Genomic DNA, 57671 nt, shown 5'->3' on the forward strand with positions numbered 1-57671 from the left:
CGCGTTCCGCGTTCAGGGCAGATCCCCGGGCCGATGGTTGCTTCGATGCTTTCTTCTGCCATCATCACTTCATGCGCATCAACATGAACACCATCCTCGATTCCAACTAACCGGGCAAAGTGTTTCCTATGTCTCCGAACACCTGTTTCCCATGTCTCCTGTCCATACACTTCGCCAAAGAAACCTAAGGAAAAGAAAGGCGACCCGCAGTCTGGGTCCCTGCGCTTCGCTACGGGCAACCTGCGCTGCTCGACTCCGGCGGGGGTCCGCAGAACTCGCCTTCGGCTCAAACAACTGCGGCCCTGATCCCGCCTCCATCTGCGCTGCTCGGCCCAGCCACACGGGTGGGGAGCAGACAGCAATACCGAATACACAAAGAAAATACCAAGACCAACAAGGACACGCCATGGCGTGTCCTTGTGGCGTTCGGATTCCAGTATTTGGTATTGGGCTGTTTGCCATAAATCCCTTCTGTCTGCGCCGAGGAGCGCAGGGCCAGGCGGATCAGGGATCGCGATTGTCTGAGCGCAGCGAGTTGAGCGAGACCCCGCCTGGACCGAGCACCGCAGGTTGCCCCGTAGCGCAGCGCAGGGGACGCAGACAGCAGGGTCGCCTTTTCTTTGCTTACGTTCTTTTGGCGAAGCAAAAGAAAGTGAGTAGCCGCCGGGCTACCCCCGGCCAGCAACCCTCAGCAGAGAACCCAAAAACCCAGCGGCAAAGACCATACCTGATCAGCGGCTCGGGCAGCCAGCAGGAGCAGCAATGCTGACCCGCCTCAACACCCTCCCCCGCGAAGCCCGCGACACACTGTTCCTGCTGCTCGTCATCGCCTGGGTGCTGCTGCCGCAAGTGGGCAAGCTGCCACTGTGGTGCAGCGCGCTGACGGGCGCCGTGCTGCTCTGGCGCGGCTGGCTGGCGCTGCAGTCTAGGCCGCTGCCGGGTAAATGGTGGCTGATCAGCCTGCTGGCCCTGACCATTACCGCCACACTGATGACGCACCGTACCCTGCTGGGACGGGACGCAGGCGTCACCATGCTGGTCGTGTTGCTGACGCTAAAAACCCTGGAACTGCGGGCGCGGCGCGATGCGTTTGTGGTGTTCTTCCTCGGCTTTTTCTGCATGCTGAGCAACTTCTTTTACTCGCAATCGCTGCTCACCGCATCCAGCATGTTGCTGGGGCTGCTGGGCCTGCTGACGGTGCTCGTCAACGCCCATTTGCCGGTCGGCAAACCGCCGCTGCTGCTGGCCGCGCGGACCGCCGGTGGGATGGCACTGCTCGGCGCTCCCATCATGGTGGTGCTGTTTCTGCTGTTTCCGCGGCTGGCCCCCCTGTGGGGCGTGCCCAGCGATGCCATGGCTGGCCGCAGCGGCCTGAGCGCGAGCATGGAGGTGGGCAACATCGCCACCCTGGCGCTTGACGACAGCGTGGCCATGCGCATCCGGTTTGAAGGCCGCCCGCCGCCCCAGCAGGATTTGTATTTTCGCGGCCCCGTGATGTCCAGCTTTGATGGCCGCGAGTGGCGGCCGCCGCTGTTCAGCTTCTCCCCGCGCAACAGCCAGGGCAGGGCCGGCGCGAATCTGGCCGTGGCAGGTGCGCCTGTCAGCTACGAAGTCACGCTGGAGCCCACCAGCCGTCCATGGCTTTTTGTGATGGAAGCCGCAACGCAAAGCCCGGTGCTGCCGGGCTACCAAAGCGTGATGCAGGCCGACCTGCAATGGACAGTGAATCGCCCGATCACCGATCTTGTGCGCTACAAGGCGCAGAGCTACCCCACCTTCAGGCATGGGCCCACGCGGCCGGTCTTCGGGTTGCGGGAATTTGTGGCGTTGCCCCCCGGCTTCAATCCGCGCACCCTGGCGCTGGCCAGGGAGATACGCGGCGACCCGCGCAACCGGAACGCCAGCAATGCCCAACTGGTTCAGCGCGCGCTGGACCGTCTGCGCACCGGCTACACCTATACGCTGGAGCCCGGCGTGTATGGCCAGCACACGGCAGATGAATTCTGGTTTGACCGCAAGGAAGGTTTTTGTGAACACATCGCGTCGGCCTTTGTGATCCTGATGCGGGCGATGGACGTTCCCGCGCGCATCGTCACCGGCTACCAGGGCGGCGAGCTGAACGGGGTGGACGGCTTCTGGGTAGTGCGGCAAAGCGATGCGCATGCCTGGGCAGAAGTCTGGCAAGCGGACCGGGGCTGGGTGCGGGTCGACCCGACCTCGGCAGTCGCGCCGGGGCGCACCGGCGCTTTCCAGCGGCTCGCTGCGCCCCAGGGCGTGATGGCGCAGACATTGGGAAACATCAGCCCCACCCTGGCGGCGCAGCTGCGCGCCACCTGGGAAGCGGTGAACAACGGCTGGAACCAGTGGGTACTCAACTACACCCAGGGCAAGCAGCTCAACCTGCTCAGGGACATCGGCTTTGAATCCCCGAGCTGGGAGGACCTGAGCTACGTATTGCTGGGCATCATCGTGCTGGCGGCACTGCTGGGCGCCGCCTGGGCACTGTGGGAGCGAACCCAGCACGACCCGTGGCTTCGCCTGCTGGCCCGCGCACGCAGGCAGCTCGCCAAAGCCGGCATCGAGAGCACGCCGGCCACCTCGCCGCGCCAGTTGGCGCTGCAGGTGCTGGCACGGTACGGCGGTGGCAGCGGCAGCCGCGGGCAGGCGCTGCATGACTGGCTAATGCAGCTGGAGTTGCAACGCTATGCGGCGACCTCTTCCGGCCAGCACAGCCAGCTCCGGGACATCAGGCGGCTGCGGCAGCAATGGCGCGCGCTCGCATGGTCTGCTTAGAATTGAAGCTTCGCCCCTTCTTCTCCTCATGACACTTCCGATGCCTCTTTACAAGTTCAGTTTTGCGCTGGTTTTGATAGCTATCCTCGCCGGCACGGCAGGGCTTGCCGGCGCAAAACCTCTGAAGAAAACGGTGACCAGCAAAGCGGAGCCGGCGCAGGGCCCGCTCTATGCCACGCGCCCCGATGCCATGCAGTTTGCCGACGACCTGGCCAGCCGGCGCGACCTGGACGCGAACTGGGTGCGCGATGCCATCGGGAATTCGCGTTATATCCCCACCGTCTCGCGGTTGATGCAGCCGTCAGAGAAGCCATTCATCAAGAACTGGCGGGTCTACCGCAGTCGTTTCATCGATCCCATTCGCATTGAGGCCGGCGCGCGCTTCTGGCTGGCCAACCAGGCTGCACTCGAGCGCGCCGAAAAAGAGTACGGCGTGCCGGCCGACATCATCGTCGGCATCATTGGCGTAGAAACCATTTACGGCCGCAACACCGGCAGCTTCCGCGTGATGGACGCCCTGACCACACTGGCCTTCGACTTTCCGGCGAGCCACCCACGAGCCGCGGAGCGCAGCGCGTTTTTCAAGGACGAGATTGAGCAGTTTCTGACCCTGCAAAGCCGCCGCGGCGTCGATCCTTTCGAGGCAAAAGGCAGCTACGCCGGCGCCATGGGCATGCCGCAGTTCATGCCCTCCAGCTGGATCAAGTACGCGGTGGACTTCGACGGCGACGGCACCGTTGACCTGTGGAACAGCCCGGCCGACGTGATCGGCTCAGTCGCGAACTACTTCAAGGCCTTCAGCTGGCAGCCGGGCATGCCCACCCACTACCCGGTGAGCTTTGACACGAGCCGCCTGGACATGGACGCCCTGATGGCGCCCGACATCCTGCCAACCTTTAGCGTGGCCAGCTTTACCGCCAAGGGCGCGGTACTGGAAGGCGCTGCGCTGCAACACGCCGGCCCGCTGGCGCTGATCGAACTGCTCAACGGGCCGGACGCACCGAGCTACGTGGCGGGCACCGAGAATTTCTACGCCATCACGCGCTACAACTGGAGCAGCTACTACGCCATGGCGGTGATTGAGCTGGGGCGCGAAGTGGCAGCGCGGGTCAAGTCAGTCACGCCGTAACGGACTGCCGTTGGCCCTTGCAAGAAGGGCATCAAGAGCTAGCAAAAGTGGAGCGATGCGGCGAAGCGCGGTCCGTGCTTCACTAATCCTGGGGCGTTCCCGGTCTGCCCGCGGTGTCGCTCAGAAAACGGCTCATATCGCGCGACAGGCTCATGAAAAAAATGGCGAATTGCTGCGGGTCCCATACGTAAAGGTCGGCAAACACCTGACTCGAGACTTTCACCACGATGCAGTCACCGGCGGCATAGCCGCTGAAGCGGCGCGGGCGCAGCGCGATCATTGCCGGAAAGCCAACACTTTCTCCCGCATTCATGGTTCGGATGATGTCCTTGCCGGCATCGGTATCCTCATAAACGGTGATTTGACCTTTTAGCAACACGAAGAAGCTATCGGCGGTATCGCCCTTGCGGTAGAGGATCTCGTTGGCTGTCAACTTCAGCACTTCACCGTCGGCCAGCAGCTTCGCGACAAAACTCTGCGACAGCGCGCCGAATGCCGACATTTCCTCGAAGGCGTCGGCGGCCAGGTGCTCATGAAGCGTTGTGGGGTCGAGAATTTCCATGTTCGGTGTCCGGTTGGGGCGGTTCACATCATGGCGGCAAGCCTTGAGGAAAAGGTCTTTATCTTTATATTGCGACTATGAAGTCGAAGGTCAAGTCTCCCATTTTGCAAATCTACGCGCAAGTACAAGTCGGATTTGGCCCTGATATCTCTCGCACCCGTGCCGCGATTACCCGGGGTCAGGCATCGGCAGGCATCGGGATCACACATCCACATGGGCGAGGCCAGCTTCATCGACCTGCTGGCCGAGCGCATAGCGCGCAGGCAGCGCTATTCGGGTTTGATGTTCGCGCTCTTGACCAGCTTGCCCCAGCGATCGGCCTCCGACTTGATCAGGGTGGCGAACTGCTCGGGCGTGCCGCCACCGAGTTCATTGCCCTGACCCAGCATCTGTTCCTTGATGGTCGGGTCGGCCAGCGCCTTGTTGACGGTTTCATTGAGCAGCTTGATGAGGGCCGCGGGCGTGCCGGCCGGCGCCACCAGCCCCTGCCAGTTCTGCACCTCAAAGCCCGGCACACCGGACTCGGCCATGGTGGGCAGTTCAGAAAACAGCGGCGAACGCGTCTTGCTGGTGATGGCCAGCGCACGCAGCTTGCCGGCGCGGATCGAGGGCGCGGCCGAATACATCTGCTCGAACATCATGTCCACCTGGCCGCCCATCAGGTCGGTCGTGGCGGGCGCTCCGCCCTTGTAGGGAATGTGCGTGATGGACAGGCCGGCCAGCGACTTGAACATCTCGCCCGACAGGTGGTGCGACCCGCCCAGCCCGCCCGAGGCAAACGACAGCTTGCCGGGACTGGCCTTGGCGGCGGCGATGATGTCCTTGACGCTCTTGAACGGCGAGTTCGCGGGAACCATCAGCACCAGCGGGCCCTTTTCGATCAGGCAGACTGGCACCAGGTCCTTGGCCGGGTCGAAATTCATTTTCTTGAACATGGTCGGATTGACCGCCAGCGGCGCGAAATTGCCCATGCCGATGGTGTAGCCGTCCGGCTTGGCCCGGGCGATGGCTTCCGTGCCGATGTTGCCGCCCGCACCGGGCTTGTTGTCCACGATCACCGGCTGGCCCAGCGCGGTGGAGATGAACCTGCCGATCTGGCGCGAGCGCTGGTCGGCATTGCCGCCGGCAGCGTAGGGGCAGATCAGGGTGATGGGTTTGCCGGGGTATTTGTCCTGGGCCCAGGCCAGCGAGGGCAAAGCGATGGCTAGCGAAGTGGCTTGCAGGAGGTGGCGGCGGTTCATGTCGAGTCCTTGTGATCAGTGGTGCGCCCAACGATAAGGGGCGCAGCTGTCAATCAGCTGGCAAGGCATTGGTGGTTTCCCGGATACGGGTCGCTATTTGAGCCGTTGGTCCTGCACACGCCGGGCCTTGCCCAAGCTGCGTGCGCTCCACGAAAGCCACGCGGGCCAGGCGGAACCTGGCGGCGCCAATAGAGCGACCAGCGACCAGCGACCAGCGACCAGCGACCAGCGGGCGGCGGCGCGCTTGCGCTGGCTACGGCGATGGCATCACAATGACTGTGAAACACCTGCCACCGGAGAGCCGTTTGCAGCCCGCCTCCTACACCCGCACCGCAGTCGCCCTGCACGCAGCCATGGCCCTGCTCATGGTGGCGAGCTTTTCCGTCGGGCTGTACATGGTCGGCCTGCCGCTCAGTCCGCTCAAGCTGCAGCTCTATTCGTATCACAAGTGGATCGGCGTCACGGTGGCAGCGCTGCTGTTGCCCCGCATCGTCTGGCGCATCCGGCACGCGCCGCCGCCGCTGCCCGCTGCGATGCCGGCATGGGAGCTGAGCGCGGCGCATGCAAACCATCTGCTGCTGTATCTGCTGATGGCCTGCGTGCCGCTGTCGGGCTGGCTGATGAGTTCGGCCAAAGGCGTGACGACGGTCTACCTGGGCCTGTGGCCGCTGCCGGATATGGTGGCCCGCAACGAGGCGCTGGGGCTGTTTCTGCAAGCGCTGCACCGCATCCTCAATTACGCGCTGCTGGGTCTGGTAAGCCTGCATGTCGCAGCGGCGCTCAAGCACCATTTCATCGACCGGGACGGCTTGCTGGGCCGGATGTTCCGGTTCAAGGGGGCTCGTGAATGAAAATCTCCGCTGTGGCTGCGGCCCTGCTCCTGTCATGCGCCTGTGTCCAGGCCGCAGAATACCGGCGGCTGGACCTGGCGAGCAGCCATATCCGCTTTACCTCGCGGCAAATGGGCGTGCCGGTGGATGGGGCCTTTCGCAAATTCGACGCCAGCCTGGCCTTCGACCCCGAGGCGCCCGCCGCGGCCCGCGGACAGCTGCGCATCGACCTGTCCAGCGTCGACACCGGCCTGCGGGAGGTCAATGAAGAGGTGGTGAGCGCGCAGTGGTTCGATGCCAGCCGCCATCCCGAGGCGCGCTTCGAGATGCGCCAGATCCAGTCGCAGGGCGCCGGCCGGTTCCAGGTCAGCGGGGTCCTGAGCATCAAGGGCGTCAGCCAGCCCGTGGTGGTCAACGCGGTGCTCAAGGCCAGTGGCAAGCAGGCCGTCATGGAAGGCTCTTTTGTGATGAAACGCCTGGATTTCGGCATCGGCGGAGGCCCCTGGAGCGATGTTCGCGTGGTGGCCAACGAAGTGACCGTGCAGTTTCACCTGGTCCTTGAACCGTAGCGGCCACCCTCAGGACTCAGGAGTTACTCATGAAAAAAATGAAAAAACTTGCTGTAGCGCTGCTGGGCAGTCTGTTCCTGGCTTCGGCATTCGCCGTCGTCGATGTGTATGAGCGCGACCCGGATCACACCTTCGCCTGGTTCGAGTTCAACCACCTGGGCTACAGCACGCAGCGCGACCGTTTCGACAAAGTCGATGCGACCATCACCCTGGACCTTGACAACCAGGTGGGCAGCGTGGTGGTGAGCATCGACGTCCAGTCGATCAGCACCGGCTCGCTGCTGTTCGATCAGGTCCTGCGCAGCGACATGTTCTTTGATGCCGAGCGGTTTCCCGTCATCACCTTCAAGTCGAGCCGTCTGAGTTTCGGCAAGTTCGATGACGTCACCGCCGTCGAGGGCGATCTGACGGTCAAGGGCATCACCCGGCCTGTGACCCTGACGGTCACGCACTTCAAATGCATGATGCACCCGATGCTGCGCAAACCGGCCTGCGGGCTCAACGCCACCGGCAAGGTCAAGCGCAGTGAGTTCAATCTGGGCCGATTCGTGCCGCTGATCAGGGACGAAATCACGCTCCATGTGTCGCTGGAGGCGCTCAAGCGTTGACGGCCCCTTGTCTGCGATGTTCTGCGCCCTGATGGCGACGGCCAGCGCAGCGCCGTTCAAACGGGTTGGATCGTGATGTCCACCGTCATGGTTTCCTTGCCACCACCCTGCCGCACACCCTTGGCCGGCGGGCAGGCGTTGTAGTCGGTTCCCATGGCCAGCCGAACATGGCGCTCGTCAATCAGGCAGCTGTGGGTTACATCGATGCTGACCCAGCGCCGGCTGGCAACGTCCAGGCACACATCCACCCAGGCATGGCTGGCCAGGTCAGGCTCGTTGGCGGCGTAGAAATAACCGCTCACATAGCGCGCAGGAATGCCCAGGCTGCGGCAGATCGCCACCATCACGTGCGCCTGGTCCTGGCACACGCCCGCACCGGCCCTGAATGCTTCCAGCGCCGTGGTGGTCACGCTGGTGCTATTTTTTTGATAACTTACCGCCTCAGCAACACCCTGGCTCAAGGCCAACAGCATGCCCAACTCGGCCTTGCCGCGGGTGGCAGACGGCGTGATAAAACGGCGACCGAACTCAGCCAGCACCGGATCCGGCTGGGCCAGATGCGTGGCCCGCAAAAAGAAGTCCGGATGCGGCAGGCTCGCGGCATCGGTGAACTCGGCCACCCCCAGGGTTTCAACGTCACCGGCCGCATTGACCAGGCTCCAGCGCACGTTGTCAGACTCTTTGCCGACGAAGGTGTAGGAATGGATGGGGTTGCCGAAGGCGTCGAGCTGGGAAAAAAGCTTTTCAGGCGCGCCCAGACTCCAGAAATACACCGTTTGCGCCGGGCCGGACTGCGGCGTGAGCCAGAGCGTCTGCAACGCATAACGCAGGGGCTCGGTGTAGCGGTAGTCGGTCGTATGCCTCACGTGCAGCTTCATGGAATAAGAGCCCCCACGTTCGTTCGCTTCGCGTAACTCTCTGCCCCCCGAGGGGGCTGGCCTTGCTTGGGGCGGCCCGGCGCTGCGGCCATCGCCCCCACGTTCGCTCGCTTCGCGTAACTCTCGAGGCCTTGCAGGCCGCGGCTTGCGAGACGCTGCGCCTCTGTCGCCTGTCCAAACCGGCTCAAGCAGGTTTGGAGCCGCAGGCTCCAGCCCCTCGGGGGCTGGCCTTGCTTGGGGCGGCCCGGCGCTGCGGCCGCCGTAATCTCATGCTGTTTCAATTAGTCGCCGGAACGAGGAATTCGCGGCTGATGTGCGCGCCGATTTCGTTGACCCGGTCCAGGAACTGGGTCAGGAAAGCATGCAAGCCGGTCGCGAGGATTTCGTCAATGCGGGCGTACTGCAAATCGGCCCGCAGTTTGCCAGCGCGGCGCTGCGTTTCGCTGGACGTGTCGCTGGTCACCATGGCGAGATTGCTCATGAGCTCATTCAGGCAGGCCAGCAGGGAGCGCGGCATGTCGGCCCGCAAAATCAGCAGCTCGGCCACGCGCTCGGGCTTGATGACGTCGCGGTACACCTTGCGGTACACCTCAAAGCCGGACACACTGCGCAAAATCGCGCTCCAGTGGTAAAAATCGTACTCTTGGTCTTTCTCGCCGGTTGCGCCGAGAAAATCATTTTCCACGGCATGGAACTTCACATCCACCAGCCGGGCCGTGTTGTCGGCACGCTCCAGAAACGTCCCCAGACGCAGAAAATGAAACGCCTCGTCCTGGAGCATGGTGCCCGCGGTCACACCGCGCGAGAGGTGCGAACGGAACTTGACCCATTCAAAAAACTGGCCGGGGTCACGCTCAAAATCGCTGTTGCGCAGCATGCGGATGACTTCCAGGTAAGTCTGGTTTTGCGTCTCCCACACCTCGGTGGTCAGCGTGCCCCGCACGGCGCGGGCGTTTTCGCGGGCATTCTTCAGGCACGAGATGATGCTTGACGAGTTTTTTTCATCACGCACCATGAAGTCCATCACTTCGCGCGGATTGATGCCGTCGCCGTACCTGGCGGCATAGGCCGGCTTGAGTTCGCTGATGCTCAGCAGGCTCTGCCAGCCGCCTTGCGCCACAGCCGCGGACTGGGGCAACAGCGAGGTCTGGTAGTTCACGTCAAGCATGCGCGCGGTGTTTTCGGCGCGCTCTGTGTAGCGCGACATCCAGAAAAGGTGATCAGCAGTGCGAGATAACATTTTTTCTCCTCCCTAAACCTCAAACACCGAAAGCGCTGGCGCGCTTGGCGTGTTTTGGGGATGCCGTCACAAGCGCTTCGCGCAATTGATGAGTCATCCCCGCGAATGCCTGCGGCATGTCGCCGGCGCGCTCGGTGTAGCGCGACATCCAGAAAAGGTGATCTGCAGTTCTCGATAGCATGATCAGGTCCCTCCAATCTGTGACTGTGACTGTGATTGCGTCTGCATGGGCATGCCATGGCCTTCCTGCAATATCCAGGTGTCCTTCGTGCCGCCTCCCTGCGAGGAGTTCACCACCAGCGAGCCGTCTTTCAGCGCCACACGGGTGAGGCCGCCTGGCACCATCTGCACCTCCTTGCCGCTCAGCACAAAGGGCCGCAGGTCAATGTGTCGCGGCGCCACGCCGCTTTCCACATAAGTGGGACAGGTCGACAGGCTCAGCGTCGGCTGGGCAATATAGCCCGAGGGATTGGCCAGCAGCGCCTGGCGGAAGTCCTCGATTTCGGCCTGGGTGGCGGCCGGCCCCACCAGCATGCCGTAGCCTCCCGCGCCATGAACTTCCTTGACGACCAGGTCCTTGAGGTTGGCCAGGGTGTACTGCAGGTCTTCGGCATTGCGGCACATATAGGTCGGCACGTTCTTGAGGATGGGCTTTTCGCCCAGGTAGAACTCGATCATTTTCGGCACATACGGATAGATCGACTTGTCGTCTGCCACGCCGGTGCCGATGGCGTTGCACAGCGACACATTGCCGCTGCGGTAGACATTGAGCAGCCCCGCGCAGCCCAGCGTGGAGTTGGGGCGAAAAGCCAGCGGGTCCAGGAAATCGTCATCGACGCGGCGGTAGATCACGTCCACCCGCCGGGGTCCGCGCGTGGTGCGCATGTAGACAAAGTTGTCCCTGACAAACAGGTCCTGGCCTTCGACCAGTTCCACGCCCATTTGCTGCGCCAGAAAGGCGTGTTCAAAATAGGCCGAGTTGTACATGCCGGGCGTGAGCACCACGACCGTCGGCTCGGCCGTGGCGGGCGGAGCCATCGCCCGGAGCGTCTCCAGCAAGAGATCGGGGTAGTGGGCCACCGGCGCCACGCGGTTCTCGCTGAAGAGTTCGGGGAAAAGCCGCATCATCATCTTGCGGTCTTCCAGCATGTAGCTCACACCGCTGGGAACCCGCAGGTTGTCCTCGAGCACGTAGTACTCGCCTTCGCCTTGCGCATTGGGTGCGCGCACGATGTCGATGCCGCTGATGTGGGAGTAAATGTTGCCGGGCACATCGACACCCATCATCTCGGGGCGAAACTGGGCATTCTGGAAAATCTGCTCGGACGGAATCACGCCGGCCTTGATGATTTCCTGGCCGTGATAGACGTCGTGGATGAAGCGGTTCAGCGCCGTGACGCGCTGCACCAGCCCCTTTTCCATGCTGGCCCATTCGTGGGCCGGAATGATCCGGGGAATCAGGTCAAACGGAATCAACCGCTCGGTACCCGCGCCGTCCTCGTCCTTGGCGCCATACACGGCAAAGGTGATGCCGACGCGGCGAAAAATCATCTCGGCTTCGGCGCGGCGCGCCTCCATCACTTCGGGGGGCTGTTTGGCCAGCCAACGCTGGTAGCCCTGGTAATGATCACGGACGCTGGACTCCGTTGTGTTCATCTCGTCAAACATGGGTCGGCTCATTGGCTTGGTCTCCAGCAAGGTTTACGCATGGCGTAGTGATGACTAGCTTAGCAAGTTATGCGCCAGATTGGTGAATCAGGTGCCACATCGCACTTTTCTTTTTTCTCTTCTTTCCACTTCTTTCCTCTCCTTTTCTCCTCCTTTTTTCCTTCCTCTTTTTCTTTATGGCTCAGGCACATGATGCCAGTAGTGCCGGCCTTCTTGCCGCTGGCACGCGATGTCCGCCGGTTTCAGGCTCTGCCAGGTGGCGGCGCCGCACTGCGGCGACCTGAGCAACCTGATGCCGCGCTCGCTGTAGCGCGCCACCACCGACTCCACCGGATGGCCAAAGCGGTTGCGGTAACCCGCCTGCGCCACCGCAAGCCGGGGCTGGACAGCGTCGAGGAAGGGGGCGCTCGACGATGTCTTGCTGCCATGATGCGGTACCAGCAAAAAGTCGGCCTTCAGGCTGGCGGGGTTGAGCGGGCTGGCGCTGCCGGCCAGCCTGAACTCCTGGGCGGACTCGATATCGCCCGCCAGCAAGGCGGTCTGCGCGCCATTGGACACGCGCAACACGCAGCTCATGGCATTGGATTTGTTTGCCGCCTCGTAGTCGGCGGCCACCGGGTGCAGCACCTCGAAAGTCACCGCGTCCCAGACCCAGCGCTGGCCCGCCGTACAGCGGGCCGATTTGCGCAGCGCCTGCAACTCATGGCTGTCTTCAATGGAGCTGAGCAGGTTCGCCTGCGGCTGCATGGCCAGCACGGCCGGTGCACCGCCAATGTGGTCGATGTCGCGGTGGCTGAGCATCAGCATGTCCAGCCGCTCGCCGAGGGCCCGCAGCAGCGGAACCAGCACGCGGTGCCCGGCATCGCTCTCACGCGAAAAACGCGGGCCGGTGTCATACAGCAGGGAATGGGTGGCCGTGCGCACCAGCACCGCATTGCCCTGTCCGATGTCCGCCGCCAGCAATTCAAACTGTCCCGGTGCAACCCGCGCCGGTTGCCATAACAGGACTGGCAGCATCAGGGGAATGCCCAGCACGCGCCAGTGCCACGGCAGACGCAGTGCCAGCAAAATGCCCCCTAGTACGCCGAAGGCGGCGCACCATAGCGGCGCGGCAGCCACGCTGACGGATGCCAGCGACCAGCCGGCCAGCCATTGCAAAAACACCGTCAGCAGGCCCACCGCCCACGCCGCCGCATCCCACAGGGGTGCCCACAGCACGCCCAGCATGGCCAGCGGCGTCACGACCAGCGTCACCCAGGGAATAGCCACCGCGTTGGCCAGCAGGCCCACCAGTGACACCTGGTTGAACAGCAGCAGCGACAAGGGCGTGAGCGCCAGCGTGACCACCCATTGCTCCCGGGCGGCACGCAGCAGCCCGGCCGCCGGTTTTGCCAGCAGCCGCGGCACCCGCCCGCCCTGCGCCACCTTTCCGGAAAGAAACTGGCTGTCGCCCGTTGGATCACGGCTACCAGATGTGCCTGGGGTTGTAGCAAACAGCACGCCCACCGCCACAAACGACAGCCAGAAACCGGCCTGCATCAGCGCCCAGGGGTCCAGCGCCACCACTACGGCCATGGCCAGCAGCCAGGTTTGCAGCCAGGGCCACTGCCTGCCGCTTTGCCGCAGCAACACCACCGTCGCCAGCATCCAAATGGTTCGTTGTGCCGGCACGCCCCAGCCTGAAAACAGTGCGTACAGGGCCGCCAGAAAAAGGCCGCCCCAGGCCCCGGCGCTGATGGCCGGCAACGCCAGGCAGAGCCGGGGCGTCAGCCCGACGGAGCGCCGCCAGAGGCCGCTCAGGAGCAGGGAGGCAAGCCAGGCGAACATGGTGATATGCAGGCCCGAAATGCTCATCAAATGGGCAACACCCGTGGCGCGAAAGACATCCCAGTCAGCGCGCTCGATGGCATTTTGGTCACCCACCACCAGGGCGGCCACGACACCGGCCAGCTGCCGGTTGTCGATGCGCTGGAAAATCGCTTCACGCGCCGCCTGTCGGGCGCGCTCCACCGGATGCTCCCAACTACCGGAAAGCCGCAGAGGCGGCGCATCGTGCGGCCCGGCCCGCACATAGCCGGTGGCCTGAATGCCCTGCTCCCAGAGCCAGAGCTCGTAGTCGAACCCGTGCGGGTTGCTGTTGCCGTGCGGCGCCTTGAGCCGCACCGTCATTTGCCAGCGCTCGCCGGCGCGCAGGCCATGCAAGCCGGTGGGCGGCTGGCGCTGCAACTCCAGCGCAATTTCAGACGGATCAGCACTTTCGGCCGGGAGTGCCCTGGCCTCCCGTATCCCGAAGCCGGTATACCAGCCGAGCAAAATTTGCGGCGGGAGGGTGACGGTTTGCCCGTTCAGGCGGGCCGATTCAATACCCAGACGAAAGCGCAAGCCGTCTTCGGCGGGTTGCGGCATGGCCAGGACCACGCCTGTCACGGCAATATCACGTCCCTCCAGCGCGGGGTCGAGTGCCGTTGACTGAAACACGGTGGCCCGCCATCCCGTCAGGGTAAAGCCCAGCAAGGCAGCGAGCACCAGCGCAGCCAGGCCGGCGCCGCGCCAACCCCTCCTGTTCAGAGTCGAGGCGCGACCGGCCCTGCGCCACAAGCCGCCCATCACCAGCCCAGCGAACGCCGCCAGCGCCGCCGACGCGGCATACACGCCACCCGTCCACAAACCGGGCTGCTGCAATTGCAGGGCAACCCCGATGATGAACCCGCCAAAAACAAGGCCAGGCCCCATGGAAGCTGCCCATGGCCCGGCCAAAATGCGGTCGCCCACAGCCGCCCTCCCCACTTGTTACTTGTTATTGCTCGATTTATTCGATGCAATGGCTGCGTGCTCAACGGCCGGGCGAGGCAAAAAGCCGACAAAGCCTGTTTGGCGCAGCTCTTGCTTGCAGAAATGTAGCCGAAGCGGAGTAAGCTGTCCCGAGGGGTCGCCCGATGTGGCGACCCGCTCATTTTGTGTTTTGATTGGCGCTGTTGCGCACCGATGCCCTAATTTAAAAAAGCGAGGCTGCCTTGTCGATCCACGTTGCACTGAGCCACATCACCCATTACAAATACGACCGCCCGGTGAAACTGGGCCCCCAGGTCGTGCGCCTGCGGCCTGCGCCGCACAGCCGGCCCCGCGTACTGTCCTACTCCCTCAACATCGAGCCGGCCAAACATTTCATCAACTGGCAACAGGACCCGTTTGCCAATTACCAGGCCCGGCTGGTGTTTCCGGATCCCACCCGTGAATTCAAGGTCACGGTGGACCTGGTCGTCGAGATGGCGGTGTTCAACCCCTTTGATTTCTTTCTGGAGCCCAGCGCCGAGGAATTTCCTTTTAACTACAGCGCCAGCCAGAAGCAGGAACTGGCGCCCTACCTGGCGACCCAGACCGCCACGCCGCTGTTCAAGCGCTATCTTGAGCAGACCGACCTGAGTCCCAAGCGGACCATCGACTTCCTGGTCGGCCTCAACCAGCGCCTGCAGTCCGACATCCAGTACTCCATCCGCATGGAGCCCGGCGTGCAAACGCCTGAAGAAACCCTGCAGCTGGCCTGCGGCTCCTGCCGCGACACCGGCTGGTTGCTGGTGCAGCTGCTGCGGCACATGGGTCTGGCCGCGCGCTTTGTGTCGGGCTACCTGATCCAGCTCAAGGCCGACGTCAAGGCGATTGACGGTCCCAGCGGCGCGGAGACCGACTTCACCGATCTGCACGCCTGGTGCGAAGTATTCCTGCCCGGTGCCGGCTGGGTGGGGCTGGACCCAACGTCGGGCCTGATGGCGGGCGAAGGCCACATCCCGCTGGCCTGCACGCCAGAACCGTCCAGTGCCGCCCCCGTGGAAGGCGGCGTGGACAAATGCGAGGTGGAGTTTGAGCATCACATGGCGGTGCAGCGGATTTACGAATCACCGCGCGTCACCCAGCCCTACACCGAAGCGCAATGGGCCGACGTGCTGGCGCTGGGCGAGGCGGTGGACAAAGACCTGGTGGCCGGCGACGTGCGGCTCACGATGGGCGGCGAGCCCACCTTTGTGGCCACCACGGACCGCGATGCTGCGGAATGGAACATCGACGCCCTGGGCCCCACCAAGCGCGGCTATGCCACCGAGCTGGTGCAAAAGCTGCGTGCCGAATATGGCGAGGGCGGTTTTCTGCATTTCGGGCAGGGCAAGTGGTATCCCGGCGAGCAATTGCCACGCTGGGCGCTGAGTATTTTCTGGCGCAGGGACGGTCAGCCGATCTGGCAAAACCCGGCCCTGTTTGCCGATGAACGCAAACCCTGCCAATACACGAGCGCAGATGCGCAGCGTTTCATCAAGACCCTGGCGGGCAAGCTGGGCCTGGCCACGAACTACATCACGCCGGGCTATGAAGACACCTGGTACTACCTGTGGCGCGAGCGGCGCCTGCCGGTCAACGTCGACCCCTTTGACTCCCGCCTGGATGACGCCATGGAACGGGAGCGTTTGCGTCGCGTCTTCATGCAGGGGCTGGACTCCGTGGTGGGTTATGTGCTGCCGCTGAAGGCGAAGGAGGCTGCCTCGCCAGCCCTGGCCGGGCCCAAATGGTCCACCGGTCCATGGTTCTTCCGCGATGAGCGCATGTACCTGATGCCGGGCGACTCACCCATGGGTTACCGCCTGCCGCTTGATTCGGTGCCCTGGGTTTCCAAAACCGACTACCCCTACATGATCGAGGCCGACCCGTTTGCGCCGCGCCAGGACTTACCATCGACATCGGTGCTGGCCGCACGCTACAACGCAGCGGCAGCGGTGGCGCGGGGCGCTCCGCAGCCGGCGCCTGCGGCTGTCTCGCAGGCCTCGCCCCCTCCTGCTGGCAGCAGTGCAAGCGCACTGGCGCAGTACATGGCGCGCTACATGACGGGCAATGCGGCACTGACGCAGGCCAGTCGCATCCTGCAGTTTCGCCCCACCGGCGACAGCAGCATGGGTGGTGGCACCGGCGGCACCAGCACGGCCGCTCCGTCAAGCCACGTGCCACCTCCTGCCAACGAGCAGCGTGCGCCCAAAGCCTTCGAGTCTGCCGGCTGGCTGACGCGCACCGCGCTGTGCGTCGAGGTCCGCGACCCCGCTCGGGCCAATGGCCCGAAGGACCCGAAAGATCCGGATAAGGCAAAAGACAAACCCAGGGCCGACCCTGACAGCAAGGCCAACAAAAGCAAGAGCGGCGAAACCGGTGCCCTCTACGTGTTCATGCCCCCCATGGAGCGGCTGGAGGACTACCTGGACCTGCTCGCAGCCGTGGAAGCGACCGCGCAAACGCTGGGCGTCAGCATCGTGCTGGAGGGCTACCCGCCGCCGCGCGACCCACGCCTGAAAATGCTGCAGGTCACACCCGACCCGGGCGTGATCGAAGTCAACATCCACCCCGCCTACCACTGGGGCGAGCTGGTGGAGCACACCGAATTCCTCTACAAGATTGCCCATGAAACCCGGCTGTCGGCCGAAAAATTCATGACCGATGGCCGGCACACCGGCACCGGCGGCGGCAACCACTTTGTGCTGGGTGGCGCCACCCCCGCTGACAGCCCCTTCCTGCGCAAACCGGAAGTGCTGGGCAGCCTGATCGCCTACTGGCACAACCACCCCTCGTTGAGCTACCTGTTTTCGGGCATGTTCATCGGCCCCACCAGCCAGGCACCGCGCGTGGATGAGGCACGCAACGACCAGTTGTACGAGCTTGAAATCGCCCTGCGTGAAATCCGCAACAACCGACAGAAATACGGCGCCAACATGCCGCCCTGGCTGGTCGACCGGACGCTGCGCAATATCCTGGTGGATGTGACGGGCAACACGCACCGCAGCGAGTTCTGTATCGACAAGATGTACTCGCCGGATTCCTCGACCGGACGGCTGGGCCTGCTGGAACTGCGCGCCTTTGAAATGCCGCCCCATGCCCGCATGAGCATCGCCCAGCAGTTGCTGCTGCGCGCCCTCGTGGCACGCTTCTGGAAAACCCCCTACCACGGCCGCGTCACGCGCTGGGGCACCGAACTGCACGACCGCTTCCTGCTGCCCAGTTTTATCCGCATGGATTTTGCCGACGTGCTGACCGAGCTGGTGGAGGCCGGCTACCCCTTTGACATGGCCTGGTTCGAACCACATTTCGAATTCCGCTTCCCGCTGATTGGCCAGGTGGCGGCAAACAGCATCGAGCTGACGCTGCGCAGTGCGCTGGAGCCCTGGCATGTGATGGGCGAGGAAGGTTCGGCGGGCGGCACCGTGCGCTATGTCGACTCCTCGCTCGAACGCGTGGAAGTCCATGTGACGGGCCTGAACGATAACCGCCACGTCATCACCGTCAACGGCCGTGCCCTGCCGCTCCAGAGCACCGGGCGGGTCGGCGAATACGTGGCCGGTGTGCGCTACAAGGCCTGGAATCCACCGTCGGCCCTGCACCCGTCGATCGGCGTGCATGCGCCGCTGACTTTCGACATCGTCGACACCTGGATGGAGCGCTCGCTGGGGGGTTGCCAGTACCATGTCGCCCATCCCGGCGGGCTCAGCTACGACACGCTGCCAGTCAACTCCTATGAGGCCGAAAGCCGCCGCCTGACCCGGTTTTTCCGCATGGGCCATACCCCTGGCAAGATGCAGGTCAGGCCAGTTCAGCCGAGCCGGGAATTTCCCTTCACGATGGATCTGCGTTAGGCAATTTTCCGGGGTTGAGCGCCGGGAGATCGCTGTCTTATGAGTGCAACAATTGCACGATTCGGCTCAAAAATCAGCGGTTTAACGGCGGCTTGCTGCCGCTTTGAGCCCTTGGGGGGATGGGCCGAAGGCATACTTGGGGAACGTGGAAAATAACACTCCGTCACTTTTTGCCGCCCAGGCGCTCGAAGAGCCCCGTACGCTGGCTGCTGCGCTGGCGCCCGCGGCTGCGCCCGGCCACTTTGACGAGTTGCGCGGGAGCGTCTCGCGCGGCCCGGCGGCTGCGGAGCCGCCTTTGGCGAGCGTCCCGCCTTTGCAGCTTGCTGCCGGCTCCCGGGGCGGCCGAGACACTGCGCCAGAGACCCACGCGACCAACGAGACCAGCCCGGCAGCGGCCCGCCCGGGTTCGAGTTCGAGTGAGGGGCCCTTGTCAGCCGAATGGGCAAACTTCTTCGACTTCCTGGGCACTGACGGTTTCTACGACCTGAACCACCGCACCGCCAATCTGCGGCGCCAGATCCGCGACAACGGCGTGACCTACAACGTTTACGCCGATGCCAACGGGCCGCAGCGGCCCTGGTCGCTGGACCTTTTTCCGATGATGGTGTCGGCTGCGGACTGGGCCGTGATTGAAGCTGGCATCCAGCAACGCGCCCGATTGCTGGACCGCGTGATGGCCGACATCTACGGCCCGCAGGAACTGCTTTCAAAGGGCTTGCTGCCCAGCGCGCTGGTGCACGGCAACCCCGGCTACCTGCGCGGCATGCAGGGCGTCAAGCCCGCTGGTGGTACCCACCTGCACATCGCGGCCTTCGACATCGGCCACGGCCCGGATGGGCGTTGGTCGGTAGTGTCCCAACGCACGCAGGCGCCCTCGGGCCTGGGCTACCTGCTGGAAAACCGGCTGACCATCTCCCTGCTGTTTCCGGAAGCCTTTCGGGAGATGAAGGTGCAGCGGCTGGCCGCCTCGTACAAGGCACTGGTGGACGGGCTCAAGGCGATGAGCCCCGCCAATGAGGGCAACGAGGAAAGCCGGGTGGTTCTGCTGACGCCGGGCCCCTACAACGAAACCTATTTTGAGCACGCCTACCTGGCCCGCTTTCTGGGGCTGACGCTGGTGGAGGGCAACGACCTGCTGGTACGCGATGACAAGCTGTACCTCAAAACCCTGCGCGGCCTGGAGCCTGTGCATGGCCTGCTCAAGCGGCTCGATGACGAATTCCTGGATCCGCTGGAGCTGCGTTCCGACTCCACCCTGGGCGTGCCCGGCTTGCTGCAGGTCATTCGTGCAGGCAACGTGCTGGTGGTCAACACCCCGGGCTCGGCCTTTCTGGAGTCCAGCGCCCTGCTCGGTTTCCTGCCCGCACTCTCGCAGCACCTGCTCGGTGAAACACTGGCCCTGCCTTCGCTGGCCACCTGGTGGTGTGGCGAGCAGGCCGTCATGCGGGACGTGCTGAGCCAGCTCAAGGATTGCGTGATCAAGCCCACCCATGCCGGCTCTGGCATGGCATCCGTCATCGGGCACACCCTGTCTCGCCGCGAACTCGACGAATGGGCCGGCCGCATTGTCCGGCGCGGCGAGGATTACACCGTGCAGGCCTACCTGCCGCTGTCGCAAACACCCACCTGGCAGGGTGAACGCGTGGCGCCACGTTCGGCGATGCTGCGCGTGTTTGCGGTCGCCGACGGCGCGGGCTCCTGGCAGGTACTGCCCGGTGGACTGGCGCGGCTCGCCGGCAAAAACGAAAACATGGCTTCGATGCAGCACGGTGGCAGCAGCGCCGATGTGTGGGTGCTGGGCGAGCCCTCCGGCGCAGCCACCACCACCACCTCCCCCCCCCCTGCCGACAGCACGGCGGGGCAGCGCGCAGAGCACCCCGCACCCGCCTGGGCCACAGCCCCGCTGCGCCACCGCCCGCCCGTGACCAGCCGGGCGGCCGAGAACCTGTTCTGGCTGGGCCGTTATACCGAGCGCGCCGAGAACTCCACGCGGCTGGCCCAGCTAACCCTGCAGTGCCTGGGCGGCGAAGACCAGACCTCGCAGCCACTGCTGGACTGGCTGACCCGCATGGCGGTGACCAATGCCCTGGTGCTCGATACCGTGCCGCCCGCGACGCAGGCGCGGCGCGTCTTTGAACGCGCCCTGATTGCCGGCCTGGCCGACACCGGGCAAGTCGCCAGCGTGGGCTACAACCTGCGAGCCCTCAAGAGTGCAGCATCGGCCGTGCGCGAGCGCCTGTCGCAGGAACAGTGGCACGTCATCGTGCGCACAGAAGCGGACTTCTTCCATCACTGCAAGGCATTCAGCGGCGCCAGTTCGCAGAGCCAGCAGCAAGGCCATGGGCATGCGGGCCACCACGCGCTGGAGTATTCATCGGTCGAAGCGCTCAGGGCCCTTGAATCCCTCAGCGGTTTCCTGGCGGCCATGACGGGCGCGCAGACCGACCGCATGACACGCGACGACGGTTGGCGGCTGCTCAGCATAGGCCGGATGCTGGAGCGGCTCTACACGCTGGCCGCTGCGCTGGTGCACGGCTTTGAAACCCGGGCCGTTTTCGAGGAAGGCGGCTTTGGCGCCATCGTCTCCCTGTTTGACAGCACCATCAGCTTTCATGCGCAATACCAGCAGCGACGCGACATTCCCGCCCTGCTCGACCTGCTGGTGCTGGACCGCGACAATCCGCGCTCGCTGGGCTGGGTAGTGCAAGCCCTGTGCGGGCGCCTGGACAAATTGGCCAGCAGCACACCGGTTGAGTTGCCCGATCTGGCGGTGGACTTGCCCGACCCGGGCAGCTGGGTGCTGGCCGAGCTGTGTGGCAGCGTCAGCGCTGACGGTGCAAATGGTGCGCCCCTTCAAACCGGCGGTGAAGTCCCGGGTTGCGAGCCACTGATCGGCTTGCTGGAACAGTGCTGCACACAAGCGCTCGAACTCTCGGACACCATCAGCCGGCGCTACTTCAGCCATGCGGCATCGGGCAGCCAGAGTCTGGGCGCGTAGGCCCATCCCTACCCAGAACAAGCCCTGACCCCGTGCTGCTCCACGTCATCCATGAAACCAGCTACCGCTATACGCCGGCGGTTGAAAACGCACACCACGTCGTGCACCTCAAGCCGGCCAGCCGCGGCGGGCAGACGCTGCTGCACTATGCATTGCGCATCGATCCGGCCCCCGCGCAACTGCGCGAGACAGTCGATGTCTATGGCAATACCCGCAGTTATTTTTCGTTGCAGGCTGCACACGACCGGCTGACGGTCGTCGCCGACAGCGTCGTCTCCACCTCCTCCGCCAATCCGCTGCAGGCTGACCTGCCCTCGGCGCCCGGTGCGCGGGCGGCTATGCCCTGGGAGCAGGTTCGCGACCAGTTCCGCTACCGGGCCGGCGCCGCCTACGACAGCGCCTCGGAATTCCTGTTTGCCTCGCCTTATGTCCCGCTGGACGAGGCGTTTGCCGAATTTGCCCGGCCGAGTTTCATACCGGGCAGGCCCCTGCCGGAGGCCACGCACGACCTCATGACACGCATTCACACCACCATGACCTATGAGAGCGAAAGCACCGAGGTCAACACACCCGCTCTGGACGCACTCGAGCAGCGCAAAGGGGTTTGCCAGGATTTTGCACACATCATGGTGGCCTGCTGCCGCGCCATTGGTTTGCCGGCGCGTTATGTCAGCGGCTACCTGCTCACCACCCCGCCCCCCGGCCAGCCGCGCCTGATCGGCAGTGACGCCTCGCATGCCTGGGCCTCGGTCTACTGCCCCGGCGTGGGCCAGTGGCTGGACTTTGATCCCACCAACAACCGGGCGCCGGGTGAGGACTACGTGACGCTGGCCACGGGCCGCGATTTTCTGGACGTATCGCCCATGCGCGGCGTGATCCGCGGTGGCGAGCAGCACATCCTGGATGTTGCGGTGACGGTGAAACCCCTTGAGCCCGCTGAATTGACCGCTTTTGGCGGCGCCCTCCATCAGGCGGATTGACAGTGGATTAGCCGGCTTCATCGGCATCCTGCGCTAAGATAAAAAATCAGCGACAGACTGTATTGCTATCTTATTAGTAGCTGTAGTAGCCGGGAACGCCCGCCCTTTTGGTACCCCCGGCACATTTCATCCCCGACAGACTTCACCCTCCAGGAGAACACCATGAGTACCAGCCCGCAAAACGTCTACGACAAGCTCAAAGCCCTGAACATCACGCTGCCCGCCGTGGCAGCCCCGGTGGCCGCCTACCTGCCTTTCGTGCAGACCGGCAACCTGGTGTTCCTGAGCGGCCACATCGCCAAGAAAGACGGCAAGGTCCTCGCCGGCCAGTTGGGCAAGAACATGACGACCGAAGAAGGCAAGGCCGCGGCGCGTTCAGTCGCCATCGACCTGATGGGCACGCTCGAAGCCGCCGTCGGCCTGGGCAAGGTCAAACGCATCGTCAAGCTCATGAGCCTGGTCAACTCAACCGGCGACTTCACCGAGCAGCATCTGGTAACCAACGGCGCCAGCGAACTCTTCGGTGAAATCTTCGGCGAAGCCGGCAAGCACGCGCGCAGCGCGTTTGGCGTGGCGCAGAACCCCATGGGTGCTTGTGTCGAGATCGACCTGATTGCCGAGGTGGGCTGACAGCACCGCCGCTACGACAAACCGCCGGCAGCCAGCATGACATCGTTTCAGGGCAAGCTGAAAATCCGGCATCTGGAAGTTGTGCTTGCCGTCGCGGATTGCGGCAACCTCTCGCGTGCCGCCACGCAGCTGGGCCTGACGCAGTCAGGTCTTTCGCGGGCGAGCACGGACGCCTTCCCGGCATGGCTGCCCGCTAGCTTTTTTTTAGCGACCAGGTTTACCGCGGACATTTGCCCCTGACGCTGACGGGGAGGCAATCGCGCGACACCGCCCCTTACTTCACTAGATTTAGAATCACACTCGCCCCGGCATCCTCCGGGGCAGCGTTCTCAGGGCGGGGTGAAAGTCCCCACCGGCGGTGATTGCAGCGATGCATCAACCCGCGAGCGCCCGGCCTGCACCTGTGCAGGTTCGGGGTCAGCAGATCCGGTGCGATTCCGGGGTCGACGGTCATAGTCCGGATAAAAAGAGAGCGCGATGCCATGCATGCCTGCAGCCTTGTGCGCGGGCGTATGCAGGCTCGTGCGCCCTGGCTGTTTTGGATTGTCAGAGGCCTTCATGAGTCAAAAAAATCTTCCCCCGCCGGAGACGGCACGTTTTGCGTTTATCCAGTCGTCCTGGCACGAGGACATCGTGGACCAGGGCCGCCTCGGTTTCACGGCAGAGATGGCGAGGCACGGCATAGGCGCGGACGACATCGACTTCTTCGCGGTGCCGGGCGCATTCGAGATTCCGCTGCACGCCAAAAAGCTGGCGAAATCGGGACGCTATGCCGCCATCATCACCTGTGGGCTGGTGGTGGACGGCGGCATCTACCGCCATGAGTTCGTCGCCGACGCGGTGATCAACGCGCTAATGGGCATCCAGCTGGAAACCGGCGTGCCGGTGTTTTCGGCGGTGCTGACGCCGCAGAATTTTCATGAGCATGAAGAACACCGCAAGTTCTTCACCGCGCATTTTCTGACCAAAGGCAAGGAAGTGGCGCAGGCCTGCCTGGAGACAGTGGCAGGGCTGAAAAGGCTTGAGTCACTGCTCGCGGCCTGACACCGGCCCCCCGGATCCGCCGCCCGAGTTGCTATTAAATAGATAGCAACTTGCGCCCATCGCGTATTACTTACGCCCATCGATTATTGGCAATGGGCGTATGTTCTATTCAAGGCGAGCGATTCCGGTGGGTTTGAAGCCCAGGTCGGCGGCCTTGCCTTTGCGGGCACGTGCCGCACGGGCATTGTTCAGGCTGCGGATTTCGAGCGTTTCTTCACGCACTTTGCCGCCGCGCCCAATGCCTTCAATCTGCACGCTGCGGGTGTAAGCCGCGGCGCCGGCCAGCGTGTCCTTGGCGTCCAGGTCCAGCAGCATCAGCCCACGTCCACCGGCTGCCTGGAGTTTAAGGTCGGTGATTTCGAATGTGAGGATGCGGCCACCGGTGGAGGCGCAGGCGACATGCGTGGCCGGACTCAGCGGCACGGCGCCGGTGCTGCCCGATACATGCGAAGGCCTGCATACCGATTCGCCCTCGCCGCAGCTGATGAACGTCTTGCCGGCTTTGAGACGCGAACTCATGTTTTCCACAGTCGCGAGGAAACCATAACCACCGCTGCCGCTGAGCAGCAAAGTGGCACTGGCCGGACCCGCAAAGTAATGCACCAATTGCGTTCCCGACTCGAGGTCGATCAGGGTCGTCAGCGGCTGCCCGTCACCGCGTGCGCCCGGCAGGGACGCCACCGGGACAGAGTAAATACGGCCGCGTGAGCCAAAGGCCAGCAGGGTATCGACGGTACGGCATTCAAACGTCGCGTACAGGCCGTCGCCCGCCTTGAAGGCAAAGCTTGCCGCATCGTGGCCGTGGCCCGAGCGGGCGCGCACCCAGCCCTTGGCGCTCACCACCACCGTGACCGGCTCGTCCAGCACCTTGACTTCGAGTACGGCTTTTTTCTCGGCCTGGATCAGCGTGCGGCGCTGGTCGGCAAACTGTTTGGCGTCCGCTTCAATTTCCTTGACCAGCAGGCGGCGAAGCGCCGCCGGGCTGCCCAGGATTTCCTCGAGCTTGCCCTGCTCTTCCCGCAGGGTTTTGAGCTCCTGCTCGATCTTGATGGCTTCCAGCCGCGCCAGCTGGCGCAGGCGAATCTCGAGGATGTCTTCGGCCTGCCGGTCGCTCAGCTTGAAGCGCTCTATCAGCGCGGCCTTGGGCTCGTCCGACTGGCGGATGATGGCAATCACCTCATCGATGTTGAGCAGCACCAGCTGCCGCCCCTCGAGGATGTGGATGCGGTCGAGGACCTTATCGAGCCGGTGCTGCGAACGTCGTTGTACCGTGGCCTGGCGGAACTCGATCCACTCGCTCAGCATTTGCCGCAACGTTTTTTGCGTCGGCTTGCCATCGAGCCCCACCATGGTCAGGTTGATCGAGGCAGAACTCTCCAGGCTGGTGTGCGCCAGCAGCGTGTTGATGAGTTCGGACTGCTCGATCCTGCTGGTCTTGGGCTCGAACACCAGGCGCACCGCGGCGTCCTTGCTGGACTCGTCGCGCACCACGTCGAGCACCGACAGCACGGTCTGCTTGAGCTGCACCTGCTCCTGGCTCAGCGCTTTCTTGCCGGCCTTGATCTTGGGGTTAGTGAGCTCTTCGATCTCTTCGAGCACGCGCTGCGTGCTGACGCCAGGCGGCAACTCCTGCACCACGAGCTGCCACTGGCCGCGGGCCAGGTCCTCAATCTTCCAGCGGGCGCGCACCTTGAGCGAACCACGTCCGGTGCTGTAGGCCGCCGCAATTTCCGCGCCGCTCGAGATGATCTGCCCGCCGCCAGGGTAATCGGGACCGGCGATCAGCGTGTACAACTCGTCGTCGCTGAGCTTGGGTGTCTTGATCAGGGCCACGCAAGCGTCAGCCACCTCGCGCAGGTTGTGGCTGGGAATTTCGGTAGCCAGCCCCACGGCAATGCCGCTGGCGCCGTTAAGCAGCGTGAACGGCAAGCGCGCCGGCAACTGGCGTGGCTCTTCGAACGAGCCATCGTAATTCGGCACGAAATCGACCGTGCCTTCATCGAGTTCGTCAAGCAACAGCGTCGTGATGCGTGCCAACCGGGCCTCGGTATAGCGCATGGCCGCCGCGCCATCGCCGTCGCGCGAGCCGAAATTGCCCTGACCGTCGACCAGCGGGTAACGCTGGCTGAAGTCCTGGGCCATGCGCACCATCGCGTCGTAAGCCGCCTGGTCGCCGTGCGGGTGGTATTTGCCCAGCACGTCACCGACCACACGGGCGCTTTTGACCGGCTTGGCGCCGCTTGCACCATTGGCGCCGCCAAAGCCCAGGCCCATGCGCGCCATGCTGTACAAAATGCGGCGCTGAACCGGCTTCTGGCCATCGCACACGTCGGGCAGCGCCCTGCCCTTGACGACGCTCAGCGCGTATTCGAGGTAGGCGCGCTGCGCATAGGCGGCGAGCGAGTCCTGGTCAGCAGGTTCGGGGATCGGGGCTACTGCGTCCGGTGTAAAGAGATCCATCTTGAATTTGACTTGGCTGGTAAGGTGGAGTTACGCATGCCGGTACACACTGGTGCGACCGACACAGGGCTACAAAGAAATGCAGGGGGAGCCGGTTTTCAGGCCGCCGGGCTGGTGGTTGGCACATCCCGCGCAAACATTCCCGGGCTGAACACAAGGCGCATTGTGAGGTCAGTTCTGCTCGAGTTGAACCTCTGGCGTGGCAGTGGACACCACTGTGGGCGGCACCATGTTGCTGCGGCCGGTTGCGCCGCCCATCATTTCCATGCGAACCCGGCCGGGCGACGCCATCATGCTGGGCGGCTTAAGGTGGTTATAGAGCTGCATCACGGTCTTGACGTAGTTTTTGGTTTCAGGGTAATTGGGAATCTTGTTACCGGCTCGCTGCACCGCACCCTCGCCGGCGTTATAGGCGGCAACTGCCAGCTCCAGTTGGCCGGGGAACATGGCAATCAGGTCGCTCAGGTAGCTGGAACCCGCTCGAATGTTCGTCTTGGGGTCAGTCAGCTTTTTCTGGATCGGGGAATTTTTGTCAGCCCTGACGCCATAGCGTTCCGCCGTCGGCGGGATCAGCTGCATCAGCCCCACCGCGCCTTTGGGCGAGACAGCCTGGGTGTCAAAGCCAGATTCGGTGGCGATCAGGGCCTGCAGCAGTTCGTAGTCAATGCCATGCTTGACGGAAGCTTCGCGCAGCAGGTGCTTGACGGCCTTGTAGTTGGGAGACACATCAAAGTAGGCAAGCAGCTTGGGCGGCGCAGCGGCCACGCCGGTGGCCCGGTTGGCATCGTTGCCGACTGCCTTGCCGCTTTTGGCAACATTGTTGCCTGCGCTGAAGCTTTCAGCCCCGCGAAAGAAAAGCTCATAGCGCTCATCCAGCCGTATCGCCGAAAAGTGGGCAACGCCCCCGGCATCTACATAGCCCCAGATATCGGCACGGGCCGGAGTGACGTGCAAACCCGCAAGCAGCATGACCAGCATGGGCAACAGCAGCGCGCGCCAGCGGACAGGGCTACGCGGCGCCGGCGTCCCCGCCAACACGCGGGATGCCGATGCCAGGTGCAAAAGCGAAAACAACTTCAGGGGGAAATTCATCAAATATCGATCTCCACGGCATCGCCGTGCAACTCCATCAGTTCGCGTCGCGCCGCAGCCTCGCCTTTACCCATCAGCTTGGTGATCAGATTTTCAGTTTGCAGAAAATCAAAATTGCCCAACTGCACGGGTAGCAGGCGCCGGGTGTCCGGGTTGAGCGTGGTTTCCCACAACTGTTCCGCACTCATTTCGCCCAGCCCCTTGAAGCGGCTGATGCTCCAGGCGTTCTCACGCACGCCGTCCTTGCGCAACTTGTCCAATATGGCGGTCAATTCGCCTTCGTCCAGGGCATACACCTTGGACGCCGGCTTTTTACCTCGCGCAGGAGCATCCACCCGAAACAGCGGCGGACGCGCCACATACACATTACCAGCTTCAATCAGTTTGGGGAAGTGCCGGAAAAAGAGGGTCAGCAACAGCACCTGGATGTGCGAGCCGTCTACGTCGGCGTCGCTGAGGATGCAGACCTTGCCGTAGCGCAGGCCGCTCAGGTCCGGCGTGTCATGGGGGCCATGCGGATCGACGCCGATGGCCACGGCAATATCGTGGATTTCCGTATTGGCGAACAGCCTGTCACGCTCGACCTCCCAGGTATTGAGCACCTTGCCGCGCAGCGGCAAGATGGCCTGACTTTCCTTGTCGCGCCCCATCTTGGCACTACCGCCCGCCGAGTCGCCCTCGACCAGGAAGACCTCGTTGTGTGCCAGGTCCTTGCTTTCACAATCGGTCAGCTTGCCCGGCAGCACGGCCACGCCGGAGCCCTTGCGTTTTTCAACCTTCTGGCCGGCCTTCTGGCGGGTTTGCGCGGCCTTGATGGCGAGTTCGGCCAGTTTTCTCCCGTAGTCGACATGCTGGTTCAGCCACAGCTCCAGCGTGGGGCGCACAAAGCTCGACACCAGCCGCACCGCATCGCGCGAGTTCAGGCGTTCCTTGATCTGACCCTGAAACTGCGGGTCCAGCACCTTGGCGGAAAGCACATAACTGGCCCGGGCAAACACATCCTCAGGCAGCAACTTGACGCCCTTGGGCAGCAGCGAATGCAAATCGATAAAGCTCTTGACGGCAGTGAACAAGCCATCGCGCAGTCCGCTTTCGTGCGTACCGCCGGCACTGGTCGGGATCAGGTTGACGTAGCTTTCGCGCATGGGCTGACCGTCTTCGGTAAAGGCCACACACCACTGGGCGCCCTCACCCTCGGCAAAACTGTCGTGCGAGGCATCGGCAAAGCCCTCGCCCTCAAACATCGGAATCACCGGATCGGCAGTGAGGGTCTGCATCAGGTAGTCGCGCAGGCCGCCCTTGTAGGCCCAGGTCTGCGTTTCTTTGGTCTTCTCGTTGGTCAGCGTGACGGTCACACCAGGCATCAGCACGGCCTTGCTGCGCAGCAAATGCGTCAACTCGGTCATGGGCAGCGCGGCAGACTCGAAGTATTTGGCGTCCGGCCAGGCGCGCACGGAGGTACCGCATTTTCGGTCGCCTTCAACAGCCTTGCGCAACTGCAGTTTTTCAATGACATCGCCACCTGAAAACACCAGCCGGGCGACCATGCCTTCGCGGTAAGACATCACTTCAAGCCGTTTTGACAAGGCGTTGGTGACGCTCACCCCCACGCCGTGCAGGCCACCCGAGAAGCTGTAGGCGCCGCCCTTGCCCTTGTCGAACTTGCCACCGGCATGCAGGCGGGTGAACACCAGCTCGACCACCGGTGCTTTTTCTTCCGGGTGCAGGCCAAACGGGATGCCGCGCCCGTCGTCCTCCACGCTCACCGAGCCGTCGGTGTGCAGCGTGACCTTGATCTTTTTGCCATACCCGGCCAGCGCCTCGTCGGCCGAGTTGTCCAGAACCTCCTGAATGATGTGCAGCGGGTTGTCGGTGCGCGTATACATGCCCGGCCGCTGCTTGACGGGCTCCAGACCCTTGAGCACGCGGATCGAGCCTTCGGAATATTCGTTGCTTGCGGTAGATAGTTTGTCGGCCATGGCTGATGAGGAAATTGCGGCAATTGTAGACCGGGCCGCAAAAGTAACTGTACAAATATACAGCCATGCTAACCGAACCCGCCGGGCCGGACGGTTCCGCCACGCGGCGCACCGCCCGGCCGCCAGCACCTTGTGGACATTTTCGTTACAGTCTGCCCATGGCTTCCAACACCGCCCCTACTCCCGACGCGTCATCCTCTTCCTCTTCTTCCCAAACCCTGTCGATGCTTCAGGTGCTGGCCTGCGGCGCGGCGATTGTCACGCTGTCCATGGGTATACGCCATGGCTTCGGCCTCTGGCTTCAACCCATCACCCAGGCGCAGGGCTGGACGCGCGAGACCTTTGCTTTTGCCATTGCCGTGCAGAACCTGGCCTGGGGTGTTTTTGGCATCTTTGCCGGCATGGCGGCTGACCGCTTTGGCGCCTTCCGGGTGATTGTGGGTGGTGCGTTGCTGTACGCCCTGGGCCTCGTTGGCATGGCGCTGTCGCCCACGGGCCTGCTGTTCACGCTGACCGCCGGGGTGCTGATTGGCGCGGCGCAGGCAGGCACCACCTACGCGGTGATTTACGGCGTCATCGGGCGCAATATTTCCTCGGACAAGCGCTCCTGGGCCATGGGTGTGGCAGCGGCCGCAGGCTCGTTTGGCCAGTTTTTGATGGTGCCCGTCGAGGGTTTCCTGATCAGCAGCCTGGGCTGGAAAGAAGCCCTGCTGGCCCTGAGCATTGCAGTTTTGATGATCGTGCCCCTGGCGCTGGGGCTGCATGAGAGCGGGTTTGCGAGCGGCAAGCCGGCCAAACGCGAGCAAACCATCGGGCAGGCACTGCGGGAAGCCTTCAAGTACCCGAGCTTTCAATTGCTGATGGCCGGCTACTTCGTCTGCGGCTTCCAGGTGGTATTCATTGGCGTGCACATGCCCAGCTATCTGAAAGACAAGGGCCTGTCGCCCCAGGTGGCCAGTTATGCGCTGGCCCTGATCGGCCTCTTCAATGTGTTCGGCACCTACGTTGCCGGTTCGCTGGGCCAGAGAATTGCCAAACGAAAAATCCTGGCGACGATTTACCTGTCGCGAGCCATCGTCATCGCCGTGTTCCTGGCCGCCCCGTTGAGCCCCATGAGCGTTTATATCTTTGCCAGCGTGATGGGCTTGCTGTGGCTGTCGACCATTCCACCGACCAACGCCGTGGTGGCGCAAATTTTCGGCATCCAGCATATGTCCATGCTGGGCGGCTTTATTTTCTTCAGCCACCAGATCGGTTCCTTCCTGGGGGTCTGGCTGGGCGGCTACCTGTATGACCGCACCGGCAGCTACAACATTGTCTGGTACATCGCCATTGCGCTGGGTGTGTTTGCAGCACTGGTAAACCTGCCGGTGCGCGAAACCCCGATTTCGCGTGCCGGCCTGCCGCAGGGAGCGTAAGGTGGCCAAAAAGATCAGCTGGTGGGCGCTCGCGATCCTCGCATCGCTGGGCGTGTTTTCCCTTTACACGCGGCCTGATTTCCTCTTCACGCTGGCCAATCAGGTCTGGGCCTGTTTCTAGGATTGCCTCAGGCCGACTTCAGGCTTGCCCGCAGTTTTGTACAGGCCATTGAGACCTGAAGCCCAATCACGACGGGGACAAGCAGCCATGAAAACTATCGTAATTACCGGGGCGTCCGATGGCATAGGCGCGGAGATGGCGCGGCAACTCGCGCAAACGCACCGCACCGGCGTGGCATTGGTGCTGGCTGCGCGCAACGAAGCCTTGCTCGCGGAAGTCGCCGCGCAATGTGCGGCGCACGGCGCCCAAACGCTGGTGGTGAAAACCGATGTCTCGATCGAGGCCCAATGCCGGCAGCTGATCGCCGCCGCCGTCAGCCGCTTTGGCCGCATCGACGCGTTGATCAATAACGCTGGCCGGTCGGCGCAGGCGCTCTTTGAAGACGTCAAAGCCGAAGACCTGGCCTGGTACGAGCAACTGATGCGCATCAACTTCTGGGGCAGCGTCTGGTGCACCCATGCGGCCCTGCCTCATTTAAAGCAAAGCCACGGCGCCATCGTGGCCGTCTCCAGCCTCGCGGGGCTGATTGGCGTGCCGGGCCGGACCGCCTACAGCGCCACCAAATTTGCCATGACGGGTTTCTTCGAGGCCCTGCGCGCGGAATTGAAGGGTGCCGGCGTCAGCGTGACGACCGTCTATCCCGGCGTGGTCGCTACGCAGACCCGGTATCGCGGTTTCAATGCCGCGGGGGCCCCTGCCGGCTCCAGTGGCCTGAAGGAAGATCAGGCCATGAGCGTTGAAGAATGCGCAGGACTGATTCTGCAGGGCATGGCGCGACGGGACCGCGAGGTGGTGATGACAGCCAAAGGCAGGCTGGGCCGCTGGCTCAAACTGGTGGCGCCAGCCCGGGTCGAGTCGATGGCGCTGGCCGCCCTCAAGGATGAGGTCAAGCCTCATTAACTTTATTAACACCTCCGTTAATCCTATTAACCGCATTAACCCAATTAACCCAATAACCCCATGACCTCATTGCAAAAGCAAAGCACCCTGCACGGCACAGAGCCGGCTTCGGCCTGGGTACAGCGCTGGTCGCACCTGGTGGCAGACGGCGGTGTGGTGCTGGATGTGGCTTGCGGCCGCGGTCGCCACGCCTGCTGGTTTTATCAACAAAATCACCCCGTCGTCCTTGTAGACAGGTCACAGGAGGCTATTGAATCCATCGCAATTCCGGCGCAGGCCCGCGAAGCGGTGGTGGCAGATATTGAAAATGGCCCCTGGCCCTTTGCTGGCCGGCAATTTGACGCGGTGGTGGTCACCAACTACCTCTGGCGCCCGCTGATGCCCACCTTGCTTGGCGGCTTGGCGCCGGGCGGTGTCCTGATTTACGAAACTTTTACGCAAGGCAATGAAACGGTGGGAAAACCCTCCCGTCCCGATTTTCTGTTGCGTCCCGGTGAATTGCTGGAGATCTGCCGCGGCTTGCGGGTAGTGGCTTTCGAGGACGGCTTTGAGGAAGGCCCACAGGGACTGCAGCCACGCTTCGTCCAGCGCATTGCCGCGATCCGCGAACCCGAAAGCCATCCGGGTTTGCCCGGGGGCCTGCAACCCCAATCCCCAGTCCCCCCACGCTATAGACTGGTCTAGCCTCTGGGTAGAATGCGGGATTGGCTCTTCGGGTCGGCAATCTCCTTTTTATGATTGTTTCCAGACCACCCCCAGGGCCGCGAACCTACAGACCAAGACATGAAACCCATTACTGGCAGCATCGTTGCACTGGCAACGCCCTTGCATGATGACGGCAGCGTAGATTACCCCACCCTGCGCAAACTGGTGGACTGGCACATCGCCGAAGGGACCGACTGCATAGGCGTGGTCGGCACCACCGGCGAATCCCCGACCGTCAACGTCGAAGAGCACTGCGAAATCATCCGCGTCTCGGTGGAGCAGGCGAAAAAACGCGTGCCCATCATGGCCGGCTGCGGCGCCAATTCCACGGCCGAGGCGATCGAGCTCGCCAGGTTCGCCAAGCAGGTGGGCGCCGACTGCCAGCTGCAAGTCGTCCCCTATTACAACAAGCCCACCCAGGAAGGCCAGTACCGGCATTTCAAGGCGATCGCCGAGGCTGTCGGCGACCTGCCCACCGTGCTGTACAACGTGCCCGGCCGCACCGTAGCCGATATGGCGCATGCCACCGTGCTGCGCCTGGCCCAAGTGCCCGGCATTGTCGGCATCAAGGAGGCCACCGGCAACATCGAGCGCGCACAGTGGCTGATCAAGGAAGTCCCCCAAGGGTTTGCCGTGTACTCCGGTGATGATCCGACCGCCGTGGCGCTGATGCTTTGCGGCGGACAGGGCAACGTCAGCGTGACAGCCAACATCGCGCCACGCCTGATGCACGAGCTGTGCGTGGCTGCCGTGGCGGGAGACGCCAGACGGGCCATGGAGTTGCAGTTCAAACTGCTGCCCCTGCACAGAAACCTTTTTGTCGAAGCCAACCCGATTCCTGTCAAATGGGCCATGGCCCGGATGGGACTGTGCGGTGGAGCGCTACGACTACCCATGACGCCGCTTGACCCATCCAACGAAGCTGCCGTGGAAGGCGCCCTGCGCGCCAGCGGCCTGATCTGATTTTTAAGGGAACCCCAGTGAAGAACTTGCCAAAACGCCCTGCCTTTGCAACCACCCAAAATGCGCTAACCGTGTCCGCACTGGTTGCCGTGAGCCTGCTTGCGGGCTGCTCCACCATCAGGGATGTCATGGAAGGCGAACGCATCGATTACAAATCGAGCGCTACCAAAGCGCCCTCGCTGGATATTCCTCCCGACCTGACCCAGCTCAACCGTGAAAGCCGTTATGTGGTGCCCGGCACAGCCGTGACCGCCAGCAGCTACCAGGTAGGCCAGGCCGCGCCCCAGACCGCGCCGACGGCAGCTGTTGCGGTAGGTGACGTCCGGGTAGAGCGAGCGGGCACCCAGCGCTGGCTGGTCATCAACCGGCCTGCCGACAAGCTCTGGGGACCCGTGCGTGACTTCTGGCTGGAAAGCGGCTTTTTGCTGGCTCAAGACCAGGAAAATCTGGGCATCATGGAAACGGACTTTGCCGAAAATCGCGCGAAGCTGCCTCAGGACTTCATTCGCAGCGCACTGGGCAAAATTCTCGATGGCGCCTATTCCACCGGCGAACGCGACAAGTTCCGCACCCGGCTGGAACGCCGGCCAGACGGCGGCACCGAGATTTTCATCAGCCATCGCGGCATGGTGGAGGTGATCACCGGCGCCAAGAGCGGCAATGCCGTGACAGGCGACAGCACGGTCTGGCAACCGCGCCCTGCCGATCCCGAACTCGAAGCCGAGTTTCTGCGCCGCCTGATGGTGAAGCTGGGCGTGGCGCAGGAACAGTCCAGGGCCCTCGTTGCAGCAGGCGCCACGAAACAGACATCCCGCTCCACCGTCGTGAACAATCTTCCAGTCGTGCAGATCGACGAAGGTTTCGAGCGCGCCTGGCGTCGCGTGGGCCTGGCACTGGACCGCACCGGCTTCACCGTGGAAGACCGCGACCGCAGCCAGGGCGTCTATTTTGTACGCTATATCGAACCCGTCGCCAACAAGAGCGAACCCGGCTTCTTCAGCAAGCTGTTCAGTGGCTCTCCGGCTGCGCCAGCGCCACTGAAGTACCGCATTGCGGTCAAGAGCCAGGGCGAAAGCACCACGGTATCGGTACTCAATGCCCAGGGCGCGCCTGAATCGTCAGCCAATGCGCAACGCATTGTTCAGGTGATTGCCGACGACCTGAAATAAGGCCGCGGTTTGCAGCCCCATCACTGCCCGCTGCACCGGTGCTGAGATTCAAAAGCCTGGGCAGCGGCAGTTCGGGCAACGCCACACTGGTTGAAGCCCTGGGCCTGCTGCCGTTTCGGGTGCTCATTGATTGCGGGCTGGGGCTCAAGCACCTCGTGTACCGGCTTGGCCAGGCCGGGCTTCGACCGGAAGACATCAACGCGGTCTTCATTACCCATGAACATGGCGACCACATTGGTTGCGCGCGCTCACTGTCCCTGCGCTACCGCATCCCGGTCTGGATGAGCCATGGCACCCATGCCGCTACCGGCTCGCCGGATTTTGATGGCCTGCTCCGCACGGCACGAGATGGTGAAGCCATTGACCTCGGGGGACTGCAGCTCACGCCTTTTACCGTGCCGCACGACGCCAGGGAGCCCCTGCAGCTCACCTGCACGGATGGCTCGGCGAAGCTGGGGATTTTGACGGACCTGGGCCATGCGACGGCACACGTCTTGGGGCACCTGAAGGCCTGCGATGCGCTGCTGCTGGAGTGCAACCACGACACCGAGATGCTGGCTCAATCAGCCTATCCCGCATTTCTGAAGCGGCGGGTCGGCGGCCAGTACGGCCACCTGGCCAACACCGCAGCGGCAGATATCGCCCGCGCGGTGCGCCACCAGGGCCTCAAGCATCTGGTGGCAGCCCATCTGAGCGCGCAAAACAACCGGCCCGCCCTGGTTCAAGACGTCATGGCGCAGGCTTTGTCCTGCGCGCCAGACGACATCATCGTTGCGAAACCCGATGACGGGAGCTGCTGGCTGCAGATCTGACAACGCAACATGACGAAGCAATCATTCCCGGGGTCTGGGCAAGCTGCCGGGAAATCATGAACTGTATGAACCATAAAAAAAGCCGCCTTGCGGCGGCTTTTTTCGACTCGCTGAAGAGAATTACTTCTTCGCTGCGTCTGCGGCGCCAGCGGCAGCCGAAGCGGCACCAGCAGCAGCCGTAGCGGCGCCAGCGGCAGCCGAAGCGGCACCAGCAGCGGCATCAGCAGCGGGAGCAGCAGCAGGTGCAGGCGCAGGTGCGGCAACTGGTGCAGGCGCAGGTGCTGCAGCTTCTTCTTTTTTGCCGCAAGCAGCCAGAGCAACAGCGGCAACAATAGCTGCCAAAACGAGTGACTTGTTCATTTTTACGATCCTTGATGAATTTAGAAAACAATTTCCGGAAACTGTCAAAGGCAACCTGAATCAAAAATTCAGGTCATGTTTGACTGGGGAAAGGACTCGAGCTCTTTCTACCCAGCTATAAATTATATGCCGGTTATTGCAAGCCTGAAAACCCTTAGGCGGCAAAACGCCCTACGGAATCAAGCCGAAAACCGTAAAAACCACACACACCCGCACACACCTACAGTCCCAGCGTGGTCGCCGGAAAGGCTGGCGAACTTTTTAGCAACCGCTCATTCAGGCGTTCCCTCAGCGCAACCCGTCTGACCACTTCAGAGCCTGCTGTCCCTGTGCAGCGCGCCAACTCCACCCTTTCAAACACCCAACTGGGTGCCCATAGCGCACTGGGCATGTCATCAGCCGGCGTGGAAGCACTTCCACGGCAGTCCACAATGTGCGCCCAGGTCCGTCGCCACGCCGCAAAACGCGCATGACGCCGGAGCACCTCATCGTAATTTTTAGCAAGCATCGTGAACCTGCGGCCCGCTCTGGACCAGTCATTCAGCGCCTGAACCACCACGCGCTCACCCAGAGGCCAGTCTTCAAAGCTGGGGTCGCACACGATGATTTCACGCCAGCCCTCCGCAGCGGCCGCTGCAAAGGCCTGCCGAACCAGGCTGGTGAACTCGGCGCGGCCACTGAAGCGCCCCTCCAGCAACACGGGTGGCTCGGTGGGTGTTGTTTGAGAATCCATGAGACTTCCTCCTTCGAATTGATGAGACGCCCTTCAGGCGCCGCCTCCCATCGGCAGTTCCTGCCGCAGCCAACCGGCCTCATGCCAGTCCCCCAGCAACGCAAGAGCAGGCTTGCTGGCCTTGCGCAACTCACTGGCCGACAGACCGCGCTGGTCGGCCAGCCGGCGCATGAGGGCGGCATCGGTGCCTTTGGCACGGTAGCTTTCTCCATTGATGAACACATGGTCGCTGTCATACATCATCCGGCTGCGCGCATCAAGGCAAATGCCGGCTTTGCCCGCTTTGACAGCGTCCTGCTCCCAAGCCTGCAGGGGAGCCTCAAACCAGACTGAAGGTTTGGGTTCGGTCATGTACTCCCCCAGTGCGCAAGCCAGGGCGAGCGGATCCTTGAGCGCCTCGAGGACCGCTTGCCCGGCGAATTTCGCAAGCCCCTCAGGCAGCGCCGCAGGCGTCGCGGTTGCGGCCTGGCGCGGGTCGCGATAAATTTTCGGTGAAGGACCGGCACGCCGACGCCCCTCGCCGGAGGACGGCTCGGACTCGTCTTCGCTGAACTCCGCCAGGCGATGCAGCAGCTCCGCAGCCAGCTCGTTCCGCGCCGGTGCCCGAAAACCGATGGAATAGGTCATGCAGTCTGCAGCCTCGCCATCTCCGCCTGCCGCGGCTTCGGCAATACCATCATGTGCATAGCATGGCGGCAGGTAGAGCATGTCGCCCGCCTCAAGGACAAACTCCTCATCAGGTTCAAAGTTCTGCAGTATTTTCAACGGCACCCCTTGCTGCAAGGTCAGATCTTTTTGCTGTCCAATTTTCCAGCGCCGGCGCCCGCTGGCCTGGAGCAAAAAAACATCGTAACTGTCAAAGTGCGGCCCCACGCCCCCACCCGGCGTTGCAAACGAGATCATCAGGTCATCCAGCCGCGCATCCGGCACAAAACGAAACTTCTGCAACAGCGCATGCGCGCGCGCATCATGCAGGTCCACCCCCTGCACCAGAAGCGTCCAGGCATCCCGGCTCAATGGCGGCAGGCTTCGCCTCGCAAACGGCCCCTGCTTCATGCGCCACCCCTGGGTCTGGCGGGCAATCAGGCGGGATTCGACATGCTCCTGCCCGGCCAGCGTAAACAGGTCTGCGCGACTGAGCAAAGGCTGAAATCCGGGAATGGCCTGACGCACAAGAAGCGGCTTTTTTTGCCAGTACTGGCGCATGAATCGGGCCGGACTCAAACCGGCGAGAAGGTCTAGGGCTTGATTTACATCCATGGGACAATTGTCGGATGAAAATCACCCCGCAATGCGTCGTAGCCCTGACATGGACGCTGAAAGACACCCTGGGCGATATGCTCGATGAACTGGACGAGCCGGTCGAGTTTTTACTGGGCGGCAATGACCTGCTGATCAAAATTGAAGAGGCCCTGCAAGGCCACGAGGCCGGCGACAAGCTGGAGCTGCATCTGGAGCCCGAAAACACCTTCGGCGACTATGACGAAAACCTGGTTTTTCTGGAAGCCCGCAACATCTTCCCCGCAGAACTGGAAGAAGGCATGACCTTTGATGGCGCAGCGCTACCGGCCGGCGCCAACGGACAAATTCCGCACAACCACATTTACACCGTGACGGAAATCTACCCGGAGCATGTGGTACTGGATGGCAATCATCCCCTGGCCGGCATTGCGATCCGGCTGGCGATGAAAGTAGAGTCTGTGCGCGAGGCCACCGCACAGGAAATTGGACGGGGTTCTCTCGGCACCGGTTTTTTCAAACTGGAATCGCTGACGAGCGGCAACGACACATTGCATTGATCCACTCAGAGTGAGCGCGGGTTGCGGAGCGGCGCAGCAAATGCTGCCACCGCTCTTATTCTTACCTTGACCCGCCCTGAAGACGGCTTGGAGCCGGTTTAAAGACGGTAAATCTGTCCATTCTCTATCCTGACGCGATCACCGACGCGCAGGTCTCCGGATGCAGGCACGTCGTAGGCGCGGGTGCTGCCGTTGTCCAGCCGGATCGAGATACGATAGGTTTCACGAACAGTCGTGCTTTGGCTTTTCTCAATGGCATTGCCGGCCACAGCGCCACCTACAGCGCCGACCACCGTGGCGGCAGTGCGACCACTACCGCCGCCGATCTGAGAGCCGACCACCGCACCGGCCACACCGCCGATGACCGCACCGACGCCGGAGCCCCTGCCTGGCTCCGAGGTCCGCAGGACCTCCACATTGGTGACACGCCCAAACTCGGTGTAGTTACCCTGCGGATACTGGGCAGGATAGGACGAGGTCGGGTAGGACGAACTGGGATAGGTCGACACCGGTTCCGATGAACTCATGGGCGGAGCCGCGCAGGCAGCCAGAGCCGCCAGCACAAGCACCGAAGCAGTGGTTGAAATATATCGGGAAGGTTGACGCATGGAAGTCTCCTGTTAAGAAAGTTGAGGACCTTATGCAATCAGCCGGCGTCACCTTGCGCCAATGGCGTGCAGTTAACGTGCGGATTGCTTGAGTCTCTAACTGATTACATGCGCAATCGCCAAAGCCGGGGGTGGGGCCCCAGGCTGATTCGGCGTGGGAGAGGGCTGCCCGGCAGCGTAAGAAAAGCCTGACGCTGGACGAACCCAGGACGGTAGGCCTTCAGTTCGGTCCTCAGTTTTTACCGGTGGACCCGTAACCACCTTCACCGCGTTCGCTGGCGGGGAATTCGGTGACTACATTGAACTTCGCTTGCACAACCGGCACGATCACCAATTGCGCGATACGCTCCATGGGCTCGATGGTGAAGGGCACATCGCTGCGATTCCATGCACTGACCATCAACTGACCCTGGTAGTCACTGTCGATCAGGCCCACCAGATTACCCAGCACGATGCCGTGTTTATGGCCCAGTCCGGAGCGCGGCAGAATGAGCGCCGCATAGCCCGGATCACACAGGTGGATCGCGACGCCCGTCGGCACCAATTGCCAGGCATTGGCGCCCAGCGTCAGCGGCGCATCCAGGCAGGCGCGCAAGTCCAGGCCTGCGCTGCCGGGCGTGGCGTAGTGAGGAAGATTGCCCTGAAGGCGGGGATCCAGAATCTTGACGTCTATTTTCATGACTTGTGTTTGCGTTCGGCTTGTTGGGAATGGGGGGATATTTCGGTGGTGCCTGCTGCGGTGGTTCTTGCGGTGGCGGTTCTTGCGGCGGTATCTGCCAGGTCTGCAAGGCGTCTGGCCGAGGCACGCAGCGAGGGAGCGCCAACCCTGAACACAACCCACGCAGCATAAGCCAGCAGGAAGGGAATAAACAGAAAGCCTGCTCCGGGCAGCAACCTGGCCAGCATCTGGGTTCCTATCCACGCCACCAGCACCCACTTCACATGAGTGAGGAAAGAAATTCCTGCAAAGGGTTCGAGGGCAGCCTTGACAGAGGGCATCCCGGAACTCGCAGAAAATGGCGCATTCGCCTGTCCGCCCTGTTCCGGCTGGAACATGTCCGGGCGCACGCAGACTGAAATATTGCCGCTGGTCAAACGCTCGACGTACCGCGCGAAATCGCCGTCAGGAGGGGTATCGGAGGGGTGTATCAAGCAGCTCACCCTTTCCGGGTCGAAGCGACCGGCGCCGCCAGCCTGGCAGCGATTTCCTGAACCAGCCGGCGTGCCAGCGACAGCTTGGGCGCCCGGGCCACCTCGGTGCTGCCTTGCTCGTCAACCAGCAGCAGCGCGTTATGGTCCTGTCCAAAAGTATCGGGCCCGATGTTACCTACCAGCAGTGGTACGTTTTTGCGCAGGCGCTTGGCTTGGGCGTTCTCGGCCAGGTCATGGCTTTCTGCGGCAAAGCCCACGCAAAACAGCTTGCCCGCCCGGGCGGCGGCAGACTTGGCAACGGTGGCGAGGATGTCCGCGTTTTCCGTGAATCCCAGTTGCGGCGCGTGGCCCGATCCGTCTTTCTTGATCTTTTGGGCTGATGGTGCCGCAGGCCGCCAGTCGGCCACAGCCGCGGTAGCTATGAAAACAGTAGCACCCTGCACCCGGTCCATCACGGTATCGAGCATATTCTGTGCAGATCTCACGTCAATGCGCGTGACGCCCCGTGGTGTGGGCAGGCCCACCGGGCCGGCGACCAGCGTGACCTCGGCACCCGCCTCGCGCGCAGCGCGCGCAATGGCAAAACCCATCTTCCCGCTGGACAGGTTGGTGATGCCGCGCACCGGGTCAATAGCCTCATAAGTGGGTCCCGCCGTAACCAGCACGCGCTGGCCGGCCAGCACCTTGGGCGCAAAGAAGGCAATGATGTCCTCCAGCAGCTGCTCGGGCTCCAGCATGCGGCCATCACCCGTTTCCCCGCACGCCTGAAAGCCGTTGCCCACGCCCAGCACCCTGGCGCCGTCGGCCTCAAGCTGAACAAAGTTGCGTTGCGTCGCCGGGTGCGCATACATCTCGCGGTTCATCGCCGGCGCCACCAGCAGCGGCACCTTGTCGATGGGCCGGGCCAGGCACATCAGGCTCAGCAAATCATCGGCACGGCCATGGAGCAGCTTGGCCATGAAGTCAGCGCTCATGGGTGCAATCAAAATCGCATCGGCCTCGCGCGACAGGTTGATATGCGCCATGTTGTTGGCTTCGCGACTGTCCCACTGGCTGGTGTAAACCGGCCGGCCGCTCAACGCCTGCATGGTGACAGGTGTGATGAACTGCTCGGCGGCTTCCGTCATGACCACCTGCACGGTGGCGCCCGCCTTGATCAGCGCACGGCACAGCTCGGCCGACTTGTAGCAGGCGATACCGCCCGACAGGCCCAGCACCAGATGCCTGCCGGCCAGGTCCAGTGCTTCACCGCCGGGCACGCCGTTTTCCACGGGATTGGCTTGATTTGTCATGTTTCGCAATGTAGCAGCTAGATGGGCCCCCACGCTTTTCACTGCGTGTAATGCGCTGCCCCCCGAGGGGGCCGCTGCGCCTGCGGCCCGGCAAAGCCGGTTCCGCGGCCCCTGCTGGCTGGAGAGCTATTAGGCCCCCACGGTTGCTCACTGCGTGTAGCTCCCTGCCCCCCCGAGGGGTCGCTGCGCCTGCGGTCTGGCAAAGCCAGTCCCGCGGCCCCTGCTGGGATGAAGAGCCCCCACGCTTTTCACTGCCTTGCGATGCGCCCATCACAGGAAAGCCCGGGTTTTAGCGCCTCGGCTGGCGGCCGTTGTACGGCCAACCCGTATAATCTCCGTTTACCACCTCTGCGAACTTGCGGTTCGTACCTGACATGACCAAATTTGTCTTCGTCACCGGCGGTGTGGTGTCTTCCCTGGGCAAGGGAATCGCCTCAGCCTCCTTAGCTGCGATCCTTGAATCGCGAGGCCTCAAAGTCACTCTTATCAAGCTGGATCCCTACCTCAACGTGGATCCCGGCACCATGTCGCCCTTTCAGCACGGTGAAGTCTTTGTCACCGACGACGGTGCAGAAACCGATCTGGACCTTGGCCACTATGAGCGCTTCATTGAAACGCGCATGCGCAAGGCCAACAATTTCACCACGGGTCAAATTTACAAAAGCGTGCTTGAGAAAGAACGTCGTGGCGACTACCTGGGAAAAACCGTACAGGTCATCCCACATGTCACCAACGAGATTCAGGAGTTCATCAAACGGGGCGCCGGCTATGAAACCGCTGATGCTGTCGATGTGGCGATTGTCGAAGTAGGCGGCACCGTCGGCGATATTGAATCCCTGCCCTTTCTGGAGGCCGTGCGGCAGATGAGTCTGCGGCTGGGCCCCAACAACACCGCCTTTGTTCATCTGAGCTATGTGCCGTGGATTGCGGCCGCCGGTGAACTTAAAACCAAGCCGACGCAGCACACCGCCAAGCAGCTGCGTGAAATCGGCATTCAGGCCGACGTGCTGCTGTGCCGCGCAGACCGTCGCATTCCGGCGGAAGAGCGTGAAAAAATCTCCCTCTTCTCCAACGTGCCCGAGTGGGGTGTCATTTCCATGTGGGACGTGGACACGATTTACAAGGTCCCGCGCATGCTCCACGAGCAGGGGCTGGATGGCCTGATCTGCGACAAGCTGCGCCTGAACACGCCCCCGGCCAATCTCAAGCGCTGGGACGATCTGGTGTATGAAACCGAGCATCCCAAGACCGAGGTCAACATTGCCATGGTCGGCAAGTATGTGGACCTCTCCGACAGCTACAAGTCGCTCAACGAGGCCTTGCGCCATGCCGGCATGAAAAACCATGCCAAGGTGGTCATCGAGTATGTCGACTCCGAAACCATCGCACCCGATAACGTGTCGCGCCTGGCGCGCTTCGACGGCATTCTGGTGCCCGGCGGCTTCGGCGTGCGCGGTGTCGAAGGTAAAATCTGCGCCGCCCGCTTTGCCCGTGAAAACAAAATGCCCTACCTCGGTATCTGCCTGGGCATGCAGGTGGCCACCATCGAGTTTGCGCGCCACGTCGCAGGCCTGAAAGACGCGAACAGCACCGAGTTCGACCCGGCCACCCCCAATCCCGTCATCGCGCTCATCACCGAGTGGAAAGACGCCGACGGCACCATCAAGACGCGCGACGCCAAGTCCGACCTCGGTGGCACCATGCGGCTTGGCGCCCAAAGCTCGGATGTTGCCAAAGGCTCGCTGGCCTACAACATCTACGGCGATGTGGTGACCGAGCGGCACCGCCATCGCTATGAAGCCAACGTCAACTACCTCGACGCCTTGCGCAAATCAGGCCTGGTCATTTCGGCGCTGACGCAGCGCGAGCAGCTGACTGAAATCGTGGAATTGCCGCAGGATATACACCCGTGGTTCGTGGGCGTGCAGTTTCACCCCGAATTCAAATCAACCCCCTGGGCTGGACATCCGCTGTTCAATGCCTACATTGCGGCGGTGCTTGAGCACCGCGTCAAGGCCGGCCAGGATGGCAAGGCCGCGGCCAAGCCCCTGAAGGCGGTGGCCTGACCATGAAACTATGCGGATTTGACATTGGTCTGAACCAACCGTTTTTCCTGATTGCCGGACCCTGCGTGGTGGAGTCCGAGCAGCTTCAGATGGACACAGCCGGCGCACTGAAAGAAATCACTTCGTCACTGGGCATCCCCTTCATCTTCAAGTCCAGTTACGACAAGGCCAACCGCTCCAGCGGCACCAGTTTTCGCGGCCCCGGCATGTTGAAAGGCCTGGAAATTCTCGCCAAGGTCAAGCGTGAGCTGAACCTGCCCATCCTGACCGACGTGCACTCCGAAGCCGACATCGCTACCGTCGCCGCTGTGGTCGATGTGCTGCAAACCCCGGCGTTTTTGTGTCGCCAGACCGATTTCATTCATGCGGTGGCGCAATCGGGCAAGCCGGTCAACATCAAAAAAGGCCAGTTCCTCGCGCCGGGTGACATGAAAAACGTCATCGACAAGGCGCGGGCTGCGGCACGTGAAAAAGGCCTCAACGAAGACAACTTCATGACCTGCGAGCGCGGGGCCAGTTTTGGCTACAACAACCTGGTGTCCGACATGCGCAGCCTGGCCATCATGCGCGAGACCGGCGCGCCCGTGGTGTTTGATGCCACCCACTCGGTGCAACTGCCCGGCGGCCAGGGCACCAGCAGCGGCGGCCAGCGGGAAATGGTGCCAGTGCTGGCGCGCGCCGCAGTCGCCGTCGGTGTGGCCGGCCTCTTCATGGAAACACATCCCGACCCGGCCAAGGCCCTGAGCGACGGCCCCAATGCCGTGCCGCTCAAGCACATGAAAGCCCTGCTCGAGACCCTGCTGGAACTGGACCGCGTGACCAAGAAAAACGGCTACCTTGAAAACAGTTTTGAGGCTTGAACATGAGCAACGCCGGGCCGCCCCAAGTTGCGAAGGCCCCCTTGGGGGGCAGCGTAGTACACGGAGTGACAAGCGTGGGGGCCATATGACCAGTGCCTACATTATCGCCAACGTTACAGTTACGAACCCCGAACAATACGAAACCTATAAAAAACTCTCTAGCATTGCCATGCAAGTGCACGGCGCCGAAGTTTGCGTGCGTGGCGGCAAGGTCGAGGTGATTGAAGGCGATTGGTCGCCAAGCCGCCTTGTCGTGCTGAAATTTCCCGACATGGAGCAAGCCCGGGCCTTCAATACGTCGGCCGAGTACGAGGCCGCCCGTCAGTCGCGCCAGGGCATCGCCGTCATGCGCATGGTGCTGGTTGAAGGTGTGTAGTTTTAGTCTTCTGATTTTTGTTTTCTGATTTTGAAAGAACATAAATGAGCGCAATTGTTGATATCGTTGGCCGTGAAATTCTCGACAGCCGTGGCAATCCCACCGTTGAATGCGACGTGCTGCTGGAGTCCGGCGTCATGGGCCGCGCCGCAGTCCCCTCGGGCGCATCCACCGGTTCGCGCGAAGCCATCGAGCTGCGCGACGGCGACAAATCGCGCTACCTTGGCAAGGGCGTGCTCAAGGCCGTCGAGCACATCAACACGGAAATCTCCGAAGCCGTGCTGGGCCTCGATGCCAGCGAACAGGCCTTTCTCGACCGTACGCTGATTGACCTGGACGGAACGGACAACAAGTCCCGCCTGGGCGCCAATGCGACGCTGGCCGTCAGCATGGCAGTTGCGCGTGCAGCGGCTGAAGAAGCCGGCCTGCCGCTGTACCGCTACTTCGGCGGCAGCGGCGCGATGCAGATGCCCGTTCCGATGATGAACGTGGTCAACGGCGGCGCGCACGCCAACAACAACCTTGACCTGCAGGAGCTCATGATCATCCCCATCGGCGCGCCGAGCTTTCGCGAAGCCGTGCGTTACGGTGCCGAGGTGTTTCATGCGCTCAAGAAAATCCTGCACGACAAGGGCATGAGCGTGGCCGTCGGCGACGAAGGCGGCTTTGCGCCCAACGTGCCCAGCCACGAAGCGGCCATCCAGATGATTCTGGAGGCTATCGACAAGGCCGGCTATGTCGCGGGTGAACAGATTGCGCTGGGCCTGGATTGCGCGGCCTCCGAGTTTTACAAGGATGGCAAGTACGTGCTGGCCGGCGAAGGCCTGAGCCTGGACGCCACCGAATGGACCAACATCCTGGCCACCTGGGTCGACAAGTACCCCATCATCAGCATTGAAGATGGCATGGCCGAAGGCGACTGGGATGGCTGGAAAATTCTGACCGAACGCCTGGGAAAACAGGTGCAACTCGTCGGCGACGACCTGTTTGTGACCAATACCAAGATCCTCAAGGAAGGCATCGACAAGCACATCGCCAACTCGATCCTGATCAAGATCAACCAGATCGGTACGCTGACGGAAACCTTTGCCGCCATCGAGATGGCCAAGCGCGCCGGCTACACCGCCGTCATCAGCCACCGCTCGGGCGAAACTGAAGACTCCACCATTGCCGATATCGCGGTCGGCACCAATGCCGGCCAGATCAAGACCGGCTCGCTCTCCCGCTCTGACCGCATGGCCAAGTACAACCAATTGCTGCGCATCGAGGAAGACCTGGGTGACATCGCGTCTTATCCAGGCCGCGCTGCGTTCTACAACCTGCGTTGACCTGACCACTTCCACGTCCACTTCCACGGCTTGTGGCTAAACCTTGGCTAATCGCTTCATCCCTGCCATCCTGATTGCGCTGCTGGTGTTGCTCCATGCGCAACTCTGGATTGGTCGGGGTAGCGTTCCAAGTGTGCGCGAGATGCAGCAGCGGCTGGACGAGCAACTCGCCAAAAATGCGCAAGCGCAGGTCAGCAACGATCAACTGGCGGCCGAAGTCAGGGATCTGCGGGAAGGCCTGGAAATGGTCGAGGAAAAAGCACGCGTGGAACTGGGCATGGTCAAGCCCAATGAGATCTTTGTGCAGATCACAAAATAATCACCCGTCAACGCCTTCTGCGAGCGCGGGCGCAACGCCCTTCGGTAGCCCGGGCCGGGTTGAGGTTGCCCCGATTGCCCCACTTGTCCCTCTGTCCCACTTGCTGCCCCGCTTATCCCATTTCCCCCATCATCAGGCGTCACCGTGCTGAAACTTGCGCTGGTCGGGGCACCACACACCGGTAAATCCGCCCTCGCGACCGCCCTGGACGAGGCGCTGAAGACCTCGGCCTGCGCCGCCTCTGCCTGTGTTGTGATCGTCCCCGCGCCCCTGCCTGCCGCCAGCCTGGCCGGCTACGCCCTGGTTCTGCTGATGGGGCTGGAGCCCCCGGTACGCGGGCCCGACATGGGTGATTTGCCAGCCCTCAACGCCCAGATGAATGAAATGAGGGAAGCTGCAGACCAGTCGATTCGCACCGCACTGCTCCAGGCCGGCGTGCCTTACCGGGTGATCTACGGCTCAGCGGAGGAACGCCTCGCCCATGCACTCGCCGCTCTGGAGCCCCTGCTGAAAACGGCCGGCCAGCGCCTGCGACAAAGCCACGGTGCAGCGGGCGGACCGGACAACGCCGGCAAAACCAGGCCCTGGGTATGGGTGTGCGACAAATGCAGCGACCCGCAGTGCGAGCACCGGCTGCTGAGCGATCTGCTGGCCGGGCGCGCACGCCCGGTTTAGGGGCTGCTCAACGCCAGGAGCGCATCCCGGGGTTGCGTTACTGCACTGTCTGGGTGGGTGGTTGCTGCTTGCTCTGGCTCAGGAAGATTTGCGCCGCATCCACGGGGTCAAAGTCGTACTGGGCACCACAAAACTCGCAGCCGACGGCTACCTTGCCGCGCTCTTCAATAATGCTCTCGATCTCTTCCGTACCCAGGCTGCGCAGCATGTTCCCCACACGATCGCGCGAGCAACTGCAGGAAAAGCTGGGCGTTGCCGGCTCAAAGCGGGTCACCTGCTCCTCCCAGAACAGGCGGCGCAAGATGGTGTCGGCATCCAGGCCAAGCAGTTCTTCGCGTTTCAACGTTCCGGCCAGCATGGCGATCCGGTTGTAATCTTCATTGAGACCGATCTGGTCTTCATTAGCGTCCCTGTCAGTCCGGCCCCGGCCCTCCAGGTTGCCCTGCCCTTTCACCGGCAAACGCTGGATCAGCAAGCCGGCAGCAACCTTGCCGTCAGCTGCCAGAATGAGCTTGGTGTCCAGCTGCTCGCTCTGCAGCATGTAATGCTCCAGCACCTCGCCCAGGCTTTCAATCTTTTCACGCCGGTCGCCAAACAGCGGCACCACGCCCTGGTAAGGCTGCTGCCCCGGCAACTTGTCCTTGGGGTCCAGCGTGATGGCGCAACGCCCCTGGTTGTTCACATTGACCAGTTGGCTCAAGGAACTCCCGGCATCCACGCTGCCCGTCACTGTTGCGGTAGCGCGCAGGCTCAGGTCGGGCTGCACTTCCGCCACCGCCAGCTTGACGGGGCCATCGCCAAAAATCTGCAAAATCAGCGCACCATTGAACTTGATATTGCTCTGCATCAGGGCGCCTGCCGCCGTCATTTCGCCCAGCAGGTGCATCACCTCGACCGGATAGCCCCCGGCGGCCTTCCGGCGCGTGAGGATTTCCTGCCAGGAGTCGGTCAGGCGTACCAGCATGCCGCGAACCGGCAGGCCGTCAAAGAGGAATTTATGAAGTTCGGACATTAGGCCCCCACGCTTTTCACTTCGTGTAATGCGCTGCCCCCCGAGGGGGCCGCTGCGCCTGCGGTCTGGCAAAGCCAGTCCCGCGGCCCCTGCTGGGCTGAAGAGCCCCCACGCGTGGTTTGGGAGGGTCGGGTATTTGGGGTAGTCATGCTTTAGGTACCGTTCAGGCCAGTTTCTTGAGTCCGGCCTTGTAACGCCGGGCATTGTCTACATAGTGCTGCGCGATCCTTTTTAAACCCTCGATCTGCTCCGGCGAGAGTTGCCTCACCGCTTTGGCCGGGCTGCCCAGGATCAGGGAGCCATCGGGGAACTCCTTGCCCTCGGTCACCAGCGAACCCGCGCCGACCAGGCAGTTTTTGCCGATTTTCGCGCCATTCAGTACCACCGCCTGGATGCCGATCAGCGTACCATCGCCGACGGTGCAGCCATGCAGCATGACCTGATGACCGACCGAGACGTGGTCGCCAATCGTCAAGGGCACACCCTCGTCAGCGTGCAGGACGCTGTTGTCCTGGATGTTGGTGCCCCGGCCAATCGTGATGTTTTCCGTGTCGCCACGGATCACCACGCCAAACCAGGCGCTGCTACCCTCACCCAGCGTCACCCGGCCGATGACCTGCGCGTTCTCGGCCACCCAGGCTGACTCGTGAATGGTAGGGGCTGAATCGCCCAGCTGGTAAATGGCCATGAAAGTCCTTGAACAGGTGATCGTCGGAAAGGGATTGCCCCGATTGTAAGTAACCACTCGCCCTACTGTCTGCGCCGTCTGCGGCCGCAAACGGCGCTATCGCCGACAATCCAGCCATGATTGCCAAGCCGCCACCCTCCGCAGACCTGCGCCAGCAAGCCCTGCAGGCGCTGCTGGAGCCTGATCCACAGGAAAAAGTGAAGCTTACCCTTGCCATACAAGCGTTTTCAGCTTCACTTTTGGTAGCAAATGAGGCAGATTTACAGGCCCCCGCCGGCCTGCCCGGGCGCCCGGCACGGCCGGAATTGCGCTCCCACCTGGATGTGCCGAAGCGCTCCCCCTTCACCCATGAAGGCTTGGCTGCGCTACTCCATGCGGTGACCCACATCGAATTCAACGCCATCAATCTGGCCCTGGACGCGGCCTGGCGCTTCGGCGGGCTGCCGCCTGCCTATTACCTGGACTGGCTAAAAGTGGCCGGGGAGGAAGCGCAGCACTTCAGCCTGCTGAGCGACCACCTGCAAGCCATGGGCTACCGCTACGGCGACTTCCCCGCCCACACCGGCTTGTGGGACATGACCGAAAAAACCGAAGGCGACGTACTGGCGCGCATGGCGCTGGTGCCGCGCACGCTGGAGGCACGCGGGCTGGACGCCACGCCGCCCATGCAGGCCAAGCTGCGCCGGGTCGGCACGCCCGATGCCTTGCGAGCCGTCGACATCCTGGACATCATCCTGCGCGATGAAATCGGACATGTGGCCATCGGCAACCACTGGTACCGGTTCCTCTGCGCCGAGCGCGGTCTGGACCCGGTCGCCACCTATGCGGTCCTCGCAAAACAATACGGCGCCCCCCGGCTGAAGGGCCCACTCAATCTGGAAGCTCGTCGCGACGCCGGATTTGACGCTGCTGAATTGGCCCTACTGAGCGCAAATGCATGAAGTTAACAGGTTTATATGTGCAAAAAGAGCTAAAGCACGCTAGACTGTAAACGCACCGAAAGGAGTTTGCGCATGATCCGGCACCTGGTTCCAGACATCCAATCGCAAATGACGAGCCTGCCCGCGGACGTCGCCCTCGAATTGCCTCAGGGCCAGCGCCTGGGTTCAGCCAACGCGCCTGTCAAGCTGTCGTTTTCCAACTGGTCCAGCATCGCCCGCCTGAAAGCCGGCCAGATCGGCGCCCTGGCAGAAGAGTATGTCGAGGGCAAACTGCAGCTTGAAGGCGCCATGCGCGATGTCATGCGCGCGGTAACCAAACTCCTGCCGGGCAACCCGGTGGAAAGCGACATGGGCTGGTGGTCCGGCCTGCTGCGGCGGGCCAAGTCCCTGGCGGCCCACACGCCGGCCAGGGATGCAGCGCAAATCCAGTTTCATTACGACGTTTCGGATGCCTTCTACGCGCTCTGGCTGGACCCGCGCCGGGTGTATTCGTGCGCCTACTACCGCGATACCGCCATGACGCTGGCGCAAGCCCAGGAGGCCAAGCTCGACCATATCTGCCGCAAGCTGATGCTCCGGCCCGGCGAGCGTTTCCTGGATATAGGTGCGGGCTGGGGAGCGCTGCTGCTGTGGGCAGCCGAGCATTACGGCGTGGATGCCACCGGCATCACGCTATCGAAAAACCAGCACGCCTACGTGCAGCACCTGATTGAGCAAAAAGGCCTGGGCGGGCGCGTTCGCATGGAACTGCGCGACTACCGTGAAATGCCCGAAGACCAGCCCTTCGACAAAATTTCATCGGTGGGCATGTTTGAGCATGTGGGGCAGGCCAACATGCACGCCTACTTCAGGAAAATCATGCGTCTGCTGGCACCTGGCGGGCTGGTCATGAACCACGGTATCACGGCCGGCGGGCTGGAAAACCATCAGCTCGGCGCCGGCATGGGCGACTTCATTGAAAAATACATCTTTCCCGGCGGCGAGTTGCTGCACGTCAGCGCCGTGCTGGAGCACATGTCCCGCGCCGGACTGGAAATGGTGGACACTGAAAACCTGCGCCCGCACTATGGCCGAACATTGTGGGACTGGTCAGACGCCCTGGAGTCCCGGCTGGACGAAGCGCGCCAGGTGCTCGCCGAAGACGGCGGCGCCGAACGTGCCGAAAAAACCCTGCGCGCCTACCGCCTGTACCTGGCCGGCAGCGCCATGAGTTTCGAGCAGGGCTGGATATCGCTGCACCAGATGCTGGCCACGCGCCCCACGGGCGACATGCGTGAAGCGGGGGTCAAGGGCGCCCAGTCGGTTTACCCCTTCAGCCGCGACTACATGTACCGCTGATGTGGCGCTGACTCCCAACCCACCGTCACCCTTCTTTTCTTTCAACCCCGTGGATGGTGCTGCGCATGCAGCGTCTTCAGGCGTTCCCGGGCCACATGGGTATAAATCGTGGTGGTGGAAATGTCTGCGTGGCCCAACAGCATCTGCACGGCGCGCAGGTCAGCGCCGTGGTTCAGCAAGTGCGTTGCAAATGCGTGGCGCAAGGTGTGCGGCGACAAGGGCGAATGGATGCCCGCCAACTGCGCGTACTTCTTGACCAGCATCCAGAACATCACCCGGCTCATGCCAGAGCCACGGTTGGTGACAAACAGGTCATCGGTCTGCTGACCGCCCAGAATGGCCGGTCGCGCCTCGGCCAGGTACAGCACGATCCATTCGCGCGCCACCTGCCCGAAAGGTACCAGTCGCTCCTTGCTGCCCTTGCCCATGACGCGCAACACGCCTTCATTCAAGCCCACGTGAAAGGTCTTGAGCCCGACCAGTTCGCTGACGCGCAGTCCGCTGGCGTACATCAGCTCCAGCATGGCCCGGTCGCGCTGCCCGAGTGGCGTGCTGTCACTGGGCGCGGCCAGCAGGGCCTCCACCTGGGCTTCGCTCATGACTTTGGGTACCCGCAAGGCCTGTTTGGCGGATTGCAGTTTCAGCGTGGGGTCCACCGTGATCAGGCGCTCACGCAGCGCCCAGCGAAAGTAGCGCTTGAACACCGTCAGGCGCCGGTTGGCCGATGTGGCCTTGGTGGTGGCGTGCCTGGTGGAAAAGTAGCGGTTCAGGTCAGTCTCAACCGTGTCGTCGAGCTTGCGCCCCTTTTGCGCAGGGGCGGCCAGCCAGGCCGCATACAGCGACAGGTCACGCCGGTAGGCCGCCAGCGTATTTTTCGACAAGCCGTCTTCCAGCCACAAGGCGTCGATAAACCCATCAATGCTGGACTGGCTCTGAGATTGCATGCTCCGACGATAACAAAAAGGAAAAACGAAAAAGCCGCCCGAAGGCGGCTTGTCGTGACAATTCCGGCCGGCGTCGGCGATCCGATGATGCAGTACGGGCAGGTGTGAGCGGCTGGATTGTCAGCATGCACGGCCTTCAGCTCCGGTAGAAATACGGATCGAGCACGCTGACCGCTGTGATGCTGCCGACTGGCAGGTTGTTTTTACCCGCCGTTTCGCGGATTGCTTCGGGCGTCGGCCCATCGTAGACGCAAAACGACTTGCGCAAGTCCTGGCTCACGTAGGAGTGGATCCAGGTCACGCCACTCTTGGCGTTGTTCTCGACCACGGTACCGCAGGCTTGTGCGCCCTGATCATTGACCGGGATCCGCAAGCCGTCGGGAAAAGTTCGTTCGACCATGTAGCGTGGCATAGCTGCTCCTTGAATTGAAACGGCGGAAATTCACCGTCGAATTCAGCTTAGGTGTCCGCATCGTCAGCGCCCACGGCGGACTTGCCTAGATTGCCGTCTTGCCTTGCCCATATTGGGACGCGATCCCCGCACGCAGCGCCGCAGCCACGGCTTCGGTGCGCGACGCAACGCCGAGCTTTGTGAAGACAGCCGCCAGATGGTGATCGACGGTCCGTACCGAGCGGCACAGCCGCTCGGCGATTTCCGAGTTCTTCAACCCTTCGCACAACAGCCGCAGGACCTCGATTTCGCGTGCGGTGAGTTGGTGCGGATTCGTCTGTGTTGAGGGTCGCATTCCTCTTGGAAGGCCCCGCAGCCCCGCAGCGCGCAACTGCCGGCGCAACCCGTCCGCTGCCGGGCGTGCACCCAGTTGCTCGAACAGGGTCAACGCCTCGAGTTGGGCAGCGGCGTCACCTTCGCTCAGGGCGCGCGCTTGCTCATAGGGACAGCCCAAGTCCGCCCAGGCAGTCGCTGCCTCACGCCAGTGGCCAGCGATCTGAAGGGAAAAGGGCTCAGCACAGGGCACCGGCGTGACGTCGAGTGCGCCCGCTCGTTTCATCCAATAGGCCAATTCGCCGGTGAACCATGGATGCCGATGGTGGGTGGCGAGAGTCAACGCTGGCTGCGCCTCCTCAGCCACTGCGCGCAAGTCGCCGCGCAGACAGGCCGCTTCGGCGCGGGCCGCGCGTACCGGGGCGATGCGCTGGAGCGTGTCGCTGGCAAGGGCCAGTTCCAATGCCTCATCAAGGGTCTCAGCCACACCGGGGTCACCGCGTCGCGCTCGCAAACGCCCCAGCGCGACGAGGGCCATGATGCGGCTGGTGGTGCGGTGGGTCGTCTGTTGGACGATGTCCTGCGCATGTTCAGCCGCGTCGTCCCAGCGGCCCAGATACATCTCGCACAACGCCAGCCAGGCCGTCGAGTAGTTGCGGTAGAAGTCGATCTCGTGCTGTTGCGCAAAGGAGATGGCCTGGGTGAGGTAGCGCTGCGCCTCACGCAGCCGGAAGACTTCACCGGATCCCGAGCCGAGATTGCTGTAGGTGTTGGCCGCGATGTAGTGCAGTCCGTCGGCAAGCGCCAGGTCCAGCGCGCGTTGCAGGTGCGCGCAGCCGGCGTCGTAATCGATGAACATCGTGGCAGTCCCGAGCGTGCCGACGGCAGCGCCAAGAATTTCGCGATGCCCGAACTGCTCGGCAAGACGGAGAGCTTTACGGCCCCAGGCAACCGAAACCTCGCAGTCCCGATTGAGCATGCGCAATTGGGCTTCCACGCGGTAGGCGCCGGCCAGCTGTACACCGGGCGGCAGCGGCTCGAGCAGCTCAATCGCCTTGCGGCTTGCGGTGTCGGCGTCGGTGTTCCTCAAGGCCAGCACATAGACCAGGGCAAGCTGGCTCAGATTTTCCGCCTCGCCCAGGGTGTTGGCTGCGCGTCGGTGCAACTCGCCCAGGCGCAAACGCGCGGCTATGGCTTCGTTCAACTGGTCGGTCAGCTGGCATTCATGCGCGTAAGCATCGAGCCAGGCGGCGCGTTGGGCCTCGCCGGCTTCCCCTGCGCCTTTCGCGTACTGCAGCGCCGTGCGGTAGTGGGCGGCCGCCTCTCGGTGCGCCCCGCGCTGCTGCGCCTGACGTGCCGCTTCAGGCGCATAGCGCAGCACGGCGGCGCTGTCGCTGCACTGCGTGGCGTGGTGTACCAGGCGCGCCAGCGAGACAAGCTGCTTGTCCTCTCGCACCAGCGCATCCAGGACGTCCGCATGCAGTGCATGTGCAACGGGCTCGGACAGCGATGTTTCGATCGCAACCCGCGCCAGTTCATGACGAAAGCACAGTGCCGAGGCAGCGGTCGTCAGCAATCCGGAATTCAAGCACTCTTCGATCAGGGCGACGTTCGTTCCGAGCAGTGCCTCGACCAGCCATTGCTCGATCTTCGCAGGAACGACGGACGCGAGCTTGACGACAGCCTGTGCGCCCGGACTGAGTCGCGCGAACCTTGCCAGAACCAGATCCTGCACGCTGCGCGGCACGCCGTCGATGCCATGCCTGAGCAGCTCGGTCACGAAAAACGGGTTGCCGTGCGTCGCTGAGTAGATGCCGTCCGGCGACCGCAAGGCGCAGCGGGCGAGGAGTTCGACCGCCGCTGGCGAAAGCCTGGGCAAATCCACCCGGGTCACGAGGCTGCCCGGCAACTCGCCCAGCAAGCGCCGCAGCGGGTGCGCTGGGGTCAACTCGTCGTCTCGATAGGAGATGACCAGCAGGCAGGCGGCACGATCGACCCGCCGGCCGAGGAACTTGAGGAGATCCAGCGTGGCGTCGTCCGCCCAATGCGCGTCCTCGATCACGACCAATGTCGGGCGACGGCTCTGCTGGAGCTCCGTGAGCACGGCTTCGAACAGCGCTGCGCGGCTGCCGTCGCCACCCAGCAGCGGGCGAAACCTGACCTCCGAGGAGCGCGCAATATCCTGCAGCGGGGCAAGCGGATGCGGGGTCTGCAGCGCGTCGCAGGCGCCCCACCACAAATTGGCTTCTCCGCGTCTTTCGGCCAGCGCATTGAGCAGGCTGGTCTTGCCTATGCCAGCCTCGCCGGCGATCAGGGCGGTGTGGCCGGTGCCGCGCGCGACGGAATGCATACGGTCTTCAAGCGCCTGCAATACGGCATCGCGCTCAACGAGTTCAATCGACCGATTCCCTGGAGAATGCGGTGATCGGGGATCATGAGGTGTAAATGGTGTAAATACCACGGATCGCCATAGTACGCCTCTCTTTGCGATTGCCGCGAGCGTCGATTCCGCCAGCTTGATCAGCCCCATCAACCAGGCCCGGATTTCCCGGTTTATGAAGCCGCCGCTGCGGCTGGGCGCACAGGCTGGAAATGGATTTCCTGCGGGCTGGGGGGCGCCAAAATGCCAAAATGAAAAAGCCGCCCGGAGGCGGCTTGCGGTTGATGGCTCAAGGGCCGGCTCAGTCCAGCTTGAGCTTGGCCGTATCGACCACTTTTTTATACACCTCGTACTCGGCCTTGATTTGCGCCGCAAACTGCTCGGGTGTGTTGGCAATGACCAGCGAGCCGGTGTCTTCAATGCGCTTGCGAACGGCCGGATCTTCCAGCGCCTTCTTCACGCCGGCGCTGACCTTGTCAATCACTTCTTTCGGCAGGCCCTTGGGTCCCACAATGCCGTAGTAGGCCATGCGGTTCACCGGCTCCAGCCCCACCTCCTTGAAGGTCGGCACATCGGGCAACACGGCCAGGCGCTGCGGTGCGGCCACCACGATCGGAATCAGGCGCTTTTGCTGGATGAATGGCAAGGCCGAAGGAATGTTGTCAAAAATGATGGGCACCTGGCCCGCCACCGTATCGTTCAAAGCCGGCCCCGCGCCGCGGTACGGAATGTGCGTCACAAACGTGCCGCTCAGGCTTTTGTACAGCTCCATCTGCAGGTGGCCAATGCCGCCCGTACCGGATGATGCAAACGAGTATTTTCCGGGGTTCTTCTTGAGTTCCGCTATAAATTCCTTGTAGTTCTTCGCGGGAAAGCTGGGGTGCACCGCAATGATGTTGGGGGTGGCGGCGATGTTGATGATGGGCGTGAAGTCCGTCAGCGGGTTGTAGGGGACTTTGGGGTTGATGGCCGGGTTGGCTGCGGTGGTGGACACCGTGGCCACGCCGAGCGAATAGCCATCGGGCACGGCGCGGGCTGTTTCAGTGGCGCCGATCACGCCGCCGCCGCCCGCCTTGTTCTCGACGATGACGGTCTGGCCCAGCGCCTTGCCCAGTGGCTCGGCAATCACACGCCCCACGATGTCGGTGGTGCCGCCCGGTGCAAACGGCACCTGCAGCTTGATGACCTTGTTGGGATACGCCTGCGACCATGCGGGGCCTGCCGTGACGGCCAGGGTAAGCGCATAAACAGCAGACAAGGCAAACAGATAACGACGTTGCATGGTGAAGTCCTTCAAAATCAAAACAGCTGGAATGGTATACGCAAGCCACGTGCCTGCCTGCTGTGGATTACGCATAAGGGCAAACCCGAACACCGCAGGCTTTGCGGTTATTCTCGGCGGGTGAACTACGCGCAACTTCTTTTTCCCGACTTTTCCCTGATTGTTTGTGGTTACCTGGTCTGCCGCTACACCGCGCTCAACCGCAAGGTGTGGGAGCAGGTGGAGAGCCTGGTCTATTACTTTCTGTTTCCGGTGTTGCTGTTCCAGTCGATCGTCAAAAGCCCGCTGGATCTGGGAGCCGCCTCCAGCCTGATCGGCGCGGGCCTGCTGCTGGGGCTGTCCGGCATTGCAATGGCCTACAGCCTGCCTTACCTCCCCTGGCTGGGCCGGCGTATAGACCCGCGCGAGCACGCGGGCAGCGCCCAGGTTGCCTTTCGCTTCAATTCCTTTATTGGCCTGGCCCTGGCAGACCGGCTGGCCGGTAGTGAGGGCCAGCAGCTCATCGCCGTGCTGATTGGCGTTTGCGTGCCGCTATTCAACGTGGCCGCGGTCTGGCCCATGGTGAGGCACGCCCGGCGCGGCTTCCTGCGCGAGCTGGTGCGCAATCCCCTGATCGTGGCCACTGCCACCGCCCTCGTGGCCAACCTGCTGGGCTTCACCCTGCCCATCTGGCTGGAGCCCACGGTCACGCGCATTGGCGCCGCATCACTGGCCCTGGGCCTGCTGGCGGCCGGCGCGGGCATGCAGTTTGCCCACCTGTCGCAAGCCAAGACACTGGCGGTCGCGGTGCTGTCGATACGCCATCTGCTGCTGCCGCTGGTAGCCCTGGGCCTGACGAAAGCCTGGGGGCTGTCGGCCGCGCAGAGCACCGTCCTGCTCGCGTTTTCCGCGCTGCCGACGGCCTCCAGCGCCTACGTGCTGGCGGCGCGCATGGGCTACAACGGCGGTTATGTGGCCGGCCTGGTGACCTTGTCGACCATGCTGGGCGTCGTGAGTTTGCCGTTTGCGCTGGGCGTGCTGCGCTAGGCGTAACACCCCTTCAGACAATGCAGTCCATGAATGCCCCCCTGCCACCACCGCGCGTCAAAATCACGCCGGACATGGAAACGGCCGGTACGCTACGGCCACTGGAGCTGCCTTTCGTGGTGGTGCTCCTTGCCGACCTGTCAGAGGGCCACTCGGACACGACGGCAACCGTCGACTACGCATCACGGTCCATGGCAGGCATCGACCGGGACAGCTTTTGCGAGTTCATGCGCGACAAGGCACCACGGCTTGCGCGTTCGGGCATCACATGGAAGGCGCTGGCCAATCTGGTGCTCAACGTAAAGACCAGCCCCGCGTTG

General features: G+C 62.8%; 51 protein-coding genes and 1 riboswitch (1 of these 52 running past the window's edge). Of the genes, 28 read left to right on the forward strand and 23 right to left on the reverse strand.

Going from position 1 to position 57671, the window contains the following annotated elements; translation table 11 throughout:
• Positions 1–762 precede the first annotated feature (762 nt).
• Both AC1DS5_RS11715 and mltB read left to right on the forward strand, forming a co-directional pair.
• The gene (locus tag AC1DS5_RS11715) at positions 763–2793 is read left to right on the forward strand and encodes a transglutaminase TgpA family protein (RefSeq protein WP_477718434.1); all 2031 of its coding nucleotides are present in this window, start codon (positions 763–765) and stop codon (positions 2791–2793) included.
• A 40-nt stretch (positions 2794–2833) separates the two neighbouring features.
• On the forward strand, positions 2834–3922 hold the full coding sequence (mltB, locus tag AC1DS5_RS11720; RefSeq protein WP_477718435.1) for a lytic murein transglycosylase B: 1089 nt from the start codon (positions 2834–2836) through the stop codon (positions 3920–3922).
• A gap of 82 nt (positions 3923–4004) precedes the next feature.
• Here mltB and AC1DS5_RS11725 read toward each other — a convergent pair whose 3' ends face one another.
• Positions 4005–4484, reverse strand: a complete 480-nt coding sequence (locus tag AC1DS5_RS11725; RefSeq protein ID WP_477718436.1) for a cyclic nucleotide-binding domain-containing protein — start codon at positions 4482–4484, stop codon at positions 4005–4007.
• 269 nt (positions 4485–4753) lie between these two features.
• Entirely contained in the window at positions 4754–5725 is a 972-nt protein-coding gene (locus AC1DS5_RS11730; protein WP_477718437.1) for a Bug family tripartite tricarboxylate transporter substrate binding protein, read from the reverse strand.
• A 272-nt stretch (positions 5726–5997) separates the two neighbouring features.
• Here AC1DS5_RS11730 and AC1DS5_RS11735 point away from each other — a divergent pair, with 272 nt between their 5' ends.
• The 3 genes from AC1DS5_RS11735 to AC1DS5_RS11745 are packed head-to-tail and all read left to right on the forward strand — an operon-like array spanning position 5998 to position 7732.
• Positions 5998–6576 (forward strand): cytochrome b, encoded by a 579-nt coding sequence (locus AC1DS5_RS11735; RefSeq protein WP_477718438.1) that lies wholly within the window; start codon positions 5998–6000, stop codon positions 6574–6576.
• Positions 6573–7124, forward strand: a complete 552-nt coding sequence (locus AC1DS5_RS11740; RefSeq protein ID WP_477718439.1) for a YceI family protein — start codon at positions 6573–6575, stop codon at positions 7122–7124. The genes AC1DS5_RS11735 and AC1DS5_RS11740 overlap by 4 nt, the downstream gene beginning before the upstream one ends.
• 29 nt (positions 7125–7153) lie before the next feature.
• Positions 7154–7732 carry a YceI family protein gene (locus AC1DS5_RS11745; RefSeq protein ID WP_477718440.1) on the forward strand — a complete coding sequence of 193 codons (579 nt, stop codon included), beginning with the start codon at positions 7154–7156 and terminating at the stop codon, positions 7730–7732.
• 56 nt (positions 7733–7788) lie between these two features.
• Here the strand turns inward: AC1DS5_RS11745 and AC1DS5_RS11750 are convergent, their stop codons facing one another.
• The 5 genes from AC1DS5_RS11750 to AC1DS5_RS11770 form a co-directional block, all read right to left on the reverse strand.
• Complete coding sequence (locus AC1DS5_RS11750) at positions 7789–8610, reverse strand: transglutaminase family protein (RefSeq protein WP_477718441.1); 822 nt, start codon at positions 8608–8610, stop codon at positions 7789–7791.
• Positions 8611–8887: 277 nt separating this feature from the next.
• A complete protein-coding gene (locus tag AC1DS5_RS11755; RefSeq protein ID WP_477718442.1) occupies positions 8888–9850 on the reverse strand; it encodes an alpha-E domain-containing protein in 963 nt (320 codons plus the stop codon).
• Positions 9851–9869: 19 nt separating this feature from the next.
• Complete coding sequence (locus AC1DS5_RS11760; protein WP_477718443.1) at positions 9870–10031, reverse strand: alpha-E domain-containing protein; 162 nt, start codon at positions 10029–10031, stop codon at positions 9870–9872.
• Positions 10032–10033: 2 nt separating this feature from the next.
• Positions 10034–11530, reverse strand: a complete 1497-nt coding sequence (locus AC1DS5_RS11765; protein ID WP_477718444.1) for a circularly permuted type 2 ATP-grasp protein — start codon at positions 11528–11530, stop codon at positions 10034–10036.
• 162 nt (positions 11531–11692) lie between these two features.
• Complete coding sequence (locus tag AC1DS5_RS11770) at positions 11693–14251, reverse strand: DNA internalization-related competence protein ComEC/Rec2 (RefSeq protein WP_477718445.1); 2559 nt, start codon at positions 14249–14251, stop codon at positions 11693–11695.
• A gap of 281 nt (positions 14252–14532) precedes the next feature.
• Here AC1DS5_RS11770 and AC1DS5_RS11775 point away from each other — a divergent pair, with 281 nt between their 5' ends.
• The 6 genes from AC1DS5_RS11775 to AC1DS5_RS11800 all read left to right on the forward strand — a co-directional run bounded on the left by AC1DS5_RS11775 (position 14533) and on the right by AC1DS5_RS11800 (position 23829).
• Positions 14533–18177 carry a transglutaminase family protein gene (locus AC1DS5_RS11775; RefSeq protein ID WP_477718446.1) on the forward strand — a complete coding sequence of 1215 codons (3645 nt, stop codon included), beginning with the start codon at positions 14533–14535 and terminating at the stop codon, positions 18175–18177.
• A 145-nt stretch (positions 18178–18322) separates the two neighbouring features.
• A complete protein-coding gene (locus tag AC1DS5_RS11780) occupies positions 18323–21175 on the forward strand; it encodes a circularly permuted type 2 ATP-grasp protein (protein WP_477718447.1) in 2853 nt (950 codons plus the stop codon).
• Between the two features lie 32 nt (positions 21176–21207).
• A complete protein-coding gene (locus tag AC1DS5_RS11785; protein WP_477718448.1) occupies positions 21208–22155 on the forward strand; it encodes a transglutaminase family protein in 948 nt (315 codons plus the stop codon).
• Between the two features lie 162 nt (positions 22156–22317).
• Positions 22318–22785: a RidA family protein gene (locus AC1DS5_RS11790; RefSeq protein WP_305639814.1), complete on the forward strand. Its 468-nt coding sequence runs from the start codon at positions 22318–22320 to the stop codon at positions 22783–22785.
• Between the two features lie 36 nt (positions 22786–22821).
• The gene (locus AC1DS5_RS11795) at positions 22822–23025 is read left to right on the forward strand and encodes a LysR family transcriptional regulator (protein WP_477718449.1); all 204 of its coding nucleotides are present in this window, start codon (positions 22822–22824) and stop codon (positions 23023–23025) included.
• Positions 23026–23106: 81 nt separating this feature from the next.
• Positions 23107–23263: riboswitch (FMN riboswitch) on the forward strand.
• 80 nt (positions 23264–23343) lie between these two features.
• A complete protein-coding gene (locus AC1DS5_RS11800) occupies positions 23344–23829 on the forward strand; it encodes a 6,7-dimethyl-8-ribityllumazine synthase (protein WP_477718450.1) in 486 nt (161 codons plus the stop codon).
• A 105-nt stretch (positions 23830–23934) separates the two neighbouring features.
• On the opposite strand, the gene parC is transcribed toward AC1DS5_RS11800, so the two are convergent.
• The 3 genes from parC to AC1DS5_RS11815 all read right to left on the reverse strand — a co-directional run bounded on the left by parC (position 23935) and on the right by AC1DS5_RS11815 (position 29360).
• Positions 23935–26289, reverse strand: a complete 2355-nt coding sequence (parC, locus tag AC1DS5_RS11805) for a DNA topoisomerase IV subunit A (RefSeq protein ID WP_477718451.1) — start codon at positions 26287–26289, stop codon at positions 23935–23937.
• A gap of 171 nt (positions 26290–26460) precedes the next feature.
• Entirely contained in the window at positions 26461–27267 is an 807-nt protein-coding gene (locus tag AC1DS5_RS11810) for a lytic transglycosylase domain-containing protein (protein WP_477718624.1), read from the reverse strand.
• A gap of 113 nt (positions 27268–27380) precedes the next feature.
• Positions 27381–29360: a DNA topoisomerase IV subunit B gene (locus AC1DS5_RS11815; RefSeq protein ID WP_477718452.1), complete on the reverse strand. Its 1980-nt coding sequence runs from the start codon at positions 29358–29360 to the stop codon at positions 27381–27383.
• Positions 29361–29518: 158 nt separating this feature from the next.
• Here AC1DS5_RS11815 and AC1DS5_RS11820 point away from each other — a divergent pair, with 158 nt between their 5' ends.
• The 6 genes from AC1DS5_RS11820 to AC1DS5_RS11845 all read left to right on the forward strand — a co-directional run bounded on the left by AC1DS5_RS11820 (position 29519) and on the right by AC1DS5_RS11845 (position 35448).
• The gene (locus AC1DS5_RS11820) at positions 29519–30778 is read left to right on the forward strand and encodes an MFS transporter (RefSeq protein WP_477718453.1); all 1260 of its coding nucleotides are present in this window, start codon (positions 29519–29521) and stop codon (positions 30776–30778) included.
• A gap of 208 nt (positions 30779–30986) precedes the next feature.
• On the forward strand, positions 30987–31799 hold the full coding sequence (locus AC1DS5_RS11825) for an SDR family oxidoreductase (RefSeq protein WP_477718454.1): 813 nt from the start codon (positions 30987–30989) through the stop codon (positions 31797–31799).
• 60 nt (positions 31800–31859) lie between these two features.
• Entirely contained in the window at positions 31860–32483 is a 624-nt protein-coding gene (locus AC1DS5_RS11830) for a class I SAM-dependent methyltransferase (RefSeq protein WP_477718455.1), read from the forward strand.
• A gap of 99 nt (positions 32484–32582) precedes the next feature.
• Positions 32583–33467: a 4-hydroxy-tetrahydrodipicolinate synthase gene (gene dapA / locus AC1DS5_RS11835; RefSeq protein ID WP_477718456.1), complete on the forward strand. Its 885-nt coding sequence runs from the start codon at positions 32583–32585 to the stop codon at positions 33465–33467.
• A 71-nt stretch (positions 33468–33538) separates the two neighbouring features.
• Positions 33539–34636: an outer membrane protein assembly factor BamC gene (gene bamC, locus AC1DS5_RS11840; protein WP_477718457.1), complete on the forward strand. Its 1098-nt coding sequence runs from the start codon at positions 33539–33541 to the stop codon at positions 34634–34636.
• Between the two features lie 38 nt (positions 34637–34674).
• On the forward strand, positions 34675–35448 hold the full coding sequence (locus AC1DS5_RS11845; RefSeq protein ID WP_477718458.1) for an MBL fold metallo-hydrolase: 774 nt from the start codon (positions 34675–34677) through the stop codon (positions 35446–35448).
• On the opposite strand, the gene AC1DS5_RS11850 is transcribed toward AC1DS5_RS11845, so the two are convergent.
• The 3 genes from AC1DS5_RS11850 to AC1DS5_RS11860 all read right to left on the reverse strand — a co-directional run bounded on the left by AC1DS5_RS11850 (position 35358) and on the right by AC1DS5_RS11860 (position 37801).
• On the reverse strand, positions 35358–35777 hold the full coding sequence (locus AC1DS5_RS11850) for a hypothetical protein (RefSeq protein WP_477718459.1): 420 nt from the start codon (positions 35775–35777) through the stop codon (positions 35358–35360). The genes AC1DS5_RS11845 and AC1DS5_RS11850 overlap by 91 nt on opposite strands.
• A gap of 251 nt (positions 35778–36028) precedes the next feature.
• Positions 36029–36541 carry a hypothetical protein gene (locus AC1DS5_RS11855; protein WP_477718460.1) on the reverse strand — a complete coding sequence of 171 codons (513 nt, stop codon included), beginning with the start codon at positions 36539–36541 and terminating at the stop codon, positions 36029–36031.
• Between the two features lie 33 nt (positions 36542–36574).
• Positions 36575–37801, reverse strand: a complete 1227-nt coding sequence (locus AC1DS5_RS11860) for a JmjC domain-containing protein (RefSeq protein WP_477718461.1) — start codon at positions 37799–37801, stop codon at positions 36575–36577.
• Positions 37802–37815: 14 nt separating this feature from the next.
• Here AC1DS5_RS11860 and AC1DS5_RS11865 point away from each other — a divergent pair, with 14 nt between their 5' ends.
• The gene (locus AC1DS5_RS11865) at positions 37816–38340 is read left to right on the forward strand and encodes an FKBP-type peptidyl-prolyl cis-trans isomerase (protein WP_477718462.1); all 525 of its coding nucleotides are present in this window, start codon (positions 37816–37818) and stop codon (positions 38338–38340) included.
• Positions 38341–38438: 98 nt separating this feature from the next.
• On the opposite strand, the gene AC1DS5_RS11870 is transcribed toward AC1DS5_RS11865, so the two are convergent.
• The 4 genes from AC1DS5_RS11870 to coaBC all read right to left on the reverse strand — a co-directional run bounded on the left by AC1DS5_RS11870 (position 38439) and on the right by coaBC (position 41392).
• Positions 38439–38948: an outer membrane lipoprotein gene (locus AC1DS5_RS11870; protein WP_477718463.1), complete on the reverse strand. Its 510-nt coding sequence runs from the start codon at positions 38946–38948 to the stop codon at positions 38439–38441.
• A gap of 232 nt (positions 38949–39180) precedes the next feature.
• Positions 39181–39627 (reverse strand): dUTP diphosphatase, encoded by a 447-nt coding sequence (gene dut / locus AC1DS5_RS11875; protein WP_477718464.1) that lies wholly within the window; start codon positions 39625–39627, stop codon positions 39181–39183.
• Positions 39624–40100: a hypothetical protein gene (locus AC1DS5_RS11880; RefSeq protein WP_477718465.1), complete on the reverse strand. Its 477-nt coding sequence runs from the start codon at positions 40098–40100 to the stop codon at positions 39624–39626. The genes dut and AC1DS5_RS11880 overlap by 4 nt, the downstream gene beginning before the upstream one ends.
• Before the next feature lie 5 nt (positions 40101–40105).
• Positions 40106–41392, reverse strand: coding sequence for a bifunctional phosphopantothenoylcysteine decarboxylase/phosphopantothenate--cysteine ligase CoaBC (gene coaBC / locus AC1DS5_RS11885; RefSeq protein ID WP_477718466.1), 1287 nt, complete (start codon positions 41390–41392; stop codon positions 40106–40108).
• Between the two features lie 374 nt (positions 41393–41766).
• Here coaBC and AC1DS5_RS11890 point away from each other — a divergent pair, with 374 nt between their 5' ends.
• The 6 genes from AC1DS5_RS11890 to AC1DS5_RS11915 all read left to right on the forward strand — a co-directional run bounded on the left by AC1DS5_RS11890 (position 41767) and on the right by AC1DS5_RS11915 (position 47016).
• Positions 41767–43458, forward strand: a complete 1692-nt coding sequence (locus AC1DS5_RS11890; protein WP_477718467.1) for a CTP synthase — start codon at positions 41767–41769, stop codon at positions 43456–43458.
• A 2-nt stretch (positions 43459–43460) separates the two neighbouring features.
• On the forward strand, positions 43461–44318 hold the full coding sequence (gene kdsA, locus AC1DS5_RS11895; RefSeq protein ID WP_477718468.1) for a 3-deoxy-8-phosphooctulonate synthase: 858 nt from the start codon (positions 43461–43463) through the stop codon (positions 44316–44318).
• An 85-nt stretch (positions 44319–44403) separates the two neighbouring features.
• A complete protein-coding gene (locus AC1DS5_RS11900; protein WP_477718469.1) occupies positions 44404–44694 on the forward strand; it encodes a DUF1330 domain-containing protein in 291 nt (96 codons plus the stop codon).
• Positions 44695–44738: 44 nt separating this feature from the next.
• Complete coding sequence (gene eno / locus AC1DS5_RS11905; RefSeq protein ID WP_477718470.1) at positions 44739–46022, forward strand: phosphopyruvate hydratase; 1284 nt, start codon at positions 44739–44741, stop codon at positions 46020–46022.
• Positions 46023–46065: 43 nt separating this feature from the next.
• Positions 46066–46341 (forward strand): septum formation initiator family protein, encoded by a 276-nt coding sequence (locus tag AC1DS5_RS11910; protein WP_477718471.1) that lies wholly within the window; start codon positions 46066–46068, stop codon positions 46339–46341.
• 144 nt (positions 46342–46485) lie between these two features.
• Positions 46486–47016, forward strand: coding sequence for a hypothetical protein (locus AC1DS5_RS11915; RefSeq protein WP_477718472.1), 531 nt, complete (start codon positions 46486–46488; stop codon positions 47014–47016).
• A gap of 37 nt (positions 47017–47053) precedes the next feature.
• Here AC1DS5_RS11915 and hslO read toward each other — a convergent pair whose 3' ends face one another.
• Both hslO and AC1DS5_RS11925 read right to left on the reverse strand, forming a co-directional pair.
• Positions 47054–48028: an Hsp33 family molecular chaperone HslO gene (gene hslO, locus AC1DS5_RS11920; RefSeq protein WP_477718473.1), complete on the reverse strand. Its 975-nt coding sequence runs from the start codon at positions 48026–48028 to the stop codon at positions 47054–47056.
• A 163-nt stretch (positions 48029–48191) separates the two neighbouring features.
• Positions 48192–48716 carry a gamma carbonic anhydrase family protein gene (locus AC1DS5_RS11925; protein ID WP_477718474.1) on the reverse strand — a complete coding sequence of 175 codons (525 nt, stop codon included), beginning with the start codon at positions 48714–48716 and terminating at the stop codon, positions 48192–48194.
• Between the two features lie 116 nt (positions 48717–48832).
• On the opposite strand from AC1DS5_RS11925, the gene AC1DS5_RS11930 reads away from it, so the two are divergent.
• Both AC1DS5_RS11930 and AC1DS5_RS11935 read left to right on the forward strand, forming a co-directional pair.
• The gene (locus tag AC1DS5_RS11930; RefSeq protein WP_477718475.1) at positions 48833–49657 is read left to right on the forward strand and encodes a ferritin-like domain-containing protein; all 825 of its coding nucleotides are present in this window, start codon (positions 48833–48835) and stop codon (positions 49655–49657) included.
• A gap of 72 nt (positions 49658–49729) precedes the next feature.
• Entirely contained in the window at positions 49730–50995 is a 1266-nt protein-coding gene (locus AC1DS5_RS11935; RefSeq protein WP_477718476.1) for a class I SAM-dependent methyltransferase, read from the forward strand.
• Positions 50996–51036: 41 nt separating this feature from the next.
• Here AC1DS5_RS11935 and xerD read toward each other — a convergent pair whose 3' ends face one another.
• From xerD to AC1DS5_RS11955, 4 genes are all read right to left on the reverse strand, one after another.
• Positions 51037–51939 (reverse strand): site-specific tyrosine recombinase XerD, encoded by a 903-nt coding sequence (xerD, locus tag AC1DS5_RS11940; protein WP_477718477.1) that lies wholly within the window; start codon positions 51937–51939, stop codon positions 51037–51039.
• A gap of 136 nt (positions 51940–52075) precedes the next feature.
• Entirely contained in the window at positions 52076–52351 is a 276-nt protein-coding gene (locus AC1DS5_RS11945; protein ID WP_477718478.1) for a DUF4242 domain-containing protein, read from the reverse strand.
• Between the two features lie 85 nt (positions 52352–52436).
• The gene (locus tag AC1DS5_RS11950) at positions 52437–55193 is read right to left on the reverse strand and encodes a helix-turn-helix transcriptional regulator (RefSeq protein ID WP_477718479.1); all 2757 of its coding nucleotides are present in this window, start codon (positions 55191–55193) and stop codon (positions 52437–52439) included.
• A 151-nt stretch (positions 55194–55344) separates the two neighbouring features.
• Entirely contained in the window at positions 55345–56325 is a 981-nt protein-coding gene (locus AC1DS5_RS11955; RefSeq protein ID WP_477718480.1) for a tripartite tricarboxylate transporter substrate binding protein BugE, read from the reverse strand.
• Between the two features lie 120 nt (positions 56326–56445).
• On the opposite strand from AC1DS5_RS11955, the gene AC1DS5_RS11960 reads away from it, so the two are divergent.
• Positions 56446–57351, forward strand: a complete 906-nt coding sequence (locus AC1DS5_RS11960) for an AEC family transporter (protein ID WP_477718481.1) — start codon at positions 56446–56448, stop codon at positions 57349–57351.
• A 29-nt stretch (positions 57352–57380) separates the two neighbouring features.
• A protein-coding gene (locus AC1DS5_RS11965; protein ID WP_477718482.1) for a type VI secretion system contractile sheath domain-containing protein crosses the window boundary here: on the forward strand, positions 57381–57671 show its 5' end (the start). The gene runs 774 nt beyond the window's last position; 291 of the gene's 1065 nt are visible here — the first part of the coding sequence; it begins with the start codon at positions 57381–57383; the stop codon falls past the right edge of the window.

Source organism: Polaromonas sp. P4_H1 (assembly GCF_056400945.1).

Coding starts and splice junctions, on each gene's coding strand:
- AC1DS5_RS11715 (WP_477718434.1), top strand. CDS start 763: ATGCTGACCCGCCTCAACACCCTCCCCCGCGAAGCCCGCGACACACTG.
- mltB (WP_477718435.1), top strand. CDS start 2,834: ATGCCTCTTTACAAGTTCAGTTTTGCGCTGGTTTTGATAGCTATCCTC.
- AC1DS5_RS11725 (WP_477718436.1), bottom strand. CDS start 4,484: ATGGAAATTCTCGACCCCACAACGCTTCATGAGCACCTGGCCGCCGAC.
- AC1DS5_RS11730 (WP_477718437.1), bottom strand. CDS start 5,725: ATGAACCGCCGCCACCTCCTGCAAGCCACTTCGCTAGCCATCGCTTTG.
- AC1DS5_RS11735 (WP_477718438.1), top strand. CDS start 5,998: ATGACTGTGAAACACCTGCCACCGGAGAGCCGTTTGCAGCCCGCCTCC.
- AC1DS5_RS11740 (WP_477718439.1), top strand. CDS start 6,573: ATGAAAATCTCCGCTGTGGCTGCGGCCCTGCTCCTGTCATGCGCCTGT.
- AC1DS5_RS11745 (WP_477718440.1), top strand. CDS start 7,154: ATGAAAAAAATGAAAAAACTTGCTGTAGCGCTGCTGGGCAGTCTGTTC.
- AC1DS5_RS11750 (WP_477718441.1), bottom strand. CDS start 8,610: ATGAAGCTGCACGTGAGGCATACGACCGACTACCGCTACACCGAGCCC.
- AC1DS5_RS11755 (WP_477718442.1), bottom strand. CDS start 9,850: ATGTTATCTCGCACTGCTGATCACCTTTTCTGGATGTCGCGCTACACA.
- AC1DS5_RS11760 (WP_477718443.1), bottom strand. CDS start 10,031: ATGCTATCGAGAACTGCAGATCACCTTTTCTGGATGTCGCGCTACACC.
- AC1DS5_RS11765 (WP_477718444.1), bottom strand. CDS start 11,530: ATGAGCCGACCCATGTTTGACGAGATGAACACAACGGAGTCCAGCGTC.
- AC1DS5_RS11770 (WP_477718445.1), bottom strand. CDS start 14,251: ATGGGGCCTGGCCTTGTTTTTGGCGGGTTCATCATCGGGGTTGCCCTG.
- AC1DS5_RS11790 (WP_305639814.1), top strand. CDS start 22,318: ATGAGTACCAGCCCGCAAAACGTCTACGACAAGCTCAAAGCCCTGAAC.
- AC1DS5_RS11795 (WP_477718449.1), top strand. CDS start 22,822: ATGACATCGTTTCAGGGCAAGCTGAAAATCCGGCATCTGGAAGTTGTG.
- AC1DS5_RS11800 (WP_477718450.1), top strand. CDS start 23,344: ATGAGTCAAAAAAATCTTCCCCCGCCGGAGACGGCACGTTTTGCGTTT.
- parC (WP_477718451.1), bottom strand. CDS start 26,289: ATGGATCTCTTTACACCGGACGCAGTAGCCCCGATCCCCGAACCTGCT.
- AC1DS5_RS11810 (WP_477718624.1), bottom strand. CDS start 27,267: ATGCTGGTCATGCTGCTTGCGGGTTTGCACGTCACTCCGGCCCGTGCC.
- AC1DS5_RS11815 (WP_477718452.1), bottom strand. CDS start 29,360: ATGGCCGACAAACTATCTACCGCAAGCAACGAATATTCCGAAGGCTCG.
- AC1DS5_RS11820 (WP_477718453.1), top strand. CDS start 29,519: ATGGCTTCCAACACCGCCCCTACTCCCGACGCGTCATCCTCTTCCTCT.
- AC1DS5_RS11825 (WP_477718454.1), top strand. CDS start 30,987: ATGAAAACTATCGTAATTACCGGGGCGTCCGATGGCATAGGCGCGGAG.
- AC1DS5_RS11830 (WP_477718455.1), top strand. CDS start 31,860: ATGACCTCATTGCAAAAGCAAAGCACCCTGCACGGCACAGAGCCGGCT.
- dapA (WP_477718456.1), top strand. CDS start 32,583: ATGAAACCCATTACTGGCAGCATCGTTGCACTGGCAACGCCCTTGCAT.
- AC1DS5_RS11855 (WP_477718460.1), bottom strand. CDS start 36,541: ATGGATTCTCAAACAACACCCACCGAGCCACCCGTGTTGCTGGAGGGG.
- AC1DS5_RS11860 (WP_477718461.1), bottom strand. CDS start 37,801: ATGGATGTAAATCAAGCCCTAGACCTTCTCGCCGGTTTGAGTCCGGCC.
- AC1DS5_RS11865 (WP_477718462.1), top strand. CDS start 37,816: ATGAAAATCACCCCGCAATGCGTCGTAGCCCTGACATGGACGCTGAAA.
- AC1DS5_RS11870 (WP_477718463.1), bottom strand. CDS start 38,948: ATGCGTCAACCTTCCCGATATATTTCAACCACTGCTTCGGTGCTTGTG.
- dut (WP_477718464.1), bottom strand. CDS start 39,627: ATGAAAATAGACGTCAAGATTCTGGATCCCCGCCTTCAGGGCAATCTT.
- coaBC (WP_477718466.1), bottom strand. CDS start 41,392: ATGACAAATCAAGCCAATCCCGTGGAAAACGGCGTGCCCGGCGGTGAA.
- AC1DS5_RS11890 (WP_477718467.1), top strand. CDS start 41,767: ATGACCAAATTTGTCTTCGTCACCGGCGGTGTGGTGTCTTCCCTGGGC.
- kdsA (WP_477718468.1), top strand. CDS start 43,461: ATGAAACTATGCGGATTTGACATTGGTCTGAACCAACCGTTTTTCCTG.
- AC1DS5_RS11900 (WP_477718469.1), top strand. CDS start 44,404: ATGACCAGTGCCTACATTATCGCCAACGTTACAGTTACGAACCCCGAA.
- eno (WP_477718470.1), top strand. CDS start 44,739: ATGAGCGCAATTGTTGATATCGTTGGCCGTGAAATTCTCGACAGCCGT.
- hslO (WP_477718473.1), bottom strand. CDS start 48,028: ATGTCCGAACTTCATAAATTCCTCTTTGACGGCCTGCCGGTTCGCGGC.
- AC1DS5_RS11925 (WP_477718474.1), bottom strand. CDS start 48,716: ATGGCCATTTACCAGCTGGGCGATTCAGCCCCTACCATTCACGAGTCA.
- AC1DS5_RS11930 (WP_477718475.1), top strand. CDS start 48,833: ATGATTGCCAAGCCGCCACCCTCCGCAGACCTGCGCCAGCAAGCCCTG.
- AC1DS5_RS11935 (WP_477718476.1), top strand. CDS start 49,730: ATGATCCGGCACCTGGTTCCAGACATCCAATCGCAAATGACGAGCCTG.
- xerD (WP_477718477.1), bottom strand. CDS start 51,939: ATGCAATCTCAGAGCCAGTCCAGCATTGATGGGTTTATCGACGCCTTG.
- AC1DS5_RS11945 (WP_477718478.1), bottom strand. CDS start 52,351: ATGCCACGCTACATGGTCGAACGAACTTTTCCCGACGGCTTGCGGATC.
- AC1DS5_RS11950 (WP_477718479.1), bottom strand. CDS start 55,193: ATGGGGCTGATCAAGCTGGCGGAATCGACGCTCGCGGCAATCGCAAAG.
- AC1DS5_RS11955 (WP_477718480.1), bottom strand. CDS start 56,325: ATGCAACGTCGTTATCTGTTTGCCTTGTCTGCTGTTTATGCGCTTACC.